The sequence below is a fragment of the Povalibacter sp. genome (assembly GCF_036735925.1).
In the GTDB taxonomy this organism is placed as follows: domain Bacteria; phylum Pseudomonadota; class Gammaproteobacteria; order Steroidobacterales; family Steroidobacteraceae; genus Steroidobacter.
Map to the genome: position 1 here is coordinate 115,344 of NZ_DAINNK010000001.1, position 57,592 is coordinate 172,935.

39 protein-coding genes (1 of these 39 running past the window's edge) are annotated in these 57,592 nt (G+C 64.0%); 23 read left to right on the forward strand and 16 right to left on the reverse strand.

Features of this window, described 5'->3' with window-relative positions; genetic code table 11:
* From V7D81_RS00490 to V7D81_RS00505, 4 genes are all read left to right on the forward strand, one after another.
* Nucleotides 1–621, forward strand: partial view of an amidohydrolase family protein gene (locus V7D81_RS00490; RefSeq protein ID WP_324313759.1) — the 3' portion only. It extends 873 nt beyond the left edge of the window; the window shows 621 of its 1,494 coding nt (coding positions 874–1,494); its start codon lies beyond the left edge, outside the window; the stop codon is at nucleotides 619–621.
* Nucleotides 622–690: 69 nt separating this feature from the next.
* The gene (locus V7D81_RS00495; protein WP_324313760.1) at nucleotides 691–2,982 is read left to right on the forward strand and encodes a TonB-dependent receptor; all 2,292 of its coding nucleotides are present in this window, start codon (nucleotides 691–693) and stop codon (nucleotides 2,980–2,982) included.
* An 11-nt stretch (nucleotides 2,983–2,993) separates the two neighbouring features.
* The gene (locus tag V7D81_RS00500) at nucleotides 2,994–4,160 is read left to right on the forward strand and encodes a cytochrome P450 (RefSeq protein WP_324313761.1); all 1,167 of its coding nucleotides are present in this window, start codon (nucleotides 2,994–2,996) and stop codon (nucleotides 4,158–4,160) included.
* Between the two features lie 14 nt (nucleotides 4,161–4,174).
* Entirely contained in the window at nucleotides 4,175–4,489 is a 315-nt protein-coding gene (locus V7D81_RS00505; protein ID WP_324313762.1) for a 2Fe-2S iron-sulfur cluster-binding protein, read from the forward strand.
* A gap of 12 nt (nucleotides 4,490–4,501) precedes the next feature.
* Here the strand turns inward: V7D81_RS00505 and V7D81_RS00510 are convergent, their stop codons facing one another.
* Nucleotides 4,502–5,446 (reverse strand): LysR substrate-binding domain-containing protein, encoded by a 945-nt coding sequence (locus V7D81_RS00510; RefSeq protein WP_324313764.1) that lies wholly within the window; start codon nucleotides 5,444–5,446, stop codon nucleotides 4,502–4,504.
* Nucleotides 5,447–5,573: 127 nt separating this feature from the next.
* Here V7D81_RS00510 and V7D81_RS00515 point away from each other — a divergent pair, with 127 nt between their 5' ends.
* The 5 genes from V7D81_RS00515 (at nucleotide 5,574) to V7D81_RS00535 (ending at nucleotide 12,411) form a co-directional block, all read left to right on the forward strand.
* Nucleotides 5,574–6,515: a 3-keto-5-aminohexanoate cleavage protein gene (locus V7D81_RS00515; protein WP_324313765.1), complete on the forward strand. Its 942-nt coding sequence runs from the start codon at nucleotides 5,574–5,576 to the stop codon at nucleotides 6,513–6,515.
* Nucleotides 6,516–6,662: 147 nt separating this feature from the next.
* Nucleotides 6,663–8,846, forward strand: a complete 2,184-nt coding sequence (locus V7D81_RS00520) for a TonB-dependent receptor (RefSeq protein ID WP_324313766.1) — start codon at nucleotides 6,663–6,665, stop codon at nucleotides 8,844–8,846.
* 15 nt (nucleotides 8,847–8,861) lie between these two features.
* Nucleotides 8,862–9,758, forward strand: a complete 897-nt coding sequence (locus V7D81_RS00525; RefSeq protein WP_324313767.1) for an alpha/beta hydrolase — start codon at nucleotides 8,862–8,864, stop codon at nucleotides 9,756–9,758.
* Between the two features lie 18 nt (nucleotides 9,759–9,776).
* Nucleotides 9,777–10,811, forward strand: a complete 1,035-nt coding sequence (locus V7D81_RS00530) for an aromatic ring-hydroxylating dioxygenase subunit alpha (RefSeq protein WP_324313768.1) — start codon at nucleotides 9,777–9,779, stop codon at nucleotides 10,809–10,811.
* Between the two features lie 124 nt (nucleotides 10,812–10,935).
* Nucleotides 10,936–12,411 (forward strand): amidohydrolase family protein, encoded by a 1,476-nt coding sequence (locus tag V7D81_RS00535; protein ID WP_324313769.1) that lies wholly within the window; start codon nucleotides 10,936–10,938, stop codon nucleotides 12,409–12,411.
* 148 nt (nucleotides 12,412–12,559) lie between these two features.
* Here V7D81_RS00535 and V7D81_RS00540 read toward each other — a convergent pair whose 3' ends face one another.
* A complete protein-coding gene (locus tag V7D81_RS00540) occupies nucleotides 12,560–13,762 on the reverse strand; it encodes an acetyl-CoA C-acyltransferase (protein WP_324313770.1) in 1,203 nt (400 codons plus the stop codon).
* Nucleotides 13,763–14,086: 324 nt separating this feature from the next.
* Here V7D81_RS00540 and V7D81_RS00545 point away from each other — a divergent pair, with 324 nt between their 5' ends.
* From V7D81_RS00545 to V7D81_RS00565, 5 genes are all read left to right on the forward strand, one after another.
* Complete coding sequence (locus V7D81_RS00545; protein ID WP_324313772.1) at nucleotides 14,087–17,476, forward strand: acetyl-CoA carboxylase family protein; 3,390 nt, start codon at nucleotides 14,087–14,089, stop codon at nucleotides 17,474–17,476.
* Nucleotides 17,477–17,564: 88 nt separating this feature from the next.
* Nucleotides 17,565–18,245, forward strand: coding sequence for a TetR/AcrR family transcriptional regulator (locus tag V7D81_RS00550; RefSeq protein WP_324313773.1), 681 nt, complete (start codon nucleotides 17,565–17,567; stop codon nucleotides 18,243–18,245).
* A 400-nt stretch (nucleotides 18,246–18,645) separates the two neighbouring features.
* Nucleotides 18,646–19,599 (forward strand): alpha/beta hydrolase, encoded by a 954-nt coding sequence (locus V7D81_RS00555; RefSeq protein WP_324313775.1) that lies wholly within the window; start codon nucleotides 18,646–18,648, stop codon nucleotides 19,597–19,599.
* A 55-nt stretch (nucleotides 19,600–19,654) separates the two neighbouring features.
* Nucleotides 19,655–21,016, forward strand: coding sequence for a spinster family MFS transporter (locus V7D81_RS00560; RefSeq protein WP_324313777.1), 1,362 nt, complete (start codon nucleotides 19,655–19,657; stop codon nucleotides 21,014–21,016).
* Nucleotides 21,013–22,587 (forward strand): class I adenylate-forming enzyme family protein, encoded by a 1,575-nt coding sequence (locus tag V7D81_RS00565; protein WP_324313779.1) that lies wholly within the window; start codon nucleotides 21,013–21,015, stop codon nucleotides 22,585–22,587. The genes V7D81_RS00560 and V7D81_RS00565 overlap by 4 nt, the downstream gene beginning before the upstream one ends.
* A 43-nt stretch (nucleotides 22,588–22,630) precedes the next feature.
* Here the strand turns inward: V7D81_RS00565 and V7D81_RS00570 are convergent, their stop codons facing one another.
* The 3 genes from V7D81_RS00570 to V7D81_RS00580 all read right to left on the reverse strand — a co-directional run bounded on the left by V7D81_RS00570 (nucleotide 22,631) and on the right by V7D81_RS00580 (nucleotide 27,957).
* On the reverse strand, nucleotides 22,631–23,914 hold the full coding sequence (locus tag V7D81_RS00570) for a 3-hydroxyacyl-CoA dehydrogenase (protein ID WP_324313781.1): 1,284 nt from the start codon (nucleotides 23,912–23,914) through the stop codon (nucleotides 22,631–22,633).
* 208 nt (nucleotides 23,915–24,122) lie between these two features.
* Nucleotides 24,123–25,346 (reverse strand): TetR/AcrR family transcriptional regulator, encoded by a 1,224-nt coding sequence (locus V7D81_RS00575; protein WP_324313782.1) that lies wholly within the window; start codon nucleotides 25,344–25,346, stop codon nucleotides 24,123–24,125.
* A 190-nt stretch (nucleotides 25,347–25,536) separates the two neighbouring features.
* Nucleotides 25,537–27,957: a TonB-dependent receptor gene (locus V7D81_RS00580; protein ID WP_324313783.1), complete on the reverse strand. Its 2,421-nt coding sequence runs from the start codon at nucleotides 27,955–27,957 to the stop codon at nucleotides 25,537–25,539.
* Nucleotides 27,958–28,608: 651 nt separating this feature from the next.
* Between V7D81_RS00580 and V7D81_RS00585 the strand changes: the two genes are divergently transcribed.
* Nucleotides 28,609–31,239, forward strand: a complete 2,631-nt coding sequence (locus V7D81_RS00585) for an outer membrane protein assembly factor BamB family protein (protein ID WP_324313784.1) — start codon at nucleotides 28,609–28,611, stop codon at nucleotides 31,237–31,239.
* Nucleotides 31,240–31,352: 113 nt separating this feature from the next.
* Here the strand turns inward: V7D81_RS00585 and V7D81_RS00590 are convergent, their stop codons facing one another.
* Entirely contained in the window at nucleotides 31,353–32,159 is an 807-nt protein-coding gene (locus V7D81_RS00590) for an SDR family NAD(P)-dependent oxidoreductase (protein WP_324313785.1), read from the reverse strand.
* A gap of 299 nt (nucleotides 32,160–32,458) precedes the next feature.
* On the opposite strand from V7D81_RS00590, the gene V7D81_RS00595 reads away from it, so the two are divergent.
* Complete coding sequence (locus V7D81_RS00595) at nucleotides 32,459–34,564, forward strand: acetoacetate--CoA ligase (RefSeq protein WP_324313786.1); 2,106 nt, start codon at nucleotides 32,459–32,461, stop codon at nucleotides 34,562–34,564.
* 3 nt (nucleotides 34,565–34,567) lie between these two features.
* On the opposite strand, the gene V7D81_RS00600 is transcribed toward V7D81_RS00595, so the two are convergent.
* The gene (locus V7D81_RS00600) at nucleotides 34,568–35,425 is read right to left on the reverse strand and encodes a 3-hydroxyacyl-CoA dehydrogenase family protein (RefSeq protein WP_324313787.1); all 858 of its coding nucleotides are present in this window, start codon (nucleotides 35,423–35,425) and stop codon (nucleotides 34,568–34,570) included.
* Nucleotides 35,426–35,597: 172 nt separating this feature from the next.
* On the opposite strand from V7D81_RS00600, the gene V7D81_RS00605 reads away from it, so the two are divergent.
* Both V7D81_RS00605 and V7D81_RS00610 read left to right on the forward strand, forming a co-directional pair.
* Nucleotides 35,598–36,737: a hypothetical protein gene (locus tag V7D81_RS00605; RefSeq protein ID WP_324313788.1), complete on the forward strand. Its 1,140-nt coding sequence runs from the start codon at nucleotides 35,598–35,600 to the stop codon at nucleotides 36,735–36,737.
* 20 nt (nucleotides 36,738–36,757) lie between these two features.
* Entirely contained in the window at nucleotides 36,758–38,674 is a 1,917-nt protein-coding gene (locus V7D81_RS00610; protein ID WP_324313789.1) for an outer membrane protein assembly factor BamB family protein, read from the forward strand.
* Nucleotides 38,675–38,737: 63 nt separating this feature from the next.
* On the opposite strand, the gene V7D81_RS00615 is transcribed toward V7D81_RS00610, so the two are convergent.
* The gene (locus tag V7D81_RS00615; RefSeq protein WP_324313790.1) at nucleotides 38,738–39,733 is read right to left on the reverse strand and encodes an alpha/beta hydrolase family protein; all 996 of its coding nucleotides are present in this window, start codon (nucleotides 39,731–39,733) and stop codon (nucleotides 38,738–38,740) included.
* A gap of 109 nt (nucleotides 39,734–39,842) precedes the next feature.
* On the opposite strand from V7D81_RS00615, the gene idi reads away from it, so the two are divergent.
* Complete coding sequence (gene idi, locus V7D81_RS00620; RefSeq protein ID WP_324313791.1) at nucleotides 39,843–40,415, forward strand: isopentenyl-diphosphate Delta-isomerase; 573 nt, start codon at nucleotides 39,843–39,845, stop codon at nucleotides 40,413–40,415.
* Between the two features lie 2 nt (nucleotides 40,416–40,417).
* On the opposite strand, the gene V7D81_RS00625 is transcribed toward idi, so the two are convergent.
* Genes V7D81_RS00625 through V7D81_RS00660 form a run of 8 tightly spaced genes read right to left on the reverse strand, consistent with a single transcriptional unit; the run spans nucleotide 40,418 to nucleotide 48,133 of the window.
* Nucleotides 40,418–41,125 carry a UbiA family prenyltransferase gene (locus V7D81_RS00625; RefSeq protein ID WP_324313792.1) on the reverse strand — a complete coding sequence of 236 codons (708 nt, stop codon included), beginning with the start codon at nucleotides 41,123–41,125 and terminating at the stop codon, nucleotides 40,418–40,420.
* A complete protein-coding gene (locus tag V7D81_RS00630; protein WP_324313793.1) occupies nucleotides 41,122–42,489 on the reverse strand; it encodes a nucleotide pyrophosphatase/phosphodiesterase family protein in 1,368 nt (455 codons plus the stop codon). Before V7D81_RS00630 ends, V7D81_RS00625 begins: the two co-directional genes overlap by 4 nt.
* Nucleotides 42,467–43,594 (reverse strand): metabolite traffic protein EboE, encoded by a 1,128-nt coding sequence (gene eboE / locus V7D81_RS00635; protein ID WP_324313794.1) that lies wholly within the window; start codon nucleotides 43,592–43,594, stop codon nucleotides 42,467–42,469. The genes V7D81_RS00630 and eboE overlap by 23 nt, the downstream gene beginning before the upstream one ends.
* Entirely contained in the window at nucleotides 43,591–44,766 is a 1,176-nt protein-coding gene (locus V7D81_RS00640; protein ID WP_324313795.1) for a 3-dehydroquinate synthase, read from the reverse strand. Before V7D81_RS00640 ends, eboE begins: the two co-directional genes overlap by 4 nt.
* A 2-nt stretch (nucleotides 44,767–44,768) precedes the next feature.
* Nucleotides 44,769–45,902, reverse strand: coding sequence for a hypothetical protein (locus tag V7D81_RS00645; protein ID WP_324313796.1), 1,134 nt, complete (start codon nucleotides 45,900–45,902; stop codon nucleotides 44,769–44,771).
* Nucleotides 45,899–46,279: a transmembrane 220 family protein gene (locus V7D81_RS00650; RefSeq protein WP_324313797.1), complete on the reverse strand. Its 381-nt coding sequence runs from the start codon at nucleotides 46,277–46,279 to the stop codon at nucleotides 45,899–45,901. Before V7D81_RS00650 ends, V7D81_RS00645 begins: the two co-directional genes overlap by 4 nt.
* Nucleotides 46,270–47,187 (reverse strand): TatD family hydrolase, encoded by a 918-nt coding sequence (locus tag V7D81_RS00655; protein ID WP_324313799.1) that lies wholly within the window; start codon nucleotides 47,185–47,187, stop codon nucleotides 46,270–46,272. Before V7D81_RS00655 ends, V7D81_RS00650 begins: the two co-directional genes overlap by 10 nt.
* A gap of 13 nt (nucleotides 47,188–47,200) precedes the next feature.
* The gene (locus V7D81_RS00660) at nucleotides 47,201–48,133 is read right to left on the reverse strand and encodes an EboA domain-containing protein (protein WP_324313800.1); all 933 of its coding nucleotides are present in this window, start codon (nucleotides 48,131–48,133) and stop codon (nucleotides 47,201–47,203) included.
* Nucleotides 48,134–48,581: 448 nt separating this feature from the next.
* Here V7D81_RS00660 and V7D81_RS00665 point away from each other — a divergent pair, with 448 nt between their 5' ends.
* The 4 genes from V7D81_RS00665 to V7D81_RS00680 all read left to right on the forward strand — a co-directional run bounded on the left by V7D81_RS00665 (nucleotide 48,582) and on the right by V7D81_RS00680 (nucleotide 57,431).
* Nucleotides 48,582–49,382, forward strand: a complete 801-nt coding sequence (locus V7D81_RS00665; RefSeq protein WP_324313802.1) for an FKBP-type peptidyl-prolyl cis-trans isomerase — start codon at nucleotides 48,582–48,584, stop codon at nucleotides 49,380–49,382.
* A gap of 294 nt (nucleotides 49,383–49,676) precedes the next feature.
* On the forward strand, nucleotides 49,677–52,871 hold the full coding sequence (locus tag V7D81_RS00670; protein ID WP_324313803.1) for an outer membrane protein assembly factor BamB family protein: 3,195 nt from the start codon (nucleotides 49,677–49,679) through the stop codon (nucleotides 52,869–52,871).
* Between the two features lie 30 nt (nucleotides 52,872–52,901).
* Nucleotides 52,902–53,516, forward strand: coding sequence for a cohesin domain-containing protein (locus V7D81_RS00675; RefSeq protein ID WP_324313805.1), 615 nt, complete (start codon nucleotides 52,902–52,904; stop codon nucleotides 53,514–53,516).
* Nucleotides 53,517–53,996: 480 nt separating this feature from the next.
* Nucleotides 53,997–57,431 (forward strand): CBM96 family carbohydrate-binding protein, encoded by a 3,435-nt coding sequence (locus V7D81_RS00680; protein ID WP_324313807.1) that lies wholly within the window; start codon nucleotides 53,997–53,999, stop codon nucleotides 57,429–57,431.
* Nucleotides 57,432–57,592 lie beyond the last annotated feature (161 nt).

Consider the following 57,592-nt stretch of genomic DNA (forward strand, 5'->3'; position numbering starts at 1 on the left):
ACGTTCGACGAGGCGCGCTGTCGCGCCGCCGCGCGCCAGTTCGTTGCCGCGGGCAACTGGCAGGTGCCGACGCTCATCCGGCTCAAGACCGCACAGCTCGCCGACAGCCTGGAGTTCTCCACCGATCCCAATCTCATCTACATGCCGCCCGACGTGGTGGCGCTGTGGTTCAGCGTGACGCGCGACTTCGTTAATCAGGTGCCGCGCGAGGCGCGGATGCTGTTGCGACAGGACTATGCGCTGAGCCTACGCGCCGTGAAGCTGCTGGATGAGGAAGGCGTGAAGCTGCTCGCCGGCAGCGATGTCAGCGGCGGCTGGGAAGTGCCGGGATTCTCGTTGCATCAGGAGTTCGAAGAACTCGCGCGCGCCGGGCTGTCGCCGCTGCGCATCCTGCAGATGACGACACGCGACGCCGCGGAATTCCTGGGACGCAGCGCCACGATGGGCAGCGTTGCGCCCGGACGCAATGCCGATCTGGTGCTGCTCGATGCCAATCCCACGGTCAGCGTCGCCAATCTCAGCAGGATCGCCGGCGTGGTGCGGGCGGGGCGCTACTACAGCGCTGCTGAACTTGCGTTGCTGAAACTGCGGGTCGCGGCTGGCAGAGGCTACCTGCAGTGATCGCCGCTTGAGCGGACGGTGCCGGGAGCAGCAATGAATCTGGATATTACGAAGAGGGGGATACCTACCATGAAATACAGCACACCAGCACTTCGTGCTGCCCTGGCACTGGCATTGACTCCGATGATGATGCCGCTGGCAACGCGCGCGGCCGAGCCCCAGAGCCCGGCCGCGCAGACCGATCAGGCTGAGGGCAAGAAAGGCCTGGAGGAAGTGGTCGTCACCGCGAACCGTCGCGTCGAGAATCAGCAGCGCGTGCCGATCTCGATCGCCGCTTTCAGCGGCGAGACGCTGAGCGACCTCGGCATCAAGGAAGCCGTGGATCTGCCGCAGATCACGCCGGGCCTGAGCTTCACGCGCACGCTCGTCGGCGTGAACGCCTTCCTGCGCGGCGTGGGTACGACGTCTTCGGGTTATACGACTGAATCGCCCATCGCGACCTACGTCGATGGCCTGTATCTGCCGAACGCCGCCGCGGCGGCATTGGCGTTCAGCAACATCGAACGGATCGAAGTGCTGAAAGGACCGCAGGGCACCCTGTACGGTCGCAACACGACCGGCGGTCTGATCCACATCATTACCAAGGAACCGGAGAGCGTCGCCGCATTCGACGCCTCGGTGAGCTATGCGAATTTCGATACGCTGGGCGCGACGCTCTACGGATCGCTGCCGATCTCCGACACGCTCTCCGCCAATTTCGCGGCGACGTACACGGACCAGGCCGAGGGCTGGGGCCGCAACACGTTCATGAACGCCGACGCCTTCACGTTCAAGGACACCGGCGTGCAGGCGAAGCTGCGCTGGCAGCCGAGTGCGGCAACGACGATCACGTTGCGCGGCTTCTACGACAAGGTCGAGACGGACCAGGGCACCAACACGAGCATCTTCCCCGGGTCGGTCGGCATCGACGGCACGCCGTATCTCGGCGAATACCAGGTGGCCAGCCGTCGCCTGCCGATGGTGGAGCAGGAGCAGTACAACGTGTCGCTGAAGGCCGAGTTCGATCTCGGTTCGACCCGGCTCACCAGCATCACCGGCTACATCAACAACCAGTCGCCGAGCGACAACATCCAGAACGGCATCGTCGGTAATCCGGTGCTCGGACAGTCGGCAGTCAATCTCGATGGTGATCAGGAAGCCAAGACGTTCAGCCAGGAAATCAACCTGAGTTCGAATCCATCGGACTCGGCGCTGCAATGGATCGGTGGCCTGTTCTACTACTACGACGACACGACCGTGCAAGCGGATGTGTATGGCACCTGCGTCGGCACGGTCTGCGCGGCCGCGCCGCTGCCGACGCGCACCACGGGCATTCCGAAGACACGCTCGTACTCAGCGTACGGCGAGGGTACGTACAGCTTCACGCCGCAGACCCGCGCCACGCTCGGCCTGCGCTACACGAGCGACAACAAGACACTCTCGGGATTGCTGGCGCCGTTGCCGGGACTGCCGAATTCCATCCCCGCGTTGCCGCCCACGGTCGCGCAGCATCCCGGCGATCCGTATCCAGGCAATCCGGACGGCATCGACACGGACGTCACCTTCGACAAGATGACGTGGAAGGCCGTGCTCGCGCACGACTTCACCGACGACATCAATGCCTACGTGTCCTACAACCGCGGCTTCAAGTCGGGCGGCTACAACCCGATCGTGTTCACCAATCCGGCATCGAAGCCGGAAGTGCTGGATGCGTACGAACTCGGCGTCAAGACGGAACTGTTCGATCGCAGGCTGCGGTTGAACGTGGCCGGCTTCTTCTACGACTACCAGGACATCCAGCTGCGGTCGACCGCGCCGCCGGCGCCTCCGGGCGGTTCGATTCTGTTCAATGCGGCCTCGGCGCAGATGAAAGGCGTCGACGCGGACTTCGTCTTCGCGCCCACGCATGGTCTGAGCATCAGCGGCGGACTCGAATATCTGGATGCGGAATACGACGAATTCCCGAGCGGCATCTGCTCGGCACCGCGTCCGATCCAGGGGCCGGTGCTCGGCGGTGCCGGGACGGTACCGTGCGATCTGTCGGGACGCCGTCCGCCGTCTGCGCCGAAGTTCTCGTACAGTCTCGGCGTCACCTACGAGATCGACACGAGCATCGGTGCGTTTGCCTTCAATGCCAGCGACGGGTACAAGGCCAGCTATTTCTGGGAACCGGACAACCGGCTCGAACAGGACGCCTATCACCTCGTCAATGCCTCGGTCACGTGGACGGCGGTGAATTCGCGTTACAGCGTGCAGCTCTTCGGTCGCAACCTCAACGATGCGTACTATTTTTCGAGCGGGTCGGAAGCGACGGCCGGCAACGATCTGTACGTGCCGGGAGCGCCGCGCACCTACGGCATCACCCTGAGGTACACGTACTGATGAATGCGACGATGCGAGCGATCCCGCAGGCGGATCTGGACCTGTTCAGCGAGGCCAGCCTGCGCGATCCGTTCGGCGACTATCGCCGTCTGCGGGATCTCGGTCCCGTGGTGCGTCTGCGGCGTCCGGACGTGTATGCGATCGGGCGTTTCGCGGATGTGCAGACGGCGCTGCGGTCTTCGGAGGCGCTGATCAGCGGCGAGGGCGTCGGCTTCAGCGACGCCTTCAATGCGCCCAAGGGCATGAACGTCATCCAGTCCGATGGCGAACTGCACCGGCGGTTGCGCGGCACCATCGTCAAGCCGCTGTTTCCCGCCGCGCTGCGCGATGCGCGCGCCGATCTCAAGGCGATGATCGTCGCGCGCGTGGGATCGCTGGTCGGCGCCGGCTGGTTCGATGCCATGAAGGGTCTCGCATCGTTTCTGCCGGTCGAGGCGATCTCGCATTTGGTCGGGCTGCCCGAGGTGGGGCGCGAACGCATGCTCGAATGGGCCGCCGCGGCGTTCAATGTCATCGGTCCGCGTCAGGCGGAAACGGATCTGGCGGCATTGAAGGATGCTTTCGCGTTCATGCGCGGACTGAACGAAGAAACGGTGCGCGACGGCAGCTGGGCGGGACAGCTCTTCGCAGCCGCCCGCACCGGGCGGCTGTCGATGCAGGAAGCGATGGCGGCGATGAGCGCCTACGTCATCCCGAGCCTGGACACGACGATCCTTGCGAAGGGACATCTGCTGCGCAATCTGGCAACGCATCCCGAGCAATGGGCGCTGCTGCGAGAGCAGCCTGACCGGATCACTGCGGCCGTGCTCGAAGGCGTGCGGCACAGCTCGGTGCTGCGCTGGTTCTCGCGCGTCGCCGTGGCTGACTACGCGGTGGAGGATTGCATCGTGCCCGCCGGACAGCGCGTCATGCTGCTCTACGGCTGTGCCAATCGCGATGAACGCCACTATCCCGATCCGGACCGGTTCGACATCAACCGCGACGCACGCGATCACCTCGCGTGGGGCACCGGCGCGCACATGTGTGCCGGCATGCATCTCGCGCGTCTGGAAATGGAAGTGCTGCTCGAAGCGCTGGTCGAAGCGCGGGTTCAGCTCACGGCGGGCGAACCGGTGGTCGGCGCCAACAGCGGACTGTACGGCTTCACCGGACTGCCGTTGCGCATCGATGCGGCCTGAATCAGAGAGAGAACATGCCTGTAGTGAAAGTGACGGACCGGCAGGGAACGGAACACGAGGTCGACGCGTCCACGGGACGCAGCCTGATGGAGACGCTGCGCGATCTCGACTATGGCGTGGCCGCCATCTGCGGCGGGATGTGTTCCTGCGCGACCTGCCATGTGTACGTCGCGCCCGACTGGATCGAGAGGCTGCCGCCGGCGCAGTCCGATGAGCGCGAACTGGTGGGCGAACTGGCGCACTGCCAGGCCGCATCGAGATTGTCCTGCCAGATCCAGGTGACCGACGCCCTGGCCGGACTGCGCGTCACCGTCGCGCCGGAGGAATGACGTCGCCCGCGCTCACCGGCGTGGTCGGGATGAACGCAGCGTCTTCTTCGCGCCGTCCGATTTCGAACCGGCGAATTCCCGTCCGTAGCGAACGAACAGGTCGTACAGGTACTGCGCGGCAGGCGTGAGCGGCAGTCGCCGGCGGCACACCGCGTAGATCGCCGGCGCGGCGAGTTTCTCCCGCACGTGGATCTCTTCCAGATACGCCCGCGTCGTCGGGAACTGCAGCCATTGCTGCGGCGCCATCACCAGCAGATCCGAATACGCCACAGCCAGCGTCATCGTCAGCGACGACTGCGCATGCAGCTTGATGGCCGGCAGCGGCAGACCGTGGGCCTTGAAGACCGGTCCGAGTTCCGCATCCATGTTTTCCGTCACGGTCGTCGAGATCCATTGAGCCGCGCCGAGCTGTCTGAGCGATGTCGCGTTGCGCAACGGATGTCCCTTGCGACACAGGATGACGCGGGAGTTTTCGAACACGGACTCGGCCTTCAGGCTGGGCGGCAGCGAACTCTCCGATAGCGGCCCGACATAGAAATCGAGCGTGCCGTCCTCGACTTCCTGGTGCGCGCGGGCAAACAGGCCTTCGCGCAGCGCGAGCGTGACGTTCGGAAATTTCGTGCGAAACGGCACGAGCGCCTTGGGCAGCAGGGCCAGGTGCGGAACGGTCGACAGCACGACCTGCACACGTCCGACACCTTCGCCGAGCAGCTGCGAGGTTTCTTCCTGCGCGCGCTCCAGTTCCGCAAGAATCGCCGCGGCCCGGACCAGGAATCGTCTGCCCACCGACGTCAACACCACGCCGCGCGCGCTGCGCTCGAAGAGCGGTGCGCCGATCGCGCGTTCCGCCTCGCCGATGCTGCGTGTAATGGCCGGCTGCGCCACGCCCAATGCGCGCGCTGCAGCACGGATTCCGCCCTTTTCGGCGACCACGACCACGTGGCGCAGATGATTCATTTTCATTCTGGAGAGCGCTCGTCCGGGTGATACGAAAACGATGTCACTAGGTCGATTCTACCATCTATGCAGATATCGCCCCGCTGCCATACTGAAAATCAAGCGGAATACTGATCAGGGGGGTGCGATGTCGGACAAGGTGATCATTTCCTGTGCAGTGACGGGCGCGGTTCATACGCCGACCATGTCCGACGCATTGCCCATCACGCCGCAGGAAATCGCGCAGCAGGCCATCGATGCAGCCCAGGCGGGCGCCGCCGTCGTGCATCTGCACGCGCGCGTCGCAGCGACCGGCATTCCCACGGCCGATCCCGATGTCTTCGGCCAGTTCGTTCCGGTGATCGAGCAGGGCTGCGATGCGGTGATCAACATCACCACCGGCGGTGCGCCCGGCATGACCGTGCAACAGCGCGTCGCCGCAGCGGCGCGCTTCAAGCCGGAGATCTGCTCGCTCAACATGGGCAGCATGAACTTCTCGTTCTTCCAGGTCGCGAAACGCATTTCGTCGTGGAAGCATCCGTGGGAGAAGACCTTCATCGAAGGCTCCGACGACAACGTCTTCCGCAACTCGTTTCGCGACATCAACTGCATTCTCGAAACGCTGAGCGCCGACGGTGCGAAGTTCGAGCACGAGTGCTACGACGTCGGCCATCTCTACAATCTCGCGCACTTCGTCGACAGCGGGCTGGTCAAGCCGCCGTTCTTCATCCAGATGGTGTTCGGCATCATGGGCGGCATCGGTCCGGATCTCGACAATCTCGTCTTCATGAAGCGCACGGCGGATCGGCTCTTTGGCGCCAAGAACTTCCAGTGGTCGGTGCTCGCGGCGGGCAAGTACCAGATGCCTTTCATCACGCAGGCTGCGCTGATGGGCGGACACGTGCGCGTCGGCCTGGAGGACAGTCTGCTGATCGGCCGTGGCCAGCTCGCGAAGTCGAATGCGGAGCAGGTGGCCAAGGCCGTGCGCATCCTGCGCGAGATGGGCCGCGAACCGGCGACGCCTGCGGAAGCGCGCGTCATGCTGGGTCTCAAGGGACGGACCCGCGCCAATCTGTCGCTGGCGTCGTAGAAGGCCCGCGCATCCTCGCGATGAGGATCGTCAACAGAAGCTCGCGGCGCTGGCACGCCGCGTCCGTTCGAGGTTTGAAGAGAAGGCCGCGCGCATCCGTCGCGCGGCTTTCGAGCGCAATTCAAGTTCTGTCGTTCAGGGGGATACATGCGTAGACACAAGTGGCATATGGGGTGGGTGACGGTGTGCGGCGGCGTTCTTGCCCAGACCGTGGCGGTGGCGGCCGATGGTCCGGCGGCGACCCTGCAGAGCACCCAGCTCGAAGAAGTCATCGTGACCGCACAGAAGCGGTCGGAAGATCTGCAGGATGTGCCGATCGCGGTGAAGACGCTGAGCGTCGACGATCTGATCCAGGGCGGCACCGCCGACGTGACGGGCCTGACCGAACTGGTGCCCGGTCTCAACATCATCAATGCGAACGGCATTCTCAATACGAGCCTGCGCGGCATCGGCAGCAACGCCGTTGCGCCCGGCTTCGAAAACCCCGTCGCGCTCTACGTGGACGGCGTGTACTACGCCTCGGCCACTGCGAACTACCTGAACCTCGCAAACATCTCGCAGGTCGCGGTGGTGAAGGGGCCGCAGGGCACCCTGTACGGCCGCAATGCGACCGGCGGACTGCTGCAGGTCACGACGCGCGATCCGCGCGACGGCTACCAGATGCAGGCGAGCGTCAGCTACGGCAACTACGACACCTCGGCTGCCACCGTCTACATCGGTGGCCGCACCAGCGACTACGTCGCTGCGGACATTTCGGTCTATGCGGCCCGCCAGGGCGAACCGTGGGGCGACAACCTGTCGACGGGCGGCGAGATCTATACGCTCGATCACGATGTGACCGTGCGTTCCAAGTGGGTCTTCACGCCGAGCGATGCGACGACCATCACGCTGATCGGCGACTATTCCGACATCGACACCTCGATGAACGTGCCGACGATCCAGCCGGGCACGATCTCGGGCTTCACGCCCGGGCTCGGTGTTTCGCCGGATCTGGACTACGACGTGGCGGACGACGCGCCCAACTGGAAGAAGGGTCACTCTGCCGGTGGCAGCCTGTTGATCCGGCATGATTTCGATTCGATTTCCATCAGCAGCCTCACGGCGTATCGCGAATCCGAGTACAAGCGCTCGTTCGAACTCGACGGCGGTCCGCTGCCGCTGGTCTACGCGGAAGATACCTGGCCGGATTCGCAGTTCTCCGAGGAACTGCAGATCCAGTCGCTGGGCGACTCGGCCCTGACCTGGCAGGCCGGTGTGTACTATTTCGAGGGCAAGGCCGCGTTCACGCCGATCACTCTCTTCGGCAACTACCTGGGCGCGAACCTCACCTTCTTCAATCGTCAGTCGACCGAGTCCATCGCGGGCTATGCGCAAGGCAGCTACGCGTTCTCGGACAGCACCACGCTCACGCTCGGCGCACGCTACACGGAGGAGACGCGCAAGGCTTACGATGGTTCGAGCTCCGTCTATGTCATTCCGTTCGCGTTGCAGTTGCCGACGGTGTACGCAGACGATGAGAAGGCGACCTTCGACAAATTCAACTATCGCGTGTCGCTGGATCACCGCTTCTCGGACACGTTCCTCGCGTACATTTCATCGAGCAGCGGCTTCAAGAGCGGCGGCTTCAATACCGGTTCGCCCGGCACGGCGCCGTACGATCCGGAAACCGTGACGGCGTACGAGATCGGCACGAAGGCGGACCTCGCCGGTCGCAGCGTGCGATGGAACAACGCCGCCTACTACTACGACTACAAGGATCTGCAGACGCAGGTGCTGGATACCAGCGGCGTCATCTACATCGCCAATGCCGCGTCGGCAGACATCTACGGGTTCGAGTCCGATCTCGACTGGCAGGCGACCGATGCGCTGCGCCTGAGCGGTGGAGTCTCGTTCATCAAGTCCGAGTACTCCTCATATATCGGCGCGCTGTTGAGCGATCCGATGGGAGGCGTGCCGTCGACGGTCGATCCGACCGGTACCGCCGTCAAGGGCAATGCGCTGCCGTACGCGCCGGAGTTCACCGCGACGCTCGGCGCCGACTACACCTGGTCGCTGCCGGCCGGCACGATCAAGCTGGCGGTCAATGGCTACTACAACGACGGCTTCTACTTCGAAGCCGACAATGTCATGGAGCAGGACTCCTATGTGGATCTCGCGGCGAACCTCCGCTGGACCAGCAACAGCGGCCGCTTCTGGATCAGCGCCTATGGCAAGAACCTGCTGGATGAGCGCACCATCGGCTATGCGACGACGCAGTCCAACGGCACGCACCTGCTGCAGTGGGCGGCGCCGCTCACTTACGGTGTTGCCGTGGGTGTGAGCCTCGACTGAAGACGAGTGGTGAGCATGGATACGTCCCGCAACGAAGATCGCGATCACGGCCGTTTTCTCGCGACCGTCGATCCCGAGCTTGCCGTGTCCGGTGTGGAACGGGCGCCGCCGTCAGCGGCGCCCGACGCGCCGCTGATCGTCGCGATTCCCGGCGGTTCCTACACGTCGGGGTATTTCCATGTGCCGGGATGCTCATTGCTCGATCGCGCCGTTGCGCTGGGTCTCCCGGCGCTCGCGCTGGATCGGGCGGGTTACGGTGCGACGACTCCGCTGGCGCAGGCCACGATCGCCGGCAATGCACAGCAGCTCGATCGTGCGATCGGGCATCTGTGGCGCGAGCGCAGTGGCCATCGCGCCGCGGGCATCGTTCTCGTGGGGCATTCGATCGGTGGCGCCATCGCCGTTGCGCTGGCGGCGCGTCGTCCGGGCTGGCCGCTGCTCGGCATTGCGATTTCGGGCGTGGGATTGACGCCGCCGCCGGCGGTCACCGCGACGTGGTCGTCGCTGCCGGAGGTGAGCATGGTCAGCCTGCCGCCGGAAGCGAAGGATTCATTCATGTTCGGTCCGCCATGGACTTTCGATCCTGCGGTGCCGGCGCGCACCCGGGGCGCCGATGCGCCGACGCCTCGCGCCGAGCTGATCGACATCGTCGGTGGCTGGCCGTCGCAGTTCGCCTCGCTGGCGGCGCAGGTGAATGTGCCGGTTCACTATCGACTGGCGGAGTTCGATCCGCTGTGGATCGTCGACGACGCAGAGATCAGCCGCTTTGCCGGTGCGTTCACGCAGGCGCCGTTCGTCGATGCACGACGCTTCGATTCGGCAGGGCACTGCATCGACTTTCATCGGCTCGGCGCGCAGCTGCAGCTCGAACAGCTGGCGTTCGCGTTGCGATGTTCGATGAAGCGGCCGTGAGCGCGGCGGGAGAGGGTGATGACGTTTCTGTTGAACTGCTGGTACGTCGCGGCCTGGTCTGACGAGCTGGGTGCCCAGCCGCTCGGGCGCCGCATCCTCGACGAACCCGTCGTGATGTATCGATTGCCGTCGGGCGCGGCCGTCGCGTTGCAGGGCCGCTGTCCGCATCGCTTTGCGCCGCTGCATCTCGGCAAGGTCGTCGGCGCCGACATTCAATGTCCGTATCACGGGCTGCGCTTCAATGCCGAAGGCGCCTGCACCTTCAATCCGCAGGGCAATGGTGCGACGCCGAAGGCGCTGCACGTCAAGACTTATCCGCTCATCGAGAAGTACGGCACGCTGTGGATCTGGATGGGACCGCCGGAACGCGCCGATCCGGCCTTGCTGCCGGACTACGGATTTCTCGAAGACCCGCAGCTCGCGCGCATCCAGGGATACATCCATTCCAGGGCCCACTACGAACTGCTGACCGACAACCTCCTGGACCTGGGCCACGTCGACTTCCTGCATGAAACCACGCTGGGCTGCGAGGCGACGGCGCGCGCGAAGACCACCGTGCGCGTGAGCGGCAACACCGTGACGTGTGATCGCTGGATGGCGAATGACTTCCAGGGACCGCTGCCGAGCGTGTTGCTCGGACGGGTCGGGCAGCGGGTCGATGCCTGGCTCGACGTCAAATGGGATCCGCCGGCCCTGGTCACGCTGACTTTCGGCATGACGGATGTGGGCGGTGCGCGCGAGAACGGCATGCAGACGTTGAACGTGCACTTCATGACGCCCGAGACGCAGACGTCCACTCATTATTTCTGGGCCAGCTCGCGCGCCTTCCGCACCGACGATCACGAACTCAGCGAACAGATGCTTCACGGCATCAACCTGGCGTTCAACCAGGAAGACAAGCCGATGATCGAGGCGCAGCAGGCCATGATGGGCACGACGGATCTGTGGTCCTTGAAGCCGGTGCTGCTCGCGGGCGATGCTGCGCCCGTGCAGGCGAGGCGCGTACTTGCACGACTCATCGAGTCCGAGCGGGCGCAGCAGGATCCGGCCTGATCTGCAGCGTCCAATCGCAGCGCGACGCGGTTCGTCCGGGGGTTGACCGATGATGTCGCTATTGCTGGGTCAGGTCGGTGGCTGTCCCTGCTGCCTGGCCCGTATGCCTCATGCTGCGCCGACCGTGAAATTCTCGCGCGGCGTTTCCGTCGCGACATCCGCAGCCAAAGTCGTGATCCCGCCGTCGGGTCGCATCCGCCTCGACGGCGGCACGATCGTCGATCCGCGCACCGGCGAACTGACCGGCGGCGTGAGCATTCTGGTGGAGCAGGGCAGGATCGCTTCGATCGATGACAGCCGCGCGGCGCAGTCCGACGCCGCGGCGCGCCGCATCGATGTCACCGGCAAGTTCGTCGTGCCCGGTTACAACGACATGCACAGCCACGTGCTCGAACTGGAGAATCCCGACGGCGCGCTGGCGCTGATGCTCGCAGAGGGCGTCACCGGATTCCGGCAGATGTCCGGCTCAGTGAGACTGCTCGAACAGCGTCGCAGTCAGACGTTGCCCATTTCCCGGCTCGCGCCGGCGCTGCTCGAATTGCCCGGCGACATTCTCACGCCGCTCAATGCAACGTCGGCCGAGGCGGTGGCGACGGAAATCGCCAGCCAGCAGCGGCAGGGCGCCGACTTCGTCAAGGCGGGCATGATGGGTCCCGAGGTGTTCAGTGCGGCGCTGCGCGAAGCGAAGCGGCTCGGCATTCCCTTGCTGGGGCATCTGCAGGAAGGCGTCGAGGCGAAGCAGGCGGCGATCGATGGTTTCCGGTCGATCGAGCATCTCGGCCCTGGTGCGACGATCTGGGCAGGCTGCTCCTCGATCGAGGCCGACCTCATGCGCAGCAGCGGCGCGCCGAACTTCGATTCGCCGTTGCTGCGTATTTCCTTCGTTCGCTCGCTGTTGATGCGTCTGTTCAAGACGGTGCTGATCAACCCGGCCGCTTTCGCGGCGCCCGCGCACGTCGAGCGCCTGCAGCGGGCGCTCGACACCTACGACGAGAAGAAGTGTCAGGCCCTGATCGGGTGCTTCGTCGCGCACGACACCTGGCATGTGCCGACGCTCGTGCGCCTGCGCTCGTCGCAACTCGCCGATGCCGCCGAATACCAGCAGTCTGCCTATCTGGACTACATGCCAGCGGCCAGCGTCAAGAAATGGCGCAAGGTGACGGCACGGTTCAAGCGCCTGCCGCGCGCCATGCGCGACACCTATGCGCAGGCCTATGCGCGACAGCTCGAATTGACCAGAGACCTGGCAAACGGCGGCGTGCGCCTGATGACGGGAACCGACGGCGGCTGGCTCGCGGGGCCAGGCCTTACGTTGCAAGAGGAATTTGCCGAGCTTGCAAGCGCGGGTCTGTCGCCGCTGCAGATCCTGCGCATGACGACCGTCAACGCGGCGGAATATCTCGCTCGCACGCAGCGGATGGGCACGGTCGAAGCCGGACGCGACGCCGACCTGGTGGTGCTCGATGCGAATCCACTTCTGCACGTCGACAACCTGAGCCGGATTGCCGCGGTCGTGCGTGCGGGCTTCCATTACTCACGCGACGATCTGGATCGATTGCGCAGCCGGGTCGCGGCCGGACGGGGATTCCTGTCTTCGTAGGCGTGCGTTCGTGTCGCTGGGCCGGGCGCTGCAGAGGGAAGAGCAGGGCTGCGGTGACGTTCCGGGCATGAGGTGAGGTCGGCCTCGGAGACGACACCGCTGGAGTGCATTGCACACTCCAGCGGTGATGAAGTCGGCTGTCGGCCGATCAGAAGATCTCGAACAGTCCTGCGCCGCCCATGCCGCCGCCGATGCACATGGTGACGATGCCGTACTTGGCGCCGCGACGTTTGCCTTCGATCAGCAGGTGTCCCGTCATGCGGGCGCCCGACATGCCGTAGGGATGGCCGATCGAGATCGCACCGCCCGAGACATTGAGCCTGTCGTTGGGGATGCCGAGCTTGTCGCGGATGTAGAGCACCTGGCTCGCGAAGGCTTCGTTCAGTTCCCAGATGCCGATGTCGTCCATGGTCAGGCCATGCAGCTTGAGCAGCTTCGGCACGGCGAACACCGGGCCGATGCCCATTTCATCCGGATCGCAGCCGGCGACCATCATGCCGCGATAGGCGCCCAGGGGCTTGAGGCCGCGCTTTTCCGCTTCCTTCGCTTCCATCAGCACGCAGGCCGAGGCGCCGTCGGAAAGCTGCGAGGCATTGCCCGCGGTGATGAACTTGCCTTCCTTGATGCGCTGACCGTTCTTGAACACCGGCTGCAGCTTCTGCAGGTCGGCGAGCGTGGTCTGCGCACGGTTGCCTTCGTCGAGCTTGATGGTCACTTCCTTCTCGGAGACGGCGCCGGTTTCCTTGTCGGTGACCTGCATGATGGAAGTCAGCGGCGCGATCTCGTCGTTGTAACGGCCTTCGGCCTGAGCCTTCGCCGTGCGCTGCTGCGACTGCAGCGAATATTCATCCTGGGCTTCCCGGCTCACGCCGTAACGTTCGGCGACCGTTTCCGCTGTTTCCAGCATCGACATGTAGATCTGCGGAATGTGCTTCACCAGCCAGGGATCGGCGCCGCGGAAATGATTCATCTTGTCGTTCTGCACCAGCGAGATCGACTCGACGCCGCCGCCGATGGCGACCTGCATGCCGTCGGTGATGATCTGCTTCGCTGCCGTCGCAATCGCCATGAGCCCGGACGAACACTGGCGATCCATCGTCTGGCCCGGCACCGTGATGGGCAGGCCCGCACGCAGCAGCGCCTGGCGCGCCACATTGCCGCCGGTCGAGCCCTGCTGCAGGGCGCAGCCGAAGACCACGTCCTCGACCTGTGCCGGATCGATGCCGGCGCGCTTCACCGCCTGCGCGATGGCGTGCCCGGCCAGTTCCTGGCCCTGGGTGTTGTTGAACGCACCGCGATAGGCTTTGCCGATCGGCGTGCGGGCGGTGGAGACGATTACTGCTTCGCGCATGAGTCACCTGAAATGGTATGGAGTGTTCCTGGTCCGATGGGTCGGCGGCGGACTGGCCCTTGCCGCCCAGCGCGTAATGGTCGATCGAGGAGGTCCGGAATATAGATTTCCGCCGGGCATACCGTCAATTCAAATTGATTTTCATGCGCACCGGCGGCCAGGTCTCTTCGCCGGAAGTGCCGGAGACGAGGGCGCGATCTCCTCAATCACTTGACTGAATCCGCGGCGCCCGCCTTGCGCAGGCGACCTCATGGACCCAATAATCCGTACCTACAGCTGAAATATCGTGGGACGCCGATCCTCTCGGTCGCGTCTGGGGGATCGATGCAACCTGTCGAAAAGAAAAGTGATCAGACGCTGCTGATCGCCAACCGGGGCGAAATTGCCATCAGGATCGCACGCGCTGCGGCTGCAGCAGGCATGCGGACGGTGGCCATCTACTCCGAGGACGATGCACGTTCGTTGCACGTACGCCGCTGCGACGACGCCATCGGATTGTCCGGCAAAGGCGCGCGTGCCTATCTCGATGCCAAGCAGATCATCGATGCAGCAAAGGCGCGCGGCTGCGGCGCAATCCATCCCGGCTACGGATTCCTGAGCGAGAGCGCGGCCTTCGCGGCTGCCGTACGCAGCGCCGGTCTGACGTTCGTCGGGCCGCGCACGGAACTCCTGGCCCTGTTCGGCGACAAGACTCAGGCCCGCACGCTGGCGCGCTCGCTGGAAGTGCCGGTGCCGGCCGGCACGTTTGCTGCCACGACGATCGAAGACATTCTCCGCTTCCGTTCCTCATTGCCTGCGGGCAGTGCGATCGTGATCAAGGCGAGCGGCGGCGGCGGCGGACGAGGAATGCGCGTCGTCACGGAGGAGTCGGAGCTGGAGGAGGCCTACACGCGTTGCCGGTCCGAGGCGAAGTCCGCCTTCGGCGTCGAAGACGTGTATGTCGAGGAGTACTTCCCTTCGGTCCGCCATCTCGAAGTGCAGATTCTTGGCGATGCCTCCGGCAACGTCAGTCATCTCTGGGAACGCGAATGCACCATCCAGCGACGCCATCAGAAGCTGATCGAGATCGCACCCAGTCCCGGCGTGCATCCGGCCGTCAGGGATCGCGTCATCGACGCGGCGCTGCGCATGGCGCGTCACGTACGTTACGACAGCCTTGGAACGTTCGAATTCCTCGTTGATGCCGCCGGCGGCGCCGATGCGCGCTTCGTCTTCATAGAGGCCAATGCGCGGTTGCAGGTGGAACACACCGTCACCGAAGAAATTCTCGGCATCGATCTGGTGCAGGCCCAGTTGCGTGTGGCGTGCGGCGCGACGCTGCCCGAACTGCAGTTGTCGCAGGAGCAGATTCCAGCCCCTCGCGGCTCGAGCATGCAGCTGCGGATCAACATGGAGGCGATGCAGGCGGATGGGTCGAGCAAACCGACGTCGGGCACGCTGACGGTGTTCGAACCGCCGGGCGGACGCGGCATCCGGGTGGATACGTTCGGCTATGCCGGCTATGCGGCCTTGCCGGGATTCGATCCGCTGCTCGCAAAAGTCATCGTTCATTCGCAGCAGCCCGGCTTCGAGGCACTTGCGGCCGCCGCCTACCGTGCGCTGTGCGAGTTCAGGATCGAAGGCGTGACCACGAATCTCGCCTTCCTGCAGGCGGTGCTGCAGCACCCGGCATTCGTTGCCGACGACGTCGACACGCAGTTCATTGCCCGTCATGCGGCCGAGTTGCTGCAGCCTGGCGCGAAGCATCCGCGGCGCTTCATCGAAGCCACGTCGGGTTCCATGCGCTCGCAGCGTGTGGGAGCGCAGGTCGATACCAACGATCCGCTCGCCGTGCTCGCACACGGCCGGCAGGAAAGCGCGGCGCCGTCTCATCCCGTGATCGATGACGACGTGCCCGGCGCCATCAAATCGCCGCTGCAGGGAACGATCGTGGCGATCGACGTGCGCGAAGGCGATCTGGTTCGCCGCGGCCAGCAGGTGCTCGTGATCGAGTCCATGAAGATGGAGCATGCACTGACTGCAGCCGTCGGCGGTCGCGTGACGGCAATCGCCGTCGCCGTCGGCGATACCATCGTGGAGGGCGCTTCGCTGGTGGCGATCGAGCCGCAGGAAGTGGACGGCGGTGGCGCCAGTGCCGCCGCAGCGGTGGATCTCGAGTTGATCCGCCCGGATCTGCACGAGGTGCTGAAGCGGCACGAAGTGACTCGCGATGCGGCCCGACCGGAAGCCGTGGCCCGTCGTCGCGCGACACGCCAGCGCACGGCCCGCGAGAACATCGACGATCTGTGCGATCCGGGAACGTTCGTCGAGTACGGACCGCTCGTGCTGGCGGCGCAGCGCGCACGCCGCTCGCTCGAAGAGCTGATCGTCAAGAGTCCCGCGGATGGCATGGTGACCGGTGTGGGTCGCATCAACGGCAAACTCTTCCCCGATCCGCAGGCGAGCTCGGTCGTCATGTCCTACGACTACACCGTCTTCGCCGGGACGCAGGGAGCGCGCAATCACATCAAGACGGATCGCATGATTCGCGTGGCGAAGGACGCAGGCATGCCGGTCGTGATCTTCGCCGAAGGTGGCGGCGGACGGCCGGGCGATACGGAGACCAGCGGCGACGCCGGCGGAACGCCGACGTTTGCGGATTTCGCTGAACTGAGCGGCACGGTGCCGCTGGTGGGCATCGCCTCCGGCCGCTGTTTTGCCGGCAATGCCTCGTTGCTCGGTTGCTGCGACGTGGTGATCGCGACTGCCAACGCCAACATCGGAATGGGTGGGCCGGCGATGGTCGAGGGCGGCGGTCTCGGCGTCTTCAAGCCGGAAGAGATCGGGCCCATGTCGGTACAGCTCGCCAACGGCGTGGTCGACATCGGCGTGGCGGATGAAGCGCAGGCCGTGAGCGCGGCGCGGCGCTATCTGTCGTACTTCCAGGGAACCGTCAAAGATTACGAGTGCGCCGATCAGCGTCACCTGCGTCATGTCATCCCGGAGAATCGGCTGCGAGCGTATGAGGTTCGCCGCGTAATCGACACGCTGTCCGACACCGGCTGGGTGCTCGAACTGCGTTCGCAATTTGCGAAGGGCATGATCACGTCGCTGATTCGCATCGAAGGCATGCCCGTCGGCGTGATCGCCAACAATCCGCAGCATCTGGGCGGAGCGATCGATGCCGATGGCGCGGACAAGGCTGCGCGCTTCATGCAGCTGTGCGACAGCTATGACATTCCGGTGCTGTTCCTCTGCGATACGCCCGGCATCATGGTCGGACCGGAGGTCGAAAAGACGGCGCTGGTTCGTCATTCGAGCCGCATGTTCGTCATCGGAGCGAATCTCAGCGTGCCGTTCTTCACGATCGTGCTGCGCAAGGCGTATGGACTGGGTGCCATCGCGATGGCCGGCGGATCCTTCAAGCGTCCGATGGCGACGGTGGCCTGGCCCACCGGCGAGTTCGGCGGCATGGGTCTGGAAGGCGCGGTGAAACTGGCCTATCGCAACGAGCTGGCGCAGATCGCCGATCCGGCCCAGCGTCGCAGCAAGTACGACGAGATGGTGGCGAAGCTGTACGAGCAGGGCAAGGCGCTCAGCATCGCAACCATCTTCGGCGTGGACGATACGATCGATCCGGCGGATTCGCGTCGCTGGCTGGCGAACCTGCTGAAGGCCGTGCGCGCTGCGCCGCCGCGGCAACGCGCCAAGCGGCCCGGCATCGACACCTGGTAGGCGCGTATTTCGTCTGTGCTGATCTACAGCGAGCGCCAATGACGCAGGCAGGAGTTCGAACAGTCTGATGGCACGGCGACCCAAGACCTTGACCGCAACCGCGGATACCCGGACGAAGCTCATCGAGGTGGCGGCCCGGCATTTCGCCGAGCATGGATACCGGGGCGCCAGTCAGCGCGAAGTCCAGCGCGAGATCGGCATGAATCCGGGCGTGGTGCACTATCACTTCGGTTCGAAAGAAGCGCTCTATCGCGGAGTGATCGACAGTTTCATCCATGGCGTTCAGGAGGAACGTCTCAGGCTCCTGAAGGAGATGGATGCGGAGCTGGCCGGCCGTGCGCGGCTGCAGCGCCTGCTCTACAACTACTTCTACCCGCACGTGGCGCTCGCCAGCACGGCGGCAGGACTTTCGTATGCGCGCATCCTCGCCAGCGTGCAGCACGAATACAAGACATCGTCGGCGAAGATCTTCGACGATATCGTGGCGCCGGTACGCAACCGTTATATCGCCGCGATCCGCGAGCTGTTCCCGGGGACACCCCGAGCTGAAATTCAGCGATTGCTGGCGATGGCCGTCGCCCTCATGGCGGTCACGGCGACCTGGCACGATTCCGCGCCCAAGGCGGTCGCGAACGAGGACGCGGTGCGCAAGCTCGCGGATGATCTCGCTCGCTTCACGACGGCAGGATTTGAAGCGCACCTCGGCGGGCGAACGGGCTCGGCCGGCACGGCAGTGCGCAAGCGGGCGGTGCGCAAGACTGCCAGGTAGCGGCGGCCTGCCGCCCGCAGGTCTGTTTTCATAATCGCCTTCTCCGACAGTGCCCGATTCGATGGGCGGCCTGCACGCCCTTTCGTTTCAGTCGGTTGACTGAATGCGCTCCGCGTCCGTTCCTGGCCGACGCCGTCTGCGCAGATGCAGCAAAGCGCTCATGCCGCGGCGACCTCCTTGGCAAAAGTTGTCGGGGCAGTATGTGTAGTTCAAAAGGCATTGCTTATTTTTTTCACTGCGTGGTATGTACACGCCCCGGAAATGCGCGGATCGTCACCAATCAGTTGATTGACGGGTCCGGGCGGCCGGTTCATTCGTCGTGCAATCATGTAGATCGAGACAGGGGGAAATGGCCATGTTCAGAGGTTTGTTGATGTGTGCCGTTCTGGTTCAGTCGGTGATGTCGGATGCTCAAGGCGCGCAGTCGAGCGGCGACTCGCAGCCGGCGCGTCCGGCCGGCTTCGTGGTTCCCGACGACATCAGTAGCCGTCGAGTCGACATCTACAGCGAAGGCAATCGCATGACAGGGTATGTCTTCGTCGCGAAGAAGGCGGCCCCCGATGCAAAACTGCCGACGATCATCATGGCGCACGGCTGGGGCGGCGTGCAGTCGCAGTTGCGCCAGGACGCGTCGGAGTTCGCGCGCGAGGGATACCTCGTGCTGACCTTCGACTATCGCGGCTGGGGCGAGAGCGATTCGCGCGTCGTGCTCAAGTCGCCCGCGAGCGATGTGACGAAGACCGATTTCACGGCGGAAGTGCACGCCATCAGAGAAGTGGTCGATCCCCTCGACATGGCGGCGGACTGGCAGAACGCGATCCACTGGGTGCATGGCGAGCCGCAGGTCGACGTCAACCGCATCGGATTGTGGGGCAGCAGCATGGGCGGCAGCTACGTCGTCTACGCGGGCGCACACGATGCGCGCGTGAAGGCCGTCCACAGCCAGGTGACGGGCGGACTCAAAGGTTCGCTGTGGACGCAGTGGATGCCGCAGGGATTCGAGGAAGCGACGAAGCGCGCCCGAGGCGAACTGGGCTATCCGCCGCCTGCGCAGGTGAACGGTGGTCTGCGCGGTGCGCCGATTACCAGCCGCTTCGCCAACTACAACCCGCTCGATGACATTACGGACGTGAATACGGTCGCATTCCAGTTCGTGCTGTCGGAGCACGAGCAGTACCTGAACAACGAGGAACACGCGATCGCGGCCTACAACCGCTACCAGGGGCCGAAGAAGCTGATCACCATTCCGGAAACTTCGCACTACGACATCTATGGAAAGGCGCGCGTGCGCTCGCACGAACTGGCGCGCGAGTGGTTCGATCTCTACCTGAAGAATGACGGCGCAAAAAAATAATCACCACTGATCGAACGCCATTGGCGCGTTGCTGAGAGACGAGGGGAAAGAGGCGATGTCGAGAGAAGAGATGGCGTTGAATGCGCCGGCGACGGCCGTGACGGGTTCGGAGACGACGGAGGAGTTTCGCGCGTCGGAGGGCTACCGTTACTACGTCGTGTGGCTGCTGTGTGGCGTCTACATGATCAACATGATGGATCGCCAGCTCCTGTCCATCCTGATGGAGCCCATCCGTACCGACTTCGGGCTGACCGATACCCACATGGGGCTGCTTACCGGGCTGGCGTTTGCGGCGATCTACACGGTGATGGGCATTCCGCTGGCGCGTCTGGCGGATCGCAGCAGCCGCGTCAACCTGATCGCCATCTCGATCGTGGTCTGGAGCGTCTTCACCGCGCTCACGGGTACGGCGAAAACCTATTCCCACCTGCTTTTCGCACGGATAGGCGTCGGTGTCGGGGAGGCGGGCTGCAATCCGGCTGCGTATTCGTTGATCAGCGACTACTTCGAGTCGAAGCGCCGGGCGACGGCGCTGTCGATCTATCAGCTGGGTGCGTTCGCAGGGTCCTTCCTGGGAATGGTGCTGGCCGGCTGGGTGGCGCAGACCCACGGCTGGCGCATGGCCTTCTTCGTCGTTGGCTTGCCGGGACTCCTGATCGCGTTGCTCGTGAAGACGACGCTGCGAGAGCCGCCGCGAGGTTTTTCCGACGAGACGAAGGTAGTCTCCGAGCCGCCCTCGGCGTGGGGCGTGATCCGATCGCTGCTTGCCAAGTCCTCGTTCCGGCACCTGGCCTTCGCGGCGGCGCTGCACAACTTCGTCATCTACGGTGCCGGCAACTTCTACTCGGCCTTCCTGATGCGATCGCATGGCATGAGCGTCGCGGAAGTCGGCTTCCAGCTGGCGGTCGTCACGGTGATCGGTGGCGTGACGGGCACGTACTTCGGCGGCTGGCTGAGCGACTGGTATGCAAATCGCCGCAACGATGTTCGCTACTACCTCTGGATTCCTGCGCTTTCGCTGCTCGTCGGCTTCCCGGTCTCCGAACTGGTCTACTTCGTCGACAATCCGTCGATCGTGATGTGGCTGCTCATTCCGTCGATCTTCTGCGCCGCCGCCTATCTCGCGCCCAGCATCACGGCCACCTACCGCCTGGTAGGCGTGAAGGAGCGGGCGCTTGCCAGTGCGCTGCTGCTGTTCATCCTCAATCTGATCGGGCTCGGTTTCGGGCCGCTGCTGGTCGGCGTGCTGAGCGATTTCCTGCGGCAAGGCTACGTGGCGCAGGGAATCCCTGAGGCTCAGGCGCTTGCCGATGGGTTGCGCTGGTCACTTGGAGTTACAGTACTCGTCAATCTCTGGGCTGCATTCCACTACTTCGCGGCGGCCCGCACGCTTCGTCAGGAGATGCTTCGCGCATGAGAGTCACGCCTGAATCCATCGCTGCAATGCGGGAGCGACCCTTCGGGTCGCATCATGAACTCATTCGGGCGCATGCCTCGCTGCGGCCAAAAAAGGCAGCAGTGATCCAGGACAGCCGACGCATCACTTATGCGGAGCTGGATGTCCTGATAGACCGGATTGCCGCGGGCCTGCAGCGCGACGGCATCAAGTCGGGCGACCCTGTCGCCATCTGCGCTGCGGCGTCCATCGAGTACAGCGCCGTATTCATGGCGACGCTGCGTGCCGCCGGCGGTGTCGTGCCGCTGGCGCCTTCCTCGACCGCGCAGAGTCTGATGACCATGCTCGAGGACTGCGGCGCGACGATTCTCTTTCTCGATGCGGCCGTTGCGACTGCGCTGGCGCCGCTGCGAAAGCCCACCGGACCGACCTGGGTCATGCTCGATGGTTCGGATTTCGGAGTGCGATTCGAAGAGTGGCTGCCGCCGAACGAGGCCAAGCCGCAGCCTGCGTCGATGGATCCGGATGCGGCGTTCAACATCATCTACTCTTCCGGAACGACGGGGACGCCGAAGGGCATCGTGCAGTCGCATCAGCTGCGCTGGCTGCAGCTCATGCGCGACAAGGGGCACGACTTCGAGGCCGATTCGGCGCAGGTGACGCTGGTCTCGACGCCGCTCTATTCCAATACCACGCTCGTGAGCTTCCTGCCGACGCTCGCGAACGGCGGCACGGTGGTGCTGCAGGCGAAGTTCGACGCCGTGAAGTTCCTCGAACTGGCGCAGAAGCATCGCGTCACGCACGCGATGCTGGTGCCCGTACAGTATCGCCGGCTGATGGCAGTGCCCGACTTCGACCGTTATGACCTGTCGAGCTTCGTGATGAAGTACAGCACCAGCGCGCCGTTCGCCGCCGACATCAAGGCGGAAGTGCTCAAGCGCTGGCCCGGCGGTCTGATCGAGTACTACGGGATGACGGAAGGCGGCGCGTCGTGCCAGCTGCTGGCTCACGAGCGGCCCGACAAGCTGCACACGGTCGGCTGTCCGTTCCCGGGTCACGAAATGCGCGTGATCGATGAGGAAGGCCGGGAGCTGCCGGCCGATGAGGTTGGAGAGATCGTCGGTCGCTCGCCGGTCATGATGAATGGCTATCTGAATCAGCCGAAGAAGACCAGCGAAGCGGAGTGGTACGACGAGAGCGGCAATCGATTCATCCGCACAGGCGACGTCGGCCGCTTCGATGCGGAAGGCTTTCTCACGCTGATGGATCGCCGCAAGGACATGATCATCTCCGGCGGCTTCAACGTTTATCCGAGCGACATCGAGGCGGTGCTCGTGCAGCATGAGGACGTCCTGGAAGCGGCTGTTGTCGGCGTGCCCTCGGAGCGATGGGGTGAAACTCCCGTGGGCTTCGTCGTGCCGCGTGCCGGTCGCTCGCTCGATGCGAGCTTTCTTTGCTCGTGGGCGAACGAGCGTCTCGGCAAGACGCAGGCGATCAGTGCGGTCGAAGTGGTGTCTGCGCTGCCGCGCAGCGCGATCGGCAAGGTACTGAAGCGGGAACTGCGCGACCGTTACAAGCCGCGCGCGAGCTGAGTTCGCGGGCCCGGGCGCGTAACGCCCGGGCGTCCGTCCGGCGTTACGCCGACAGGAAACCGCGGTCCTGCGAGGCGAGTGTCGCCAGCAGCGAGGATGGTTCGAACGCGGAACCGTGATTGCGGGCAAAGTCGCGCAGCCGGGCGGCAATGTTCGTAAGCCCGACCGAGTCGGCGTAGTACATCGGACCGCCCCGATGCTTCGGCCAGCCGTAGCCGTAGAGCCATACGACGTCGATGTCGGAAGCGCGCAGCGCCTTGCGTTCCTCGAGCACGCGCGCACCTTCGTTGATCAGCGGATACAGGCAGCGCTCGAGGATCTCGCTGTCGGAGATGGTCCGCGGCGTCTTTCCCTTGCGCGCCGAGAAATCGCGTACCGCCTTCTCCGTGATGGGCGAGGGCGTGGGTTTGCGATTCTCGTCGTAGTCGTAGAAGCCGGCGCGGTTTTTCTGGCCGAGTCGGCCCTGTTCGCACAGGACATCGCGGAGCGTTTCGCCACGCGAGGTCTCGCGCGACCAGCCGATGTCGAGACCGGCGAGGTCTGCCATCTGGAAGGGACCCATCGGAAATCCAAATTCGCACAGCACGCGATCGACGTCCCACGGCATCGCGCCTTCGAACAGCAGCTGCTCCGCCTGAACCTGGCGGGGATAGAGCATGCGATTGCCGACGAAGCCCGGGCAGACGCCGACGAGGACGGCGATCTTTCCAAGGCGATGGGCGAGGTCCATGCAGGTCGCGACCACGCTCTGGCTGGTCTTGTCGGCGCGCACGACCTCGACGAGCTTCATCACGTTGGCGGGCGAGAAGAAGTGCAGTCCGATCACTGCTTCCGGGCGGCGGGTGACTGCGGCGATCTCATCGACGTTCAGGCCCGAGGTGTTGGTTGCAAGGATGGCGCCCTGCTTCGCGATGGCGTCGAGGCGCGTGAATATCTGCTTCTTGACGGCCATGTCTTCATAGACCGCTTCGATGATCATGTCGCAATCGGCGAGGTCGTCCAGCGAGAGCGAGCCGCTCAGCAGGTTCATGCGGGTTTCCACATCCTGAGATGTGATCCGGCCCTTGCGTGCGCTGTTTTCGTAGTTGCGACGAACGGTGGCAAGGCCGCGCTCGAGCGCCGCTGCCTGCGTTTCGACGAGCCTGGCCGGAATGCCGGCATTGGCGAAATTCATGGCGATGCCGCCGCCCATCGTGCCGGCGCCGACGATGCCGACGCGGGCAATCGGGATCAATGAAACGTGACTGGGGATGTCCGGTACGGTCCGAGCCTGCGATTCGGCTTGCGTGATGTAGTTGGCTACCGTCGGGGTAATCGATGCAGTCATATCGGATATCCATGGATCTGCTTGCTCTGGCGGCGCAGACCCTTTCAAAAACAGTGGATAAATACAGGCCAGAATATTTCGAAAACTATAGACATCAAGCCGACATACCGTCAATTCAATTTATGAGTAACGGCGAACGCAGAAGTGAATGCGGCGGCGATGCTGCGCGGCAGAGGACGCGCAGGGCGAGGAAGGACGGGCGGCCCTGCTACTTCGTGAGCAGGCCTTCGAACAGCGGACGGGCGTAGATCTCTGCGCCGCTCTGAGCGGTGACGCCGGGTGCCCACAGATGCAGTTCGGCCGAGGCATTGATCATGGCGGTGATCATCTGGGCGGCGATCGTGGCGTCGGCTGCCCGCAGCGAGCCGTCCGCGATGCCATCGCTGCAGACGAGCGCAAACCGGCCGGAAATGCGATCGAATTCGCCGATCAGCTGGCGATGGATGTTCTCCGGCACGGACGTCAGCGCCGACGTTCGCAACAGTGGGGCGCTGCCGGTGAGCTGGTAGTTCAGCAGCGCGGCGCAGACGGAGGCGAGATTGTCGTAGCCTGTCTTCGCTGCCGCCGCCGCCGCGCGCTGCGCGTGTCGCATGACCTCGAGCGTGCGCGCAAAACAGGCTTCGACCAGATCATCCTTGGCGTCGTTGTGGTGGTAGAACGCGCCCTTGGTCACGTTGAGCTGTTCGGAGATCTTCTGAACCGACGCGCCGAGATATCCCTGTTCGTTGATGAGTACGGTCGCTGAGCGAAGGAACGTTTCGCGGCTCTCGCCCGGACGATCGCTCGTCGGGGCCGGCAATGACGGAAGTATCTGCGGCGCCCATTTGCCGCGATGATGGGCGAGACCGCTCTCGAGAATATCCAGTGCATGGTCGGCCAGGCGGCCGTAATCGTCGGTGTCGTAGTGGTCGATCCAGACGATCGACCAGAAAAGCTGCGACAGCAGCAGATGGACGCGGGCATTGCAGTGGATGCGTTCGAGATTGCTGAACTCGCGCGACTTCATCAGCAGGCTGCGGGTGCGACGGAACATCGTCTCGTAGGCCTTGCCCACGCCAGGATCGTGCACTGCACGCACGTCGTTGAACACGGCCATCTGATCTGCTTCGCCGATTACGATCCTGCGCCGGTGTTCGAAGAAGCCGCGCACGAAGATCTCCAGCGCCGCCCGAGCCGTGCGGGCGTTGTCGGCCTGGGCTGCCAGCGCATCATAGATTTCGATGGAGCGATGGAAACAGGAGGCGGCAAGTTCTTCCTTGCTGCGGAAGTAATACATCACCGCCGTCGGCACGAGATCGAGCTTGGAGGCGACATCCGCCAGCGTCATGCCCTTGACGCCTTTCTTGTTCAGCACTTCGACGGCGGCGCGCAGGATCATGTCCTTGCGCTTATGAAATTTCTTGGTGGGCTCCGGGCGAGGTCGCGTGGCCATGTTCGTCGTTGTTCTCCATGAACGCCGCCATACCGTAGCGACAAATCATGTCCGTGGCGAGTATTTTTTCACCCGGGTGTGATCGTGCGCTCCGCCAGTCAGTCATGTGCCGGGGCGGGAAAATCGCTGGCGTCAGAGCCGTTGCCGGAGAGGTGGCCCGATGCGATCCCTCGCACCGGGCCGGCATCCATCAGAAGCGATAGCGTGTCTGCAGTGTGTACATCCGCGGCGGGGCAGGGAACCCGATGCGAGTGCCGGTCTGCGCCGGCGCCTCGAACTCGTACCAGTAGTACTCCTCATCGGTTGCATTCTGCACGAGCAAACCGACGCTCCAGCCGTCTTCGCCTGCAGGTCGCAACGTTGCGCCGACATCGAGCAGTGTGCGTGAGCCCTGCTCGATGGTCGGATCGAGTGGGTTGCGCTGATGACCCGTGTAGACGACGTCCGCGCGCATCAGCAGCTCCAGCGAACTGGTGAGGCTTGCGGTATATCCAACGCCGAAGTTGCCGGAGAAGGTGGGTGCGAAGCGGTCTCCCGAGTTGTCCTGCAGGTAGGACGCGGGCGTTCCTGCGGTGGTATCGGCCGGGGTGAACACGCAGCCCGGTACCGGATCCGGGAAGTAGCGCTGGGGAATGCTGCAAGCGTTCCCAGAGTTCTCGAGAAAACGGGCGTCGAGCCAGATCATGCTCGCATTGAGCCGGAGCGCTTCCGTGGCCTGCCAGATGGTTTCGAGTTCGAGCCCTTGCGCGCGTGACTTGCCGGCGTTGCCGACGTCGAATGCGTCGCCGACCCACGTCGAGGTCTGCAGATCCTCGAACTCCTGCCTGAAGAGCGCGAAGTTCAGTGCGGCGCTGCCATCGAGCAGTCGCAGCTTGCCGCCGAACTCGTAGCCCGTGACCGTTTCGTCACGGAACGTTCTGTCGGAGGCATTCTGGCCGACGGTCGCGGAGTTGAAGCCGCCGCCTTTATGGCCCTGGGCCGCTTTCAAATACAGCATGGTGTCGGCCGTCGGATCCCACGACAGCGTGATTTCGGGCGACCAGTCCTCTTCACTGATCGTCTGCGTCAAGCCGACGCGCGAGGTGTTGATGATGCCGTTCACATTGCCCGGCAACGTGGCCAGGATGCGCGTGATCAATGCGACATCGGCGGGGCTGCCGATCAGGTTGCCGCCGCTGTCGCGTGACACATCCAGGAATCGGGTCGAGCCGAATTCGGACAGGGCGTAGCGGTCGGTCGCGGTCTTGTCTTCGCGATTCCAGCGCAGGCCGGCGGTCAGGTGCCAGGTCGGCGTGAAATCGAACGTTCCGGAGAAGTACGCGGCGATGCTCTCCGTTTCCTGATCGAGATAGCGCAGCTGCGCATAGCGCCAGTCGCTCGCCGGGCCGTCAAAGATGAGCGGGTCCGTCGGCTGCACGCCGAATGGCAGCAGGAAGACGCGAATGTCGACGTCGGTGCGGCGATCGACGTAGAAGTCGTTCTTGAAGCCATGAACGCCCAGCAGGTACTCGAAGCGATCGCCGATCTTCGAGAACAGTTGCAATTCCTGGCTGAACTGATCGAACTCCTGGGTGATCGGCTCATAGAGAAAGTCCGTCGGACTCCAGTCGACGTCGCGCTGATCTTCGGAGTCATAGCTCGAGTACCCGCTGATCGAGACCAGCCGGGTGTCGGGCGTGAACGAATACTCCATCCGGATGGCGACGTTGTTGGCTTCGACGTCCGCCGTTTCCTGCTGCTTCGAGGTCTGGTCGAAGGTTCCGGCCAGGAAGTCCGGATCGTAGGCGAGGTAGCTGCTCAGCCGGGCCTCGGGACCCACGTCTGCCGCGGTGGCGGCACACGGCCAGCCGGTTGCCATGCCAAAGCAGGTGGGACGTCCGACCTCCACGCCGTTCACGGAGGAAATGTTGAATGCCCGTCCGTAACGTTCGTACTCGGAATGTTCGAGCTTCGTGCGCATGCTGAAGGAAGCCGTGGGCGTCCACAGGAACGTGGCGCGGGCGATCCAGTCTTCGCCCTGTTCTTCACGCTCGTTGGTCAGCGTATTGCGAACGTACCCATCCTCTTCCGAGTAGCGCAGGGCGACCCGCGCGGCCAGGGTATCCGTAAGCCCGCCATTGACCACGGCGGTGTAGATCTGACGATCGATCTCGGACGTGAAGTCGGCGCTCAGATCGGCGGAGAAATCCTGGGTGGGCTGGCCGGTGGTGATCACCACCGCGCCGGCGGTCGTGTTCTTGCCGAAGAGCGTGGCCTGGGGGCCTTTGAGCACCTCGACCGATCCGATGTCGAGGAACGTGCTGCGGAACTGACGCTCGCGTCCTGCATAGATTCCGTCGATGAAGAGACCGACCGACTGGTCGAAACCGAAGTTCAGGCCGGTAGCGAAGCCGCGAATGCTGATGGAGGTCTGTTCGCCGCCCTCGCGCACACTGAATCCCGGCACATAGGCGGAGAGCTGATCGAGGTTCTGCAGCGACAGTTCGCGAATGGTCTCGGAGGAGACGACGGAAACGGCGACGGGAACATCCTGAAGGCTCTGCGGGCGTCGCTGTGCGGTGACGAGGACTTCTTCGAGCGTCCGGCCGCTTCCCTCGGCGGCTAGGACCAACGGCGAGGACAGTGTCAGCGCCGTTGCGGCAACGGCAATTGACGAGACAACGGGTCGATTTACGCGCTCTGTGGTCGGGCGCGCTGTTATGTGCGTCTTCATGTGACCCCCTGAATTGGTTTGTTTTACTGAATGATCGTCGGCATACCACGTGTGCAATTTGGACGTCGGGAACATACCACCAATTCAGTTGACTAGTCCACAAGAGAAGGAGCGGGGGAAAGAGAAGCCACAGCAATACGAGCAAACGATGCTGTTCCGGAGCCGGGGCGAGACCGGATGCGGGTCATCCAGCGGACCCGCCCAAGCCGGCCGGCAGCTCTTCGATGCGGCAGCGCTTTGTCGACCGGTACGACAAAAATGAGAACTATGTCGACATGAACGCCGGTTTTTTCCGGGGAATCCCTGTACCCGGGTCTTGAATTATTTTTTGAGCGAGTGGTATGTTGGCAACAACAACCACAAACGATCAGGGCGGCCGTGTCGGTCGCGACGAGGGGGGAATCAGTCATGCGATTGAAGATTGCTACCGTTGCCATGTTTGCCGCAGCTGCGCTTGCTGCCTGTGGGGGGGGAGGGGGCGGAGGAGGAGGCGGAACAACGCCGCCGCCACCGCCGGTCACCGACACCACGCCGGACCCATTTACCTTCGTGGCGCGAACGAACGTCGCCGTCAGTACGCCGGTGGAGTCTTCGACCGTCACCATTTCCGGTATCAACTCCGCGGCCCAGATCAGCGTGACCGGGGGCGAGTACTCCATCAACAACGCGGCCTATACCAGCGCCAACGGCACGGTGAACAACGGTCAGCAGGTTGCGGTGCGCGTCACGTCGAGCTCGGCGGCAAATACCGCGGTGAGCGCCACGTTGACGGTGGGTGGCGTGAACGCCGTGTTCAGCGTTACGACGGCCGCAGTGACGAGCGGTGAGCCGCTGCCCATCGGTTCGCAGAACTGGTCGATGTTCGGTCACGACTATGCCAACACCCGGGCCTCGAAGGACGAAACCATCGGTGCGACGCACGTGGCGAACCTGCGAGTCGCGCACCGCGTCCCCGGTGCGGGCGTTTCGAGCACGCCGGCAGTGGCGGATGGCGTCGTGTATTTCAGCGACTACGCCGGCTGGCTGAAGGCGGTCAATGCAGAAACGGGTGCCGACATCTGGGCCACGCGACTGCAGAACTCGATGCTGACGCCGTCGCCCTTCGTGGCGGGCGACAGTGTCTACATCGCCGGCGACAACTCGAATGTCTATTCGGTGGAGCGCGCGACGGGGAAGCTGCGCTGGACCTCCAAGATCGAGACGACCCCGTACAACCGGATCTGGTCTTCGCCCGTCGTCGTGGGCGACACGCTCCTCATCGGCGCGGCTTCCTACCAGGTCTTTTTCGCGGCCACGCCGTTGTTTCGCGGTTCCGTGGTCGCGCTGAATGCCGCGAACGGCGAAGAGAAGTGGCGCCTCTCCGTCTGCCCGCCCGAGTCGTGCGGCGGCGGCGTGTCGGTGTGGTCGAGCGTGGCCGTGGATCCGGAGCTGAAGCTCGCATACATCGGCACCGGACAGGCCTACTTCACGCCGGCCGGTCCGTACTCCGATGCGCTGCTCGCCATCAACTACGAGACGGGCGCGCTCGTCTGGCATCACCAGATCACCGCGAACGATGTCTACACCATCAACGGCGGCACCCTCGACCGCGACGTCGGCGCCGCGCCGAACCTGTTCGAGGCCACGGTCAACGGCACGGTGCGCAAGCTCGTGGGCGTCGGCGACAAGGGCGGCCACTACACGGTGGTTGATCGGGTAACGGGCGAGCGGGTGTGGCAGCGCACCGTGGATCCGCGCACGCCGTCCGGCAGTCCGATCGGTGGTGTGATGGGTACGCCGACGGTCGCGAACGGCCGGATCTACTTCACGAACAACACGTCGACGGTCGGTACGGGTCGGTTCGACGCGCGGCCGGGCACCAGTTCGGCCTTCGCGCTCGACGCTGCCACCGGCGATGTGGTGTGGAGTCTGAATCTTCTCGCGGGCAGCTTCAGCGGCAACACCGTGGCGAACGGCTTGCTGTACTTCATCACGTGGGATGGCCAGTTGCGCGTCGTCGACGCAACCAACGGCACGCTGCTGCACTCGATGCCGGTGGGTGCGCAGGTCGGCAGTTACGATACAGCCGCAGAAGGATTCCCGAACGGCTCGACCAGCGGACCGGTGGTTTCGAACGGACGCATCTATGCCGGGTACGGTTGGACCTGGGGCGCAAACGTTGCCGGCGGACTGGCGATTCTCGAGTCCGATGCAGTTCCGCCTCCTCTGCGTTGGACGGCAAGCTGTCCTGCCGACTTCACGCCGAAGGATGGCCTCAACTCCGGCTTCATGTCGGATGGCTATTCGCGCAGTTTCCGCATCCTTCCCGCAACGGATGGCGACGGTCCGCGGCCGGTATTCGTCTCTCTTACGGGCACCGCGGAAATGGAAACGGATTTCATGCGTGCGACATTCATCGACCGGCTGCCTGCGAAAGGATTCACGGTCATCTCGCCGGTGAGAATCTGCGCGGCGAACGGCAACAACTCCGTGTGCGGATCCGGCACGGTCACCACGCAGGATGGCCGCACCTGGGAGCCATGGTTCGACGGTGTTGCCCAGGGCAACGTGGCGCAGTATCAGGATGCAGGTACTGACGTGCGCTTCTTCGAGCGGATGGTGAAGTGCGCCGCGACGCGTTACGAGATCGACCAGACGCGGATCTACATCGGCGGCATCTCCGCCGGCGGCACCGCGACGAATCGCGCATTGACCTTCAGCTCCGGATTCTTTGCGGGCGGTGCGCCTGCCTCCGGCGAGTGGTATCGAACGGACGGCGTGCCCATCACCACCGAGAATGTGGGCGATGCAATCATCGACGGACGTGTGGCGCCGAGGCCGCTCGATCGTTCCGCAGAGGCGCTGCAACCATCGATCAACATCGTGCTGTGGGGCGGTGCCACCGACAAGTGGTATCTCAACGGCGCGACCGGTCCGCTGATCGCGAACTACAACCCGTCAACGAAGCTCGCGGCCAATTACTTCGCCAGCCAGTCGAACGTCGTCACCGTGTCGTGCACGCACGATCTGAACTACCTGCCGCCGATCGGCGGACATCTCTGGCCGCGCAGCCAGGCGATAACGGAGTGGGTGGCGACCACGCTGGCATCCCATCCGAAGGGCACGCCGCGCGATGCGTTCTCGCTGCCGCTCACGCCGGAGGGACTGACCTGCGTCCTGGGAAGTTTCCAGGACCACTAGAGGTGGCAGGAGAGGACTGGAAGTAGCTGAAAACTTGTCATTCCCGCGTGGGCGAGGATCTCAGTGACCCCCGAGATCCAAGCCCGCGCGGGGGTGGCAGGCCGTGAAGGGGTTCAGACGCTCGCGCGTTCGTGGAACTGCCAGATGCGGCCGCCGTCGACGACCAGGTCATGGCTGTTGACGAAGCTGCCTTCGTCGCTGGCGAGGAACAGCGCGGCATTCGCGATGTCGATGCTCTGTCCCGAACGCGGCAGCGGCGTGGCGCGTGCAAGGTTCTGCTCGAGCTTCGCCTGCTTGCGACGATTGTCTTCATCGCTCAGCTGGCTCGCGCGCGCCGAGCCGCCCCAGAAGATCGGGGTGGCGATTGCGCCCGGCGAAATCGCATTGACACGGATGTTGTAGGCGCCGAGTTCGACACCCGCGAGATGGGTGAGCTGCGACACCGCGGCTTTCGCTGCCGAGTACACCAGGTCGCCCTGTCCGGCGCGATGGGCCGCGATGCTGGCATTGTTGATGATGCTGCCGCCGCCGTGATCCTTCATGACGCGCGCAGCGTGCTTCATGCCGAAGATGACACTGCCGACCAGCAGCTGCAGTCCGTCGCGGACGGCCTCTTCGGTAACGTTCTCGAGTTTGCAAGGAGTCGCGGCGCCGGCATTGTTGAACATGCAGTCGAGCCGGCCGAATCGCTTGACCGCGGAGTCCACGATGCGTGCGATATCCGCCTCGCGCGTGACGTCGGCGGGTTCGAAGACGACGCGTTCGCCCAGTTCCCGTGCCAGTGATTCGCCCTTGGCGACGGTGCGCCCGGCAATGAGCAGGCGGGCGCCTTCTTCGGCGAAGCGGCGTGCGGTCACTTCGCCGATCCCGCTGGTCGCGCCCGTGATGATTACTGTCTTGCCTTCCAGTCTGCCTGCCATCGAAGTTCTCCAGGTGAGTTGCGTGGTGTGGATGGGATCGAGCGACCGGCGCCGTCTTCGGCTGTGCGCTTTCTGGTGCAGCGCAGTGACTACGATGCGCAGGAGCGCAGCAATGCGACCGGCGCCGGTGGAGGCGGGCACTCTATGCAATGGTCTTCGGCCCGGTCAATAGAGGGGCGGACGGCCAGACAACGAAACAATCAACTGACTGATTCTGTCGCTGCAGGTGTCCATCATTTGATGGCGAACCCAGCCGGCACTATCATCCGCGCCGCCCGTGAACGCCTGACGGAATCATCATGACCGAGACTTCGAATCACCCGGAACCTCTTTGGCGACCCGATGAAGCGCGCATCGCCAGGGCGGGGATAACCCGCTACCGGCGCTGGCTGAAGGAGCGCCATCGGCTCGAATTTGCCGACTACGAGGCCCTGTGGCGCTGGTCGGTCACGGAGATCGAGGCATTCTGGCGTTCGATCTGGGAGTTCGGCGAGGTCATCTCGCATGCGCCGTACACCCAGGTGCTGGAGGCGCGCTGCATGCCGGGCGCCAAGTGGTTTCAGGGCGCAACGCTGAATCACGCCGAACATGCGTTGCGTCACGCCCGGGTGGAGGGAATGCGCAACGAGCCGGCGATCATCTTCCAGTCGGAAGTGCACGAACGCCGCGAAGTGTCCTGGTCGCAGCTGGCCGCCGGAGTCGGTGCGCTGTCGGCGACGCTGCGAGGTCTTGGCGTGCAGCCCGGAGACCGGGTCGCCGCCTACCTGCCGAACATTCCGGAGACCATCGTCGCGCTGCTGGCCACGACCAGTTGCGGCGGTGTCTGGTCATGCGCCTCGCCGGACATGGGAACGACCGGCGTGCTCGACCGGTTCGGTCAGATCGAACCGACTGTGCTGTTTGCGGTGGATGGCTATCGCTACGGCGGCAAGGATTACGACCGGCGCGCCGTCGTCGCGGAGCTGGTACGCCAGCTGCCGAGTCTGAAGGCCGTCGTTTTCGTTCCGTATCTCAATGCCGCGGCGAGTCTCGACATTCCGCCCTCGGACGGGCACGGCGTGACGGTGGTGTCGTTCGCGGAGGCGACGGCGCAAAGCACCGCACCGGAGTTCACGCCCGTTCCCTTCGATCATCCGCTGTGGATCGTGTATTCCTCCGGAACCACGGGGATGCCCAAGCCGATCGTGCATACGCACGGCGGCACGATCCTCGAAGTGCTGAAGACGGGGGCGTTGCACACGGACGTGGACAGCCACGACCGGATGTTCTGGTACACGTCCACGAGCTGGATCATGTGGAACTTCGTGGCGAACACATTGCTGTCCGGCGCCACGATCCTGCTGTTCGACGGCAACCCGGGTCATCCCGATCTCACGACGCTGTGGCGCTTTGCCGCACGCGAGCGCGCCACGTTCATCGGCGTGAGTCCGGCATTCATCGGCATGTGCATGAAGGCGGATCTGCGGCCGGGGCAGCAGTTCGATCTCGGTGCGCTGCGTTCGGTCGGCGCGACCGGTTCGCCGCTGCCGGCCGAGGGTTATCGCTGGGTCTACGAGCACGTCAAGGCGGACGTCATGCTGGCCGTGATCTCGGGCGGAACGGATCCGGGCGCGTGCTTCCTGACGTGCTGCCCGGTGCTGCCGGTCTATGCCGGCGAGATGCAGTGTCGCGAACTGGGCGTGGCGACGTTCGCCTACGACGACGCAGGCAACGAAGTGATGGACGAGGTCGGCGAACTGGTGATGACACAGCCGATCCCCTGCATGCCGCTCAAGTTCTGGAACGATCACGATGGCTCGCGCTATCGCGACAGCTACTTCGACGTCTACCCCGGCGTGTGGCGGCATGGCGACTGGCTGCGCCTGATTCCGCGGCCCGAGGCCGTCACGGGAATCATCTACGGACGTTCGGATGCGACGATCAACCGTCACGGCATCCGCATGGGCACCAGCGAGATCTACCGGGTCATCGAGGCAACGCCGGAAGTTGCCGATTCGCTGGTGGTCGACCTCGAATACCTCGGCGGCGAGTCATTCCTTGCATTGTTCGTCGTGCTGCGAGGCGGGGCGGCTGCCGATCCGCAACGGGCGGGCGCAGCGTCCGCATCCGGCGTCACGGATGAGCGCGCGCGCGGCGTCTCCGATGAGTTGCGATCACGGCTGTTCGCCGCCGTGCGCACGCAGCTTTCCGGGCGTCACGTGCCCAATGACGTGTTTGCGATTTCCGAAGTGCCGCGCACGCTGTCGGGAAAGAAGCTTGAGGTGCCGGTACGCAAGATCCTTCTCGATCACCCGATCGAGAAGGCGGTCAATCGCTCCTCGATGACGAATCCCGCCGCGCTCGACTGGTTCATTGCATTCGCGGCGGCGCGTCGCGCCGAACTGCAGGCACGACGCGCCGGATAGCGGTTACTTCGGTGACTTCTTCGGGCGCCAGCCTGCGGCTGTGCGCCCGCCGATCAGGCCCGCGCGTACGCGCTGCTTCAGCAGCGGACGCGGGCGGAAGCGTTCCCCATAGGCTTCCTGCAGGATCTCCTGAACCTGCAGGCACAGGCTGGAGGTCGTTGCGTCCATGAGTTCGAACGGACCGATGGGATGCCCGAGACCGAGCTTGCAGGCGGTATCGATGTCTTCGGGGGTGGCGACGCCTTCCTCGACGAGCCGGATCGCTTCGATGACGAAGGCATGCAGCACGCGGTTGATGGCGAATCCCGTGACGTCCTTGACGCGGATCGGCGCCTTGCCCAGATCGCGGGCGAGCGCGAGTGCGGTTTCGAGCGTTTCCTCGCTGGTGTCGAAGGCCGGAATCACCTCCACCAGCTTCATGCGCGTGACCGGCGAGAAGTAATGCATTCCCAGGAACCGGGGCCGGCGCGATTCGCTCACCTGCGAGGCCAGCGTGGAGATCGGCAGGGTCGACGTATTGCTCGCGATGATGCACTGCGGCGCGCACACGTTGTCGAGCTGCTTCAGCACGGCCGACTTGATGTCGATGCTTTCAAAGACGGCTTCGGTGACGATGCCGCAGTCGGCGAAGCGCTGCAGGTCGGTCGTCGTTTCGATCCGCGCAAGTGCCGCCTTGTCTTCGGGCTTGTAGAGTCCACGCGAAATGCCCTTGTCCATCAGCGCCGACAGCCGCTGCGATGCTGCGTCGAGCTTCTCCTGCGTGGTATCGGCAAGGATGACCTGCCGGCCCGAGAGTGCGTACACCAGCGCGATTTCCGCGCCCATCAATCCGGCGCCTACGACGCCTGCCCGGTTGCTCATGAGTTTCTCCGAAAACAAACCATTCGTTCAAAAGGTGAGTGATTGTAAAGCTGAAGATCGCTTAATGAAGCAGTCAGTTGCCATGAAAAGAAAATACCCTATACTCAAAATTCACAATCGCAAGACCGATCGGCGCTCCGTGGCCGACGGTACCAACGGCAAGGGGGAATCCATGAATCAGTCCTTGGGCGTTCTTCGCCTGGCGCGCGGCGTGGTCGCGCTGGCCCTGGCTTCTGTTGCGTCCGGGTGCTCCAGCACCGGCGCCGATCGTACCGCGGCGACACCCGCGCAGGCCGCAAGTGTGGCGTCCGAGTCCGTCAAATGGGAATGCCCCGCGGGCTACGAGGTCAAGGAAGGCCTGAACGTGGACTTCCCGCACAAGGGAATGAAGCGCGCATTCATCGTCTATCCGGCAAAGAACGTTTCGGGTCCGGCGCCGGTCTGGGTACCGATGACGGGCAGCGTCGAATCGACGAACGACAATCTGACGGTCGCCCGCAGCGGCGCCAACTCGCTGCTCGCCGATCACGGCTACACGGTGATCGCGCCGGTGCGTGCCTGCGCCAATCAGGATCCGAACATCCGCGGTCAGGTCTGCAATGGCCCCGGCAGCAACGGCTGGAACTGGAATCCGTGGTTCGAAGGCCGTGCGGCGGGTCCGAGCGGCGAGCGCTGGAAGAACGACGAGGGTCCGGACTCCTCGTTCCTCGTCGCGATGGTTCAGTGCGTTGGCACGAAGTACAAACTCGATGGGCGCCGCCTGTTCCTCGGCGGCATTTCATCGGGCGGTACCATGACGAACCGGGCACTGCTGTTCCGCTCGGACTTCTGGGCTGGCGGCCTGCCGATTTCGGGTGAGTGGTACGTGACGAAGGACGACGGTACGCCGCTGTCGTTCGATGATGCCCGCGCCGCCGTTGCCGCTGCGCCGACCAAGATCCATCAAGGACGCGTCGGTCCGTATCCGCTGCCTGCCAAGGTCGGACCGATGATCGTCATGACGGTGTGGGGCGGCGAGAACGATCTGTGGAACTGCACGCGTCCCGACGGCACGCGATTCCTCTGCTCCGACTATCGGCCGACCACCCAGGCCGGATCGAACTTCTTCAGCGCCCAGCCCAACGTCGTCCACGTCGCGTGCAGTTCGACGCACGGTCACATGTGGCCGCAGCTGAAAACCCAGGAGTTCAATCGCTGGGCACTCGACACGCTGGCCTCGTATCCCAAGGGTTCCGATCCCCGCAGCTTCAAGCTGACACCGCCGCCCGAAGGCTACCAGTGCCACGTCGGCGCGTTTACCGGTCTCTACTGAAGCGCGACGGAGAATCACCCATGCAACAGAGCATCGAGCGAAACCAGGTGCCGACTTCATCGCGCTTTTTCTGGGGCGCCGTCCTGGCCGTCATTGCGCTGGGGAGCGCGTCGGCCGCAGAACTGAATCTGCCCGACGGCGCTGCGCTGTACCGCACCCGATGCGGCACCTGTCACGACAATCCGCAGGATCGAACGCCAGCGCGCGATGTGCTCGCACGCAATTCGCCCGCTTTCATCATGACGGCCATGAACGGAGTCATGGCGCCGATGGCCGCGGGATTGAGCGACGCGGAGAAGCAGGCGATCGCCCTGCATCTGGGGGCGAAGCCGGCAGGCGGCGCGAGGGAGATCGATCCGCACGCCATCTGGGGACCGCCGTCCGCCTCGATGCCGCTCGACGGTCCGAAGTGCAAGGGAAAGATTCCGCCGATCGACCTGAGCACGCCCGATCAGTGGAATGGCTGGGGTGCGGGCATCACCAATGCACGCTTCCAGGCAAATCCTGGGCTGACCGTGGCCGACGTGCCGCGCCTGAAAGTGAAGTGGGCGTTCAACTATCCCGGTTCGAAGAACGGCCAGGCCACCGTCGTCGGTGACCGTCTGTTCGTGACGAGCATGTCCGGCGCGGTCTACGCGCTGAATGCGAAGACCGGTTGCGTGTACTGGCGTCACGATGCCGCCGCCGCCACGCGCAGCAGCGTCCACGTGGTCGAGTTGCCTGCAGGTGCGCCCGCGCGGCATGCGATCTTCATCTCCGACTGGACCAAGGCTGCCGTGGCGCTCGATGCGCAGACGGGCAAGCAGCTGTGGAAGACGACGATCGACGACCAGCCCGGCGTGCAGATGACGGGCTCGCCGACCTATCACGACGGCAAGCTGTTCGTGCCGATCTCTTCGGGCAATGAAGCGTTCGCCACCAACGATCAATGGGAGTGCTGCAAGTTCCGCGGCGCACTCGTTGCGCTCGATGCCTTCAGCGGCAAGGTGCTGTGGAAGACCTATACGACGCCGAAGGAGCCGGCGCCGTTCCGTCTGAACAAACTCGGCAGGCAGATGTGGGGTCCCGCCGGCGGCTCGATCTGGTCGGCGCCGACCATCGATACCAAGCGCGGCCTGGTGTACGTGTCGACGTCGAACTCCTATACCGAGGTGCATCACGAGGGTTCGGATGCAGTGATCGCCATGGAGATCGAGACGGGCAAGATCCGCTGGGTCAACCAGGTCACGAAGGACGACAACTACATCATCGGCTGTCCGCGGGCGGCGAACTGTCCGGAGAAAGTAGGGCCGGATTTCTCGCTCGGCAACTCGCCCATCCTGCACACGCTGCAGGACGGCCGTCAGTACATCGTCGTGGGCCAGAAGTCCGGTGCGGTGTACGCCATGGACCCGGACAACGACGGTGAAACGATCTGGATGCGCCGCGTGAGCCCCGGCAGCGAACTCGGCGGCGTGGAATTCGGCATGGCCGCGGATGCCGAGAACGTCTACGTCGGCATCTCCGACGTGATCACCCGCAATGGCGGCAAGCCCGGCGTGTATGCGCTGCGCATCCGCGATGGCGCGGACGTATGGGCTTTCCCGGCGCCGCGCACGCCCTGTCGCTGGAAAAACATCTTCTGCCACCCGGCCGTGTCGCAGGCGGTGACCGCCATTCCAGGCGCCGTGTTCGCAGGTTCGATGGACGGACATTTCCGCGCCTTCTCGACCACCGACGGCAAGGTGCTGTGGGAATTCAATACGGCCGCGGAACCGTACAAGACCGTGGCAGGCAAGCAGGCGGATGGCGGCGTCATGGACGGCGCAGGTCCCACGATTGCGGGCGGCATGGTGTACGTGCACTCCGGCTATGCAGGCCGCTCGACGCAGAACGCGGGCGATCTGCGCGGTCGCGAAGGCAATGTCCTGCTGGCGTTCTCGGTCGACGGAAAATAGCGACGGATATGCGCGTGGAGCCGCGTGCAAATGCACGCGGCTCCACGCGTGATCATTGGCTCGCTAGCGCCTGGCCTGCGACGCCCAGCTCAGCGCCGCCCGGAATTCTTTATCCAGGTTGCCAAAGTCAGGCGCCCCTGACTGCATGAGATTGTGCCCTGCATTGGGCACCCTTCTGACCGTCAGGTCCCGCCCCGCAGCCATGAGCTTGGCCACGGCTATTTCTTGGGAGAGCGCCGGCACTGCCTCGTCATGGGTGCCGAATGCCAGGTAGAAACGAGCGCGGCTGCGTAGCAGCTCCTCAGCGGGATCCACACGGAAGAAAGACGCCCATCGCTTGTAGGAATGTCCCCAGGCGAATGAAGTAGCGCTGGTCGGATCGGCCGCGATCGCTCGCGCCTGATTGTCGACGTCGGTGAGGCAGGTCGAAACATCGAAGCACCGCTGATAGGAAAGGCTGATGAAATCGAAGAGCTGGGTGGTTCCGGATCCTCCGATCGATATGACGTCGGTGATTCGATCGTCATGACCGGCGAGCAGCGCACCCATCACGGCGCCTTCCGAGATCCCGAAAACGACTGTCCGCGATTTATCGACCCAGGGAAGTCGCCGGGCGTCATCGAGACTGGCCCGCAGCGCTTCCAGCCAGCTCTCCGCCGTGAAATCCGCGTTGAAATCCGCGCTGCAAGACTGTGCGGTGCCCGGATCCTGGCCGGGAGCAACACCCGCAAAAGGTTTCTCGACCGACAGCACGGTGAAACGACCTTCATTCCCGAACGGAAGAAGATTGAACAGGGTGCTGTACGCGCCGCCGGGCTGGATGTTCATCACCGGAACGCACCCAGAGCCCTGGATCATGAGCAGAAGTGGCGCCGGGTTCTTCGGACGGCTGACGTAGTAAGTGATGTTGCGGCCCAGTTTGTCCTTGATCTGACGTGCTTCGAAGGCGGTGCCCGGTACAGGGGCGATGCGCTCGTCAGTCGCAGCCGACCTTGCCTGAACGGCTGGTATCGAAAACAGGAGCACCGCAAACATCGCGCCATGCAGGTAAATGCGCATACAGGTTTTTCCTCGTCCTTTTGGGGTATGTAATCTTCATAGCAGCAACCCGGAAATTTCAGCCGCACCTGCGTCGTGCGACGCTATAAGAAACATCATGAATGCAGTCATGAGCGACTCGGTCCCGCCGGGCAGGGACATCATCGTCGTCAACGGTGCGGATGAAGAGATCGGTCAGGATTTCAAGGCAGCCGTGCATCAGGGCGACGGCATCCTGCATCGCGCCTTCTCCGTGTACCTGTTCGATCCGCAGTCCCGTCTGCTCCTGCAGCAGCGCAGTGAGCTGAAGCCCTTGTGGCCCGGCTACTGGTCGAACAGCTGTTGCAGCCATCCGCGGCCGGGAGAGGCGACACGCGAGGCCGCTGCACGCCGCCTGCGCGAAGAGCTGGGATTGATCCGCGTCCAGTCGCTGTCGTTCCTGTTCAAGTTCCAGTATCACGCGCGCTACGGTCAGTTCGCCGCCGAGCATGAAGTGTGTTCGGTGTTCGCGGCTGTGGCGGATCAGCCTGCAAGCATCGATCGCAGCGAGGTCGCGCAGACTTGCTACGTCGAAGCAGGTCTTCTCGACCGGCAATTGCATGACCGTCCGCAGCAATACACGCCGTGGCTCCACCTGGCATGGAAAAGAATTCGCGCGGATCACTGGGCCGCGATCGACCGGATGGTGGGCGAGGCGGCCTGAACTCAGTCGCCGCGGACGTAGCGCTGGCCCAGTCGGGTCAGCGCCGTTGCGATCACGCCGGCCACCAGCCAGACCGGCGATACCAGGTGGGCCAGCACGATGCCGTCGACCAATGGCATCGCTGCAATCAGCCAGGGAACGACGGGCCATCCGTAGCGGCCGCCGGGCGCCCGATGCTCGGCGCGCGCAACGACCGTGAGCACGACGACGTAGATCGTCTGCAAGGCCGCAGCGAGCCACACTGCCGCATTCACGCTGCCGGTGAGAGACAGGGCGGTCACGATGTAGACCATCAAGCGCGCGGCGCCCATGACGAACACGGCCGCAGGATGCTGCTTGTGATAGGCGTTGTAGATCCAGATCACGCCGAGAAGTCCCATGCCGCCGCCGAGGCCCTGCGGCGAGGGCGCCGTTGCAAGCAGCGCAAAGCCCGTGAGGAAGAGCAGTGCCATCGTCGTCTGCGCCGCCGTCCTGCTCAGGCGCCCTGCAACGATCGGCCGGTATGGCTGATGAACGCGATCGAAGGCGAGATCGCACAGATCGTTCATGGCCATGCCGCCGCAATAGAAGCACGAGAGCGCAATGGCCAGCGTGACGATCTGCCAGGCCGGGGCATCTGCAGCGCTCAGCAGGGCCGCCGCCAGCACGTTCATCCACACGGTCGGAAGATTGCTGGCGCGACACAGGGCGAGGAGCGACTTGAGGCTCATGGCGTGAACACGTGGGACAGCAGGGTTTCGCAGACCTGCTGCGCCGGCAGTGTCCCGTCCGGCACGAGTCGCGGCTCGGAGCTGATGAACACCGGTGCGTCTGCGCTGTCGCTGACGGCGAGGCCGTGCGATCCGCGCACCAGGCTCGCATCGAGCGGAATGACATCCATGACGTAGCGCATGCCGAGCGCCTTGCGGGCGAGTATGGACCCGACCTTGAGAAGCGGCCACGAAATGGCCGGATCCATGAACAGTTCCACCGGGTCGTACCCCGGCTTGTTGTGAATGTCGACCAGGCGCGCGTAGTCGGGTGCGCGGTCGTCGTCCATCCAGAAGTAATAGGTGAACCAGCTGTCGGGTTCGGCGAGCAGGACCAGGTCGCCGGAGCGTTCGTGGTCCAGACCGTAGTGCTGCTTGCCCGGCTCATCCAGGACCGCGGCGACACCCGGAATCTCCGCGCACCGCTTGGCGACGGCAGGGACGTCCGCCTTGTTGCGCACATATATATGTGCGATCTGATGGTCGGCGACCGCGAATGCGCGCGAGGCGCCGGGATCGAGGTACTCCCGCCCCAGGTCCCGCTTGGTTTCCACCCAGCCGGCTGACCGCAAATGGCGGTTGATGTGCACGGGCCGATCTACCGGCGTGATGCCGTATTCCGACAGGAGCACGATGCGCACGCCGCGCGCCGTCAGGAAGTCGATCAGGTCGCCGCATACCGTGTCGATCTCGCGCAGATCCCTGGCGATGTTGCCGTGAGGGCCGACCCGCTGCAGGCAGTAGTCCAGATGCGGCAGGTAGATCAGCTGCAGGGTGGGGTTGAAACGTTCCTCGACCGCTCGCGCCGCCGCGGCAATCCAGGCGCTGGAACGGATGCTCGTTCGCGGCCCCCAGAAATCGAACAGCGGAAACTGTCCCAGCTGTTCTCGCAGTTCATCGCGCAGCACTGCGGGTTGCGTGTAGAAGTCCGGGAGCTTGAGTCCGTCGGCACAGTACAGAGGGCGCGGAGTCAGCGTGACGTCCGCGCTCGTCGCCATCGCGTACCACCAGAAAGTGTTCGCGCAGGTGAACTGCGGATCGCGCTGCCGGGCGTAGTCCCAGATGCGCGGCGACTGGATCAGGCGATTGCTCTGACGCCAGAGCAACACCTGATCGAGTTCGCGAAAGTACCAGCCATTGCCGACGATGCCGTGATCGCGCGGTGTGCGCCCGGTGAGGAATGTGGCCTGCATCGAGCACGTCACCGCAGGCGTGATCGTTTCAATCGTCGCGATGTTCGCGGCGAACGCGTTCAGCCGCGGCGTTTCCGGCCCGAGGTGTCGGCGCGTCAGGCCGACGACGTTAATGACGGCGGTGCGATGCATCGTGCAGTTTTTCGGTGACCCAGCGAAGTTCCCGCACGATCGATGCGCCGATGGAATCGGATCGCAGCGACGCAGGCAAGACGCCGAAGCTGTAGGTTTCGACTTCCAGCGGCAGGTCCGGATCGAGCTGCGGCAGCAATTCGTCGAGAAAGAACCGGGTCGTGCCGACGCTGCCCAGGTGATCCAGGAAGACCGGCACATGGAAATGCACGCGGACTTCCTCCGCGCGTTCGCCGCGCGCCAGCCATCGTGCGAGGTCGGGCAGATCGCAGAAGCGCGCGAGCGTGCCGCGCGTCGTGAGTGCGACGGCCTGGTGCAGGTACGTGGGCTCGTCGAACTGCATCAAGGCAGCGATCTCGCCGCCAATGGCTCGCAGCGCCGAGGAGACCTGCACTTTGGCGATGGTGATTCCCGCCTCGCGCAGTTGTGCGAGAACGCGGTCGGGGCGCTCGAACTCGACCGCCTGGTGGCAACAATCCAGGCAGATGCCCACGTGCTCGGCGAGGGCGCCGGGAAAATTCATGCGCGAGAAGAACTGAACCACCTCGGTGGTCGTCTCGAGCATGCAGTGAGGTTCCGGCTCGATTGCCAGCCGGATCAGCGGGCCGCCGCGATCGCGGATGAGCGCGAGATGAGCGAGTGTGTCGAGAAGATTCTTTCGCACCGGCGACCAGTGCTCGTCGAGAAAACGGTCGCGGAAGGCGATCGGCACCGTGGAGATCGATCCCGTCTCGGTCGGTGCCAGCCACTGCGCCAGGATGTCGGCGAGCTGCATGGTGTAGCGGGCGCGCTCGGCGTGGCGCCAGTCCGGCTCGTACACCGCGTGCTTCACGGTGGTTCCGTGAAAGACGCCGTAGGGGAAGCCGTTGACGGTCGCCACGCGGCAGCCGTGAGCATCGAGCCAGTCGCGGAAGCTGTGGATGGATTCGTCGGTGAGTTCGCTCGCGGCCTGCGCCGACAGGCGCAAGCCGAGCGGAAACGCGGCAGCCGGGGCCAGCTCGGCCTTTACCGCCAGCGCATGATCGTGAAGATTGCGCAGGACGTCGTTCCAGGACTCTCCGGGATGGATGTTGCTGCAGTAGGTGAGGACGCGAGGCCGACTCACGCAAGAATCCGTCGTTCGGCTGTCGCCCTCGACGCGTCGATCTCGCGCAGTTCCTCGATGCAGCGGCTCATCAGCGGCACATCGATCGTGTCCACTTCGATGCCGTCGCCGATGCCGCGCAGCAGGGTGATGCACAGGGCGCCGCCCAGGTGTTCGCGGAAGTCATTCAGCGCTTTGGCAACGTCGAGACGATCGAACCCTGCATCGTTCAGCGTGAAGCCGATATCCGTGAGGATGGCGTAGATGGCGTGCCACTCGCTCTGGCTCAGCATGCCGCAGCGGAACGAGTAGAGCGCATCGAGCGCAATGCCGATGGCGACGGCTTCGCCGTGACGCAGCCGTCCCTGGGAAATCTCTTCGAGCCGGTGCGCCGACCAGTGACCGAAATCGAGCGGACGCTGGCTGCCGCGTTCGAACGGATCGCCGCCATTGCGGATGTGGGCGAGATGCAGGCTGGCGCAGCGCACGATGACTTCCTCGAGCACGGCGGTGTCGAGCCGCGCGAGTTCGCGATGGTGCGTCTGCATGTAGTCGAAGAAGCTGCGATCCCGAATGAGGGCCACCTTCACGGCCTCGGCGAGACCTGCCCGACGGTCCGCGACCGGCACACTGGCGAGCAGCGCGAAGTCGTTGACGACCGCGTGGGGCGGAACGAACGTGCCGAGGAAGTTCTTCCGGCCATGCCAGTTGATCGCATTCTTGACGCCGACGCCGGCATCGTTCTGGCCGAGCACGGTGGAAGGCATGCGGATCAGCCGGATGCCGCGGTGCGCCGTCGCCGCCGCATAGCCGATGGCATCGAGCATCGCGCCGCCGCCCAGCGCCACGACATAGCTGTGACGGCACAGACCGAGCGTCCGCGAGTACTCGTAGAGCGCGTTGACTTCGAGCGGATCGTTCTTGATGACCTCGCCGCCGCGGACGACCCACGGCGACCGGACCAGCTGCAATGCATCCGCATGCGCGGTTGCGTACGCCTCCATCGCGGCGACGAGCTGCGGATTGCCCCGGGTCACTCCTTCGTCCACGACCATCAGAACACGGGCCCGCCGCGCTCCTTCCTCGCTGATGAGGTCACGAAGCAGCAGGTTGTCCGCAGCGAAGGCGTCCCGGGTGAAGCACACCCGGTACTGATAGCGAACATCGAAATGCTGTTCGATCTGCAGTCGCATCGTCAGTGTGCTCCGAGATCGATCCGCGAGATGAATCCCTGCAGCGGCACGGCGTTCGTGCCTTGCGGAATCTTGCGGCCGGGAGTTCCCATGCCTTCGCTGACCAGCAGGGCGTCGCCCTGCAGCAGGATGTTGGTGGGCGCGTCGAGGCCGGTCGCGATCACGACGACTTCGCGACTGTTGCGGTCGATGCGCAGCAGCCGGCCGGAGAACCGCTTGAATCCGCCATGACTCGTACCCTGCCACATCTGTTCGCGCTTCTGCAGCGGATCCAGGAATTCGTCGCAGAACTCGAGAATGTAGATGCGACCGTCCTTGTCGACGACGAGATCGGTCGGCACCGTGAGACCCGTGACGACGTCTGCCGTGGCGGCGTTGTCGGGGTTGATGCGTATGATCTTCGCCGAGCGCGGCTCGATCTCGGTGCCGTCGCCGCCCGTTTCGCCTTCGGTCGAGCCGCTGAACAGGCTGACCAGCGTGTCGCCGGTGCGATCGTCGAAACGGACGTAGGCAGGTACGGGCTGTTGACCGCTCGCCAGCAGCGGCAGCTTGGCGATCACGCTGACCTTGCCGTCGAGCGCGACGCGAACGACCTGATCGCGCGAGCTCGATGCGGCGAGCCAGATGCGCCGGCGCGGATCGTAGGTGATGGAGTTGAGGTTTCCTTCGGCCTTGCCCAGGGGCTTTACCGAATCGCCCGCGATTTCGTACAGCTGGCTCGGACCGTCGAAGATGGCGTGCGTGGCGAGCACGGCGCCGCCGCCGGCGGCGATGGAGGCCATGCCGAACACCTCATCGCGGCGTACGTGCTCGAGGATGTTGATCGAATACAGCTTGTCCAGCAGCACGCGACGTTCGCCGTCGGAATCGTAGCGGCCGTCACGGTCGAGATCCGTCAGCCGCGTCAGGCGACTGGTGTTTGCGCTGGCCAGATTGCCGATGCCGGCCTCGGCGACCAGCAGCGATCCGTCGGCGAGCACGTGCAGTCCGCGCGGGTTGTCGAGGTTGTGCGCGATGATCGTGCGCGGCTTCAGTTCCTCGCGGACCTTGAGGGGTACCACGATGGCTTCTGGTGTGTCGGCGACGGCTGCCGTGGCGAACAGGCAGCAGGCGAGGGTAGCGATGGTCTTGATCATGCGATGGCTTCCGATGATTTGCGGACGGCAAGGTGTCGTGCGTAGAAGAACAGGCCGGTCATCCAGAGCACGCAGACGACGGTGCCCCATGACTCGCGCACCAGTTCTTCCAGATCGTTCTTCATGCCCATGGTCTGGAAGGCATGCAGGGAGGTGCGCAGCAGATAGGGGCTGAGCATCAATCCATAGACGAGGTGAGGAAGCGTCGCGACGGCAATCCAGCGCGGCGAGAGCCGGCCGGCCAGAGCGGCGACGTTGGCGATCGCGACGATGCCGTAGAGCGACATCCAGACGAGCGGATCGGGATCGTTGTACTGCATGACGACGGCGTACGTGAAGAACAGCGCGCCAAAAATCCATAGGGCTTTCAGCAGCATGATCTTTCCTGAAGCGACGTTGCAGGAATCTCCACGCGCGGAGCCTGCCCGCGCAGGACGGAGTTGTCCGCGAACAGCCGGCGCTGGTCGATCGACGGCGAGGCGTTCAGGGCATCGACATCGATCTGGCCGGACTGCCGATAGGCGGCGATCGCATTGGACCAGGTAGTGGCTTCGACATCGGCTGCCGGAATGCCCGAGGAAAGCATCAATGCCGCCGTGCGCGGTACGGAGAGCGCATCGCTTACGCCCCAGTCCGCCGAGCTGTCGACGATGACCCGCTCCGAGCCGTAACGCCGCACGATCTCGACCATGCGCTCGGAGTCCATCTTGGTATGGGGATAGATGGTGAAGGCGGCCCATGCGCCCGCATCGAGCACGTCGCGGACGGTCTCTTCGTTGTTGTGGTCGATGATGAGCTTGCGCATGTCGACGCCGGCTTCGCGCGCCACATCGATCGAGCGGCGGATGCCGCGCTTCTTGTCCCGATGCGGCGAATGCACCATGACCACCGTGTCCCAGTCGACGGCCATCTGCAGCTGTGCCTGGTAGGCGCGTTCCTCGGCGGGGGTGATTTCGTCGTAGCCGATCTCGCCGATCGCGACGACGCCTTCCTTCAGTGCGAAGTGGGGAATCAGTTCCAGCACCTCACGCGCCAGCGCCTCGTTGTTGGCTTCCTTCGAGTTGAGGCCGATGGCGCAGTAGTGCGTGATCCCGAACTGGCTGCAGCGGAATCGCTCCCAGCCGACCAGGCTGGAGAAGTAGTCGACGTAGCTGCCCACCGTCGTGCGTGGCTGGCCGAGCCAGAAGGCCGGTTCGATCACCGCGCGTACGCCGGCATCGGCCATCGCCTGCAGATCGTCGGTCGTGCGCGAGGTGATGTGGATGTGCGGATCGAAGAATTTCATTGACAGGACTCCTTCAGCCAGACGTCGTCCAGAGATCCCGGAACGCAAGTTGCGTGGTGTCGCCGTGCTGTGCCTGCGCCAGCGTCGGTTCGAGATCCCCCAGCCAGCCGCCGAGCCATTGGTGGACTTTCGCCAGCTGCCCCGCCCGTGCGAGCGCGAGCAATGCCGCGCTGCGCCCGCGCAGGTCGCCGCGACGAAGCTCGGTGCGCAGCGCATGGAGGGAACGATCCTCTTCGTGCGTGCCGAGACATAGCCACAGCTGCGGCGGAATGGGCCGGCCGGCACTGCGCCGTTCGTCGATGAAGTCGAGCGCCATGCGCGCGAGTTCCGGCGACAGGCGCGAATCGAGACCATGCACCCGCCACAGCGGCGCATTGAGGAAGACGGCCTTCATGACGAGCTGGCGCCAGGCGACGTCATCGAAATGCCTGGCGGGAAACTGGGAGTCGCAGGCCACGGCCTCGAAGACCGAGCGCATGTTGCTGCGGCAGCCCTCGCCGGCACGCCAGGTGAAGCGTGCGCCATCCGGCAGCAGGGGCAGGGCGCGGTACAGCGCGCATAGTTCCCCCTCGTCGGCATAGCGGAAGCATTGTTCGAGGGCTTCGACGAAGGCGGGCTGCTCCAGATCGGGATGCGAGAGTACCAGCAGTACGCGCAGCGCCTCGAGCTGATTCCAGGCGACGATGTTGACGTCCATCTGTACCGAACCGGCGAGCGCCAGCTCCTCGGGCGTGGGATCGAACGCGATGCGTCGGCGGGCGTGACGGCTTGCCGAAGCGATCAGCTGGGAGAACCGGGTCGGATCGGTGCCGGAGCGGATCTCGGCGACGGCCTTTACCACGAAATTGCCCGCGTCAGCGCTCAAGCGTGGCTGCAGCAACTGCTGCAGGATTGCGAGGCGGGCTGCGGGGCTCGGCGGCGTTGCGAGCGGAGTCTGTGACTTCATAGTTGTAGTTGAACCCGTGCGGAATTCTGCATCAGCACTGGCCTCGTCGGCCGATCTTCATCGGCCGACGGTTGTCGAAATACCGCGACCTGCGATCAGAACCGCTTGCGCAGTCCCGGTCGGCAGGTGCGCCCCCAAGGCATTGCCAACATTACGAGTCGTAGGCCCGGCTCGGTACGTATGTACGAACGCCGGATGCTCTATCGAGCCCGTTGTCGACTATCAGCGGTTCAAGCTAGCACATACCGTGAAGTGAAAAAAAGAGAACAACCTGACATCGACATGGCGGTTGTATTGTATAAGCAACCGGTGGGGGAGCTGTCTGGGGGCTGTGGAGGCCGCAATTTAATACTTAAAAATTGCCATTTTTCTGTGGTTCCAGGGGCTTGCCATCCGGCAGGGTACTGTCGGTGATGCAAATGGAAGTCAACGAACAGAGAGCGTACTTATGATTCAAATATCTCAAATTATCAAATTGCATATCAAGTCCGGTGAGGCCCTACGACCTGACCTCGGGCACAGGTCCGCGACGGGTGTTTACAGAAGATATGGAGGGCTTCCCGCGCTCGCGCTGGTGATGCTGTGTGGCTGCTCCGGGTCGGCATCCGATGCGGCGACGGCGAAGGCGCCGATGAACGAAGAGCAGCAGACGCTCTATGCGCTCGGGGCCGCGATGGCGAACAACCTGCGTGATCTCGAACTGACGGCGGAGGAGCAGCAATTCGTTCTTGACGGCTTCAAGGAAGCCGCGGCGGGTGAGGAGCCGCGCGTCGACGTGACGGCCTTCATGCCGAAGATCCAGGCGCTTCATTACCAGCGACAGGCGCGAGCCATCGAGCAGCAGCGCGAGCGGGGTGCGGCGTACCTGGCCCAGCAGGCGACGCAGTCCGGCGCGGTAAAGACGACGAGCGGCATGGTCTATCGCGAAGTCAGTCCAGGCAAGGGGCGTGCGGTCGTCGAGACCGATACCGTGACGGTCCATTACGAAGGCACACTGCCCGACGGCACGATCGTGGACAGTTCGCGCAAGCGCGGCAAGCCGACCGAGTTTCGCGTGAACGGTGTCATCGCGTGCTGGAAAGAGGCGCTGCTGCAGATGAAGGTCGGCGGCAGAAGCCACATCGTGTGTCCGCCCGATCTCGCTTACGGCGACGGCGGATCTCCGCCCGCGATTCCGCGCGGCGCCACCCTGGCCTTCGACATCGAACTCATCGAAGTGTCGAAGCCCGCCGCCTCGAGCGGGTCGTAGTGAGTTGGAAGAAGTGCGTATCAGCGCATGTGCGTTCCGGACGAACGCACATGCGCGTCGCGTCGATTCGGAAAACTGATATCGGTTGCTCATGAATTGACGCGCAGCACCTGTGACGGCCGTCACATACTCCCCAACACGGTGCATGTCGTAACAGTTATGCGACAGCACCGTGGTTCGCGGAGGTTCCGGGGGAACGTCTCTCCGCGAGTGAGCAGGACGCAGCGCTCGCCCGGTCCGCTCCAAGAACAAAAAAATGTTCTACGAAAAATCGAAGAATCCTTGAGGTTGATCATGAAACAGTTGAGAACGCTGGCATGCCTTGCCACGCTGGGTCTCGGCGTGTCCGGCCTTGTGAGCCCGGCCACGGCCGCCGAGAACTGGCCCATGTTCGGCAAGAACTATGAGAATTCGCGGGCCACGGCCGACACTCTGATCTCTGCATCCAATGTTTCGACGCTCGGTGTCGTACGTCGCGAGGCCGATGGCGGCATCAGCGGCACGCCGACCGTCGTCGACGGCGTGGCGTACTACTCCGACTTCTCCGGTTATGTAAAGGCCGTGCGTGTGCATGACGGCGCCGTGCTGTGGCGCGTGCGTCCGCAGACGACGATGCTCTCGCCGTCGCCATTCGTCACCGACGACATGGTCTATGTCGCCGGCAACAACTCCTATGTGTATGCGCTGAATCGCCTCGATGGCGCGGTGCGCTGGACGACGCGGATCGAAACCTCGCCGAACAGCCGCATCTCGTCCTCGCCGATCGTGGTCGGCAACACCTTGATGATCGGTACGGGCTCCTATCAGGTGTTCATCCCGGCGACGCCGATGTTCCGTGGGCGCGTCGTCTTCCTGAATGCAACGACGGGCGCGATCCTGCCGTACAGCACCAACATGTGTCCCGAAGCGAGCTGCGGCGGCGGCATCTCGGTGTGGTCGACGGCGGCTGTCGATGTGGCGACGCGCACGGGCTACATCGGTACCGGTCAGGCCTATCGCGATCCCGCTGGTCCGTACTCGGACTCGCTGGTTGCGTTCGATATCGACACGGGCGCGATTCGCTGGTCGCAGCAGTTCCTGGCCAACGACGTGTACCAGCTCGGTGGCGTACTGCGCTACGACTACGACGTGGGCGCTGCACCGAATCTGTTCGTCGCGGATGACCGTCGCATGGTCGGTGTCGGCGGCAAGGATGGCACCTATCGCGCATTCGATCGCGATACTGGCGCGCCGATCTGGAGCACTCCGGTCGGACGCGGCAGTCCCATCGGCGGCGTGATGCAGTCGACCGCGTACGGCGATGGCCGCATCTATGTGACCAGCAACACCTCGACGATCGGTGGCGGTCGCAACGATCCGGTGCCGGCAACGGCCGAAGCGCTGGCGCTCGATGCCGCGACCGGTACGCCGTTGTGGATCAAGCAGCTCGATGCCGGCGGTTTCGGCGGCGTCGCCTACGCCAACGGGCTGATGTATGCCTCGGCGTGGGACGGTCGGCTGCGGGTGTTCAATGCCGCCAACGGCAACATCATCAAGGAAGTGCAGGTGTCGCCGTCGCGCGGCGTGTACGTGGCAGCACCGACCGATGGATTCCCCAATGGTTCGGCGGGCGGCCCGGTCGTGTACGGCGATCGCGTGCTGATGGGCTATGGCTGGACGTGGGTGCTCAACATCAGCGGTGGTCTGGCGACCATGGAGCTGGTTTCCGGTGGCGGTGGCGAGACGCAGACAGTCACGCTGGCGTCGAATGCGGACACCTATGTTCAGAGCGGTACGCCGACGACGAGCTACAACTCCAATGAGTTCCTGCTGGCGCGACTCGCGGATGCGGAAGGGCTGACGCGGGCGTCATTCCTGCAGTTTCCGCTGGCGACGATTCCGGCAGGTACGGTCACTTCGGCCCGTCTGCGGCTGTATGGTCGTCATGATGCGCCGACCGGAACGGGACAGCCCGTGTCGGTGTGGCCCGGTACCCTTTCGACGCCGTGGAATGGCGCGGATGTCATCTACAACAACTCCAACGTGGTAACGGGCGTCGATTTCTACCTGACCAGCCCCATCGCGAACGCCCTCATCGGCATCACGCCGCAGTACTACGAGTGGGATGTGACCGGCTACGTCGATTCACGCCGGGCACTGGGTCATGCAACGTTCGGTGTCGCGGTTGACTACGGGCACACGTACCGGGTCACCTTCAATTCCGCGGACAACGCTGCGAACCGGCCGGAACTCGTCGTGACGGTGAGCACGGGCGGCACCAGCGAGCCCGATCCCGAACTGCCGCCCGGCAGCATGGAAGGCAGCTGTCCGGCCGGGTTCACGCCGCGGGCCGGCGTCAATCAGGGCTTCATTCACAACGGTGTGGCGCGCGGGTTCGTACTGAACGTTCCCCAGAACGTCTCGACGCCGCGTCCGATGTTCGTCTCGCTCACCGGTTCGGTCGAATCGACGAACGAGAATCTCGGCGCACGTGGCGGCGCCGGTGCGCTCACCAATGATGGCTTCCTGGTCATCGGTCCGGTGCGTCGCTGTGCCGGTCAGGATCCGAACGGTGGTGGGACCAACATCGGCGGCGGAACCTGCAATCAGCCGGGTACGGGCGGCTGGAACTGGAATCCGTGGAACGAGGGTCGCGCGTTCGGTGCTGCCGGTGAGCAGTGGAAGACTGGCGAAGGTCCGGACTCCGAGTTCCTCGAAGCCGTCGCACGCTGCGTGGCGAAGCGCTTCCCGGTCGATTCGAAGCGTATGTACCTCGGCGGCATTTCGTCGGGCGGCACGATGACCAATCGTGCGCTGCTGTTCAACTCGGACTTCTGGGCGGGCGGTCTGCCGATCTCGGGTGAGTGGTACGTCACTCGCGACGACGGCACGGCCTATCCGGGTGCCGACGAGTTCGCGGCGCGGCGCCAGGCGGTGATCGACGATCCGACCAAGATCTTCCAGGGACGCGTCGGCCCGCTGCCGCTGCGCGCATCGCTGGATCCGATGGTCGTGATCACGGTCTGGGGCGGCACGAACGACGTGTGGAGCTGCGACGGCGGCCTTACCCTGTGTGCCGACTATCGGCCGAGCACGCAGGTGGCGTCGAACTACTTCAGTGCGCAACCCAATGTCGTGCACGTGGCGTGTTCGTCGACTCACGGCCATCAGTGGCCAACCGTGAATCGCGCTGCATTCAATACGTGGGCTGCCACCACACTGGCATCGCATCCGAAGGGAACGCCGGCCTCCGCATTCGTGCTGCCGCCGCCCCCTGCGGGCTACACCTGCCGGATCGGTCCGTACATCGATCACTACGAGCGTGTCTGCTCGATCGATGCTGACGGCGATATCGACAGCAACGACATCGCGTTGATCACGGCCGCCCGCAATCAGCCGGCGTCAGGCCCCCGGGATCTGCGCGACGCAAATCGCAACGGCATGATCGATGTCGGCGACGCGCGTGCCTGCTCGCTGAAGTGCGACCGTCCCGGTTGCGCTGCCCAGTAACGCGATGAATTCTGAAACGGAGCAAATACCATGAAAGCAAAGACCAAGTTGACCAACCGGATCCTGCTGAGCTGCGCGATCCTTGCTGCCAGCACCGGTGTGGCGAATGCCATTCCCATGTTGAGCGTCGTGCCGGCCAGTGCATCGGTCACGCAGGGAGGCACCGCCAGCGTCGATGTGATGGTGAGTGGTCTCGATGGCGGGTTCGTCGGTGCCTACGATCTGAACCTTGCGTGGGACGCGCCATTGCTGTCGCTCACGAACGTAAGATTCGATACCTTCCTCGATGGTCCGCTCAATTCCGGGGCGGATTTCAGTTCAACGGCGGGTTCCGCGAACATCTTTGAATTTTCGTTCTCGGGTCTGTCGAACCAGCTCGGCCTGTCGCAGTTCCGGCTCTTCTCTCTCGACTTTTCGGCACTGGATCTAGGCCTGGCCGCGATTTCGATTACGGGAGGAGACCTCTGGGGCTACGACGGCCTTCTCCAGTATGAGTCGTGGGACGTCAGCAACGGCAGTCTGCTGGTCAACGCACCATCGACATCCGTGCCCGAACCCGCCTCGTTCGGTCTGCTGCTGGCAGGCCTCGCAGGCTCGCTCGTTGCCCGGCGGAAGCGAAAGACGGCAGAGCCTGTCAACGCGTGATTGATTGAAGGTATTTTGTGAAATCACCCAGGCGCCTGAACGGCGCCTGGGTGTGACGTCAGAAGAAATGACGTATCGGGCGCAGGAGGGCGCCGCCGGCAGCGAGACATAATCCCACTTGGCGTCATGCCTGCCTTCATGTCGTAGTCTTTATTGCGACAACCCCTGAATCGCGGCGAATCGGAAAGCTGATATCCGATGTGCGCGAATTGACACGGGGGTGCTCAATCGACACCGCATACTTCCGGGCGCAGTGCGCTTCGTAACAGTTATGCGATCGCACTGTGGCATCGCGGAAGTTCCGGGGGAACGCTTTTCCGCGAGTGAGCAGGGCACGCTCGCCCGGTTCGCAGCCAATTATCTGCGAAGAATCTTTGAGGATCACCCATGAAACAGTTGAGGACACTGGCATGTATTGCCGCGGTGGGTCTCAGTGTGTCCGGAATGATGAGTCCGGCCACAGCTGCTGAGAACTGGCCGATGTTCGGCAAGAATTACGACAATTCACGAGCTACCAGCGACACACAGATCTCGACCTCCAACGTCTCGACGCTCAATGTCGTGCGTCGTACCACCGATGGCGGCATCACTGGTACACCGACCGTGGTCGACGGTGTGGCTTACTACTCGGACTTCTCAGGCTATGTGAAGGCAGTGCGCGTCAGCGATGGCGTCGTGCTGTGGCGCGTGCGTCCGCAGACGACGATGCTCTCGCCCTCGCCATTCGTTACTAGCGACACGGTCTATGTCGCCGGCAACAACTCGTATGTGTATGCGCTCGACCGAGCGAACGGCGCGGTGCGCTGGACGACCCGGATCGAAACGTCGCCCAACAGCCGCATCTCGTCCTCGCCGATCGTGGTCGGCAACACCCTGATCATCGGTACGGGCTCGTACCAGGTGTTCATCCCTGCAACGCCGATGTTCCGCGGTCGGGTCGCCTTCCTGAATGCGACGACGGGCGCGATCCTGCCGTACAGCACCAACATGTGTCCGAGCGCGTCCTGCGGCGGCGGCATTTCGGTGTGGTCGACCGCGGCGATCGATGTGTCCACGCGCACGGGCTATATCGGCACCGGCCAGGCCTATCGCGATCCTGCCGGTCCGTACTCGGACTCGCTGGTTGCGTTCAATATCGACACCGGTGCGATCCGCTGGGCCCAGCAGTTCAGGTCCAACGACGTGTACCAGCTCGGTGGCGTACTGCGTTACGACTATGACGTGGGCGCTGCGCCGAACCTGTTCGTTGCGAACGGGCGCCGCATGGTCGGCGTCGGCGGCAAGGACGGCACGTATCGTGCGTTCGACCGCGACACCGGTGCGGCGATCTGGAATACCCCGGTGGGGCGCGCCAGCGCCATCGGCGGCGTGATGCAGTCGACCGCCTATGGCGACGGACGCATCTACGTGACCAGCAACACCTCGACGATCGGTGGCGGTCGCAACGATCCGGTGCCGGCAACGGCCGAAGCAGCGGCGCTCGATGCCGCGACCGGTACACCCATCTGGATCCGACAGCTCGATGCCGGCGGCTTCGGCGGCATCGCCTACGCCAACGGGCTGATGTATGCCTCGGCGTGGGACGGTCGACTGCGCGTTTTCAATGCCGCCAACGGCAACATCGTCAGGGAAGTGCAGGCGTCGCCGGCACGCGGCGCGTATGTGCCGGCCCCGACGGACGGATTCCCGAATGGTTCTGCCAGCGGCCCGGTGGTGTATGGCAATCGCGTCCTGATGGGCTACGGCTGGACGTGGGTGCTCAACATCAACGGCGGTCTGACGACGATGGAGGCGAACGTTGGTGGCGGTGGTGGCTCGGGTGAAACCATCACGATTGCGTCCAGTTCGGATACGTACGTGCAGAGCGGTACGCCGACGACCAACTACGCGTACGACGTGAACCTGCTCGCGCGCCTCGCGGATGCGGAAGGCCTGACACGGGCATCGTTCCTGCAGTTCCCGCTGAATTCGATTCCCGCCGGCACCATTCTGTCCGCGCGGCTGCGGGTGTACGGCCGGCATGACGCCACGTCGGGCACCGGACAATCCGTCTCGGTGTGGCCGGGAACGAAGACCACGACCTGGAGCGGTGCGAACGTCACCTACAACAATTCCAGTACCGAAACGGGTGTGGACTTCTACGCGTCGTCCCCCATTGCGACGACGACCGTCGGCATCACGCCGCAGTACTACGAATGGAACGTGACGGACTACGTGAATTCGCGGCGCACCCTGGGCCATGCGACGTTCGGCCTGGCCGTGGATTCTGCGAACCAGTATCGAGTCACCTTGAATTCCGCCGACAACGCGGCAAGCCGTCCCGAACTCGTCATCATCATGGCGGGCAACGGAGGTGGTGGCTCGGAAACGACCGTCCCGCTCGCTTCGAACTCTGGCACCTATGTACAGAGCGGCTCACCGGCAACCAACTACGCGTACGACGTGAACCTGCTCGCGCGCCTCGCGGATGCGGAAGGCCTGACACGGGCATCGTTCCTGCAGTTCCCGCTGAATTCGATTCCCGCCGGCACCATTCTGTCCGCGCGGCTGCGGGTGTACGGCCGGCATGACGCCACGTCGGGCACCGGACAATCCGTCTCGGTGTGGCCGGGAACGAAGACCACGACCTGGAGCGGTGCGAACGTCACCTACAACAATTCCAGTACCGAAACGGGTGTGGACTTCTACGCGTCGTCCCCCATTGCGACGACGACCGTCGGCATCACGCCGCAGTACTACGAGTGGAACGTCACGGACTACGTGAATTCGCGGCGCACCCTGGGTCATGCGACCTTCGGTGTGGCAGTCGACTCGGCCAATCAATACCGGGTCACGTTCAATTCCGCGGACAACACGGCGAACCGGCCGGAACTCCTCGTGACGGTGAACGGCGGTAGCGGCGGCAACAACCAGTTGCCCGGAAGCTGTCCGAGCGGATTCACGGCGCGCGCCGGCGTGAATCAGGGCTTCATGCACAACGGTGTGGCCCGTGCGTTCGTGCTGAACGTGCCTTCGAATGTCTCGACACCGCGCCCGGTGTTCGTCTCGCTCACCGGTTCGGTCGAGTCGACGAATGAAAACCTGGGGGCACGAGGCGGCATGGGTGCGCTCTCCAGCAACGGCTTCCTGATCATCGGTCCGGTGCGTCGCTGTGCGGGTCAGGATCCGAACGGGTCCGGGACCAGCGTCAACGGCGGAACCTGCAATCAGGCAGGGACGGGCGGCTGGAACTGGAATCCGTGGAATGAAGGTCGCGTCTTCGCCGCTGCCGGCGATCCCTGGAAGACGGCCGAAGGTCCGGACTCCCAGTTCCTCGAAGCGGTCGTACGCTGCGTGGCAGCGAGCTTCCCGGTCGACTCGAAGCGCATGTACCTCGGCGGTATTTCTTCGGGCGGCACGATGACCAATCGCGCACTGCTGTTCAATTCGGACTTCTGGGCGGGCGGTCTGCCGCTGTCGGGTGAATGGTATGTCACCCAGGACAACGGGACGGCCTATCCGGGCGCCGATGAATTTGCGGCGCGACGTCAGGCCGTGATCAACAATCCGACCAAGATCTTCCAGGGACGCGTCGGCCCGCTGCCGCTGCGCACGACGCTGGATCCGATGATCGTGATCACGGTCTGGGGTGGTGCGAACGACATCTGGTACTGCGGCAGCACCCTGTGCTCCGACTATCGGCCGAGTACCCAGGTGGGATCCAACTACTTCAGTGCGCAGTCCAATGTCGTGCACGTGGCGTGTTCGTCGACTCACGGCCATCAGTGGCCAACCGTGAATCGCGCTGCGTTCAATGTGTGGGCAGCCACAACGCTGGCATCGCATCCGAAGGGAACGCCGGCCTCAGCATTCGTGCTGCCGCCGCCGCCGTCGGGCTACACCTGCCGGGTCGGTCGCTACACGGATCACTACTAGAGGAACGTGATGAGGTCGCCGGGCCCGGAGAAAGACTCCGAGTCCGGCGACTGATTCAGAGAGGGTCAGGAAAAAAAGCGCCCCGCCATCTGGCGGGGCGCTTTTGTTTTGTGCGCCCGGCAGGGCGCACTCATTTGGAGGTGGAAGTCCTCTACACAGCC

Excerpts from the sequence above, each read along its gene's own strand:
- V7D81_RS00495 (WP_324313760.1), top strand. The coding sequence starts at position 691 with ATGAAATACAGCACACCAGCACTTCGTGCTGCCCTGGCACTGGCATTG.
- V7D81_RS00500 (WP_324313761.1), top strand. The coding sequence starts at position 2,994 with ATGCGAGCGATCCCGCAGGCGGATCTGGACCTGTTCAGCGAGGCCAGC.
- V7D81_RS00505 (WP_324313762.1), top strand. The coding sequence starts at position 4,175 with ATGCCTGTAGTGAAAGTGACGGACCGGCAGGGAACGGAACACGAGGTC.
- V7D81_RS00510 (WP_324313764.1), bottom strand. The coding sequence starts at position 5,446 with ATGAATCATCTGCGCCACGTGGTCGTGGTCGCCGAAAAGGGCGGAATC.
- V7D81_RS00515 (WP_324313765.1), top strand. The coding sequence starts at position 5,574 with ATGTCGGACAAGGTGATCATTTCCTGTGCAGTGACGGGCGCGGTTCAT.
- V7D81_RS00520 (WP_324313766.1), top strand. The coding sequence starts at position 6,663 with ATGCGTAGACACAAGTGGCATATGGGGTGGGTGACGGTGTGCGGCGGC.
- V7D81_RS00525 (WP_324313767.1), top strand. The coding sequence starts at position 8,862 with ATGGATACGTCCCGCAACGAAGATCGCGATCACGGCCGTTTTCTCGCG.
- V7D81_RS00530 (WP_324313768.1), top strand. The coding sequence starts at position 9,777 with ATGACGTTTCTGTTGAACTGCTGGTACGTCGCGGCCTGGTCTGACGAG.
- V7D81_RS00540 (WP_324313770.1), bottom strand. The coding sequence starts at position 13,762 with ATGCGCGAAGCAGTAATCGTCTCCACCGCCCGCACGCCGATCGGCAAA.
- V7D81_RS00545 (WP_324313772.1), top strand. The coding sequence starts at position 14,087 with ATGCAACCTGTCGAAAAGAAAAGTGATCAGACGCTGCTGATCGCCAAC.
- V7D81_RS00555 (WP_324313775.1), top strand. The coding sequence starts at position 18,646 with ATGTCGGATGCTCAAGGCGCGCAGTCGAGCGGCGACTCGCAGCCGGCG.
- V7D81_RS00560 (WP_324313777.1), top strand. The coding sequence starts at position 19,655 with ATGTCGAGAGAAGAGATGGCGTTGAATGCGCCGGCGACGGCCGTGACG.
- V7D81_RS00565 (WP_324313779.1), top strand. The coding sequence starts at position 21,013 with ATGAGAGTCACGCCTGAATCCATCGCTGCAATGCGGGAGCGACCCTTC.
- V7D81_RS00570 (WP_324313781.1), bottom strand. The coding sequence starts at position 23,914 with ATGACTGCATCGATTACCCCGACGGTAGCCAACTACATCACGCAAGCC.
- V7D81_RS00575 (WP_324313782.1), bottom strand. The coding sequence starts at position 25,346 with ATGGCCACGCGACCTCGCCCGGAGCCCACCAAGAAATTTCATAAGCGC.
- V7D81_RS00590 (WP_324313785.1), bottom strand. The coding sequence starts at position 32,159 with ATGGCAGGCAGACTGGAAGGCAAGACAGTAATCATCACGGGCGCGACC.
- V7D81_RS00595 (WP_324313786.1), top strand. The coding sequence starts at position 32,459 with ATGACCGAGACTTCGAATCACCCGGAACCTCTTTGGCGACCCGATGAA.
- V7D81_RS00600 (WP_324313787.1), bottom strand. The coding sequence starts at position 35,425 with ATGAGCAACCGGGCAGGCGTCGTAGGCGCCGGATTGATGGGCGCGGAA.
- V7D81_RS00605 (WP_324313788.1), top strand. The coding sequence starts at position 35,598 with ATGAATCAGTCCTTGGGCGTTCTTCGCCTGGCGCGCGGCGTGGTCGCG.
- V7D81_RS00610 (WP_324313789.1), top strand. The coding sequence starts at position 36,758 with ATGCAACAGAGCATCGAGCGAAACCAGGTGCCGACTTCATCGCGCTTT.
- V7D81_RS00615 (WP_324313790.1), bottom strand. The coding sequence starts at position 39,733 with ATGCGCATTTACCTGCATGGCGCGATGTTTGCGGTGCTCCTGTTTTCG.
- idi (WP_324313791.1), top strand. The coding sequence starts at position 39,843 with ATGAGCGACTCGGTCCCGCCGGGCAGGGACATCATCGTCGTCAACGGT.
- V7D81_RS00625 (WP_324313792.1), bottom strand. The coding sequence starts at position 41,125 with ATGAGCCTCAAGTCGCTCCTCGCCCTGTGTCGCGCCAGCAATCTTCCG.
- V7D81_RS00630 (WP_324313793.1), bottom strand. The coding sequence starts at position 42,489 with ATGCATCGCACCGCCGTCATTAACGTCGTCGGCCTGACGCGCCGACAC.
- V7D81_RS00640 (WP_324313795.1), bottom strand. The coding sequence starts at position 44,766 with ATGCGACTGCAGATCGAACAGCATTTCGATGTTCGCTATCAGTACCGG.
- V7D81_RS00645 (WP_324313796.1), bottom strand. The coding sequence starts at position 45,902 with ATGATCAAGACCATCGCTACCCTCGCCTGCTGCCTGTTCGCCACGGCA.
- V7D81_RS00650 (WP_324313797.1), bottom strand. The coding sequence starts at position 46,279 with ATGCTGCTGAAAGCCCTATGGATTTTTGGCGCGCTGTTCTTCACGTAC.
- V7D81_RS00655 (WP_324313799.1), bottom strand. The coding sequence starts at position 47,187 with ATGAAATTCTTCGATCCGCACATCCACATCACCTCGCGCACGACCGAC.
- V7D81_RS00660 (WP_324313800.1), bottom strand. The coding sequence starts at position 48,133 with ATGAAGTCACAGACTCCGCTCGCAACGCCGCCGAGCCCCGCAGCCCGC.
- V7D81_RS00665 (WP_324313802.1), top strand. The coding sequence starts at position 48,582 with ATGATTCAAATATCTCAAATTATCAAATTGCATATCAAGTCCGGTGAG.
- V7D81_RS00670 (WP_324313803.1), top strand. The coding sequence starts at position 49,677 with ATGAAACAGTTGAGAACGCTGGCATGCCTTGCCACGCTGGGTCTCGGC.
- V7D81_RS00675 (WP_324313805.1), top strand. The coding sequence starts at position 52,902 with ATGAAAGCAAAGACCAAGTTGACCAACCGGATCCTGCTGAGCTGCGCG.
- V7D81_RS00680 (WP_324313807.1), top strand. The coding sequence starts at position 53,997 with ATGTTCGGCAAGAATTACGACAATTCACGAGCTACCAGCGACACACAG.